Here is a 54,979-nt window from a genome sequence, read left to right on the forward strand (position 1 = left end):
CGCCCTCCGGCTCCGGTCACATTCGGCCAGGTCCCGGGCGGCGGACGGCTCGCGGCGTCCGGCGCGGGGCAGACTGGGCCCGTCAGCTGCTCCCGACGCGGAGGACCCGCCCGTGCCCGTACCGATCATCATCGACTGCGACCCCGGCCACGACGACGCCCTCGCCCTCATGCTGGCGGCCGCCGATCCCGCGGTCGACCTGCTCGCCATCACGACCGTGGCGGGCAACCAGACCCTGGACAGGACGACCCTCAACGCCCGTCGCGTGTGCACCCTCGCCGGGATCACCGACGTCCCCGTCGCCGCCGGCTGCGACCGGCCCCTCGTCCAGCCGCTGGCCGTCGCCGCCGACGTGCACGGCGCGTCGGGGCTGGACGGACCGCGGTTCCCGCCGCCCACGGTCGACGTGGTCCCCGAGCACGCTGTGGACCTCATCCACCGGATCCTGCGGGAACACCCCGAGCCCGTCACGCTCGTACCGACCGCCCCGCTGACGAACATCGCCCTGCTGCTGACCCGCTACCCCGACAGTGCCTCCCGGATCCGGGAGATCGTGCTGATGGGCGGCTCCACCGAGCGCGGCAACCGCACCCCGGCGGCCGAGTTCAACATCCACACGGACCCGGAGGCCGCGGCCATCGTCCTCGACAGCGGGGTACCCGTCACGATGTGCGGCCTCAACGTCACTCACCAGGCGCTCGCCACCCCCGAGGTACTGGCCCGGTTCGAAGCGCTCGGCACCGAGTTGGGCCGCACCTGCGCCGAACTGCTCGCCTACTTCGGCTCGGCCTACCACCGGCTGTGGGGCATGCCGCACCCGCCGCTGCACGACCCGGTCGCGGTGGCCCGCGTCATCGATCCCACGCTCGTGGAATGCGTCGACGCGACCGTCTCGATCGAACTGCACGGCAGCCACACCCGCGGAGCCACCGTCGTGGACCTGCACCACTACCTGGGCCGCCCCGTCAACGCCCGGGTCGCGGTGTCCCTGGACACCGAACGGTTCTGGGACCGCATGGTCGGCGCCGTCGAGGCCCTCGGTTCCCGCCGCGCCTGACCTCAGGCTCCCGGCGGACCGACACTCCCGCGGCGCCTGAAGTTCCCGGCGCGCCTGCGGATTGCCGCGCCTGCGGATCCCGCGGACCTGAAGCTCCTGCCGGGCCGTCGTCCACGACGTGGGTTCCCGGCCCGGCGCCCGCTATGCGGCCCCGTAGCGCATGCGCCCCAGGGCGGTCATCGGTCGGTCGTGGGCCGCGACGGGCGCCGGGAGGCAGGTGGAGCCCATCAGGTACCGGTCGACCGCCGCGGCCGCCGCCCGGCCCTCCGCGATGGCCCACACCACCAGGGACTGCCCCCGGCCCGCGTCGCCCGCGACGAACACCCCGGGTGCCCGCCCGCCGGCGGCCGCGAAACCGGCGTCGCGGGCGAAGTTCCCGCTCCCGTCGCACTCCAGCCCCAACTGCTCGCGCAGCCGCCCCGTCCGCTCCGGACCGGCGAAACCCAGCGCCAGCAGGACCAGTCCGGCGGGCAGCACGCGCTCGGTGCCGGTCAGGGGCGTGCGGGCGGCCGGCTCGACGGAACTCAGGTGCAGGGCCCGTACCCGCCCCGCGGTGTCACCCTCGAAGCACAGCGTGGCGCTGGCGAAGAGTCGGGGGTCGTACCCGGCGAGCCCACGCGCCTCGGCGTGCGCGTGGGAGATCCGGTACACCCTCGGGTACGTCGGCCAGGGCTCGCCGTCCGCGCGGTCCGGCCCGGGTTCCGCGTTGATGTCCAACTGGATCACGGAGAGGGCTCCCTGCCGCAGCGCGGTGCCCAGGCAGTCCGAGGCGGTGTCCCCACCGCCGACGACCACCACGTGCCGGCCCTCCGCCGTGACCCGCGGCGCCGCCCGATCGCCCTCCCGGACCCGGTTGGCGAGGGTCAGGTACTCCATCGCCTGATGGATCCCGTCCAGCTCGCGCCCCGGCACCGGCAGCTCCTTGCGCTCGCCGGCCCCCACCGCGACGACCAGCGCCCCGTACCGCCCCCGCAGGTCCGCCGCGCACACCGCCCCGCCGACGTCCGACCCCGTGACGAAGACCGTGCCCTCGTCCCGCATCTGCTCGATCCGCCGGTCCAGGTGCCGTTTCTCCATCTTGAACTCGGGGATGCCGTAGCGCAGCAGCCCGCCGATCCGGTCGGCCCGCTCGTGAACGACGACGGTGTGACCGGCCCGCGTCAGCTGCTGCGCGGCGGCCAGCCCGGCCGGACCGGAACCGATGACGGCCACCTCCCTGCCACTGCGGCGTTCCGGCGGGCGGGGCGCCATCCAGCCGCGGCGCCGGCCTTCGTCGGCTATCTCCTGCTCGACGTTCTTGATGGTCACCGCATCCGAGTTGATGGTCAGGACGCACGCGTCCTCGCAGGGCGCCGGGCAGAGCCGCCCGGTGAACTCCGGGAAGTTGTTCGTGGCGTGCAGCCGCTCGTACGCGGCGGCCCAGTCACCGCGGGCGGCGAAGGCGTTCCACTCCGGTATGAGGTTCCCGAGCGGGCAGCCGACGTGGCAGAACGGGATTCCGCAGTCCATGCAGCGGTCGGCCTGGCGGGCGACGAGCGGGAGCAGCGCCTGTCCGGCGTGGACCTCGCGCCAGTCGTGCAGCCGTTCTTCGACGGGACGGGCCGGTACGGGCTCGCGGGGAATCCTGAGGAAGCCGAACGGATCGGTCACGCGCCGCCTCCCTGGATCGTGCGCGGCGTGCGCGCACCGCACGGGGCACCCGGTGCTCGTGGTGGGCGGGTCCCGCAGGCGTGTGGTGTGCGGCGTTCCACTCAGCGTACGCCGCACCGGGCGGGGCGTCCGCTCGGTGCGCCGGCGCCCGGTCGGGCCCGGGTCGGTGGCCCGTCGGGCGCTGGTCCGGTGCCGGTTCGCCACCCGTCCGGGCCTCAGTTCCGCAGGGCCGCGACGATCTCGTCCGTGGTGCTGACCTTGCCGATGCGGGGGAAGATCCGGCCGAAGCTGTGGGCGTGTGCCTCGGGGTCGGTGTCGGCGGTGGCGTCCTCGGCGAAGACGAGCCGGTAGCTGTGTTCCCAGGCCGTGCGGGCGGTGGATTCGACGCCGATACTGGTCGAGATGCCGCCCAGGACGATGCGGTGGATGCCGCGGCGGCGCAGCTGGAGGTCCAGCTCGGTCCCGGTGAAGGCGCCCCAGTGCCGTTTGGTCACGACGACGTCGGCCAGGGCGGCCAGCTCGGCGGGGATCTCGGAGAAGGCGGCGGGCGGCGCCGCCGCGGGGCCGGGACGGTCCACTTCGAGGGTGGGCAGGTCGCCGCCGTCGGGCGACCACGCGACCTTGACCAGGACCACCGGGAGCTTGCGGGCCCGGAAGGCCTCGGCGAGTCGGACGCCCCGGCGCAGGACCTCGTGCGCGGGCCTCGTGGTGGGCAGGGCCAGGATGCCGCTCTGCAGGTCGATGAGGACCAGGGCGGTGTCGTCCTCAAGGTGCAGGGCGTCGCTCATGGGTGGGGGTGTCCTTCCGTCGGTGGGCCGGGGTGTGCCGTGGCGTTCCGCTTCCGGTTCAGGCCTCGGCCAGCCGGCGCAGGAGCGGGACGGCCTCGGCCACGGTTTGCTGTTCGGCCGGGGAGAGGCGGCGGGCCATCAGATCGGCCAGCCGGCCGCGGCCGGCCTCCTGGCGTTCCGCGGCGACCCGGCGGCCGCGGTCCGTCAGGGCGATCACTTTGCGGCGCCCGTCGGTGGGGTGCGCGGCGCGCTCGACGTGGCCGCCGGCCCGGAGGGCGGCGACCGTGGAGTTGAGGGACTGCGGGCGGATCCTCTCGGCCCGGGCCAGCTCGGTGATCGTACGGGGCCCCTCCCGATCGAGGCGCTTCAGGACCGACACCTGCCCCAGGGTCAGGCCGCTTCCGGCGGAGGCCGTGCGCAGGTGCCGCACCATCAGGCCGACCACCAACTGGAGCTCCTCGGCGGTGTCCCGGAGCCGCCGGGCCGTGTCGTCCGCGTCCGCGGGATCCGGGGTCCCTGCGGGGTCCAGCGGGTCGGTCGGGTCCACCGGGTCGCTCGGGTCCACCACGTCCACCACGTCCATCAATCGAACATAGCCCGCATATCGGACGACTGCAAAGCAAGCCTTGGCATCCCGGACGGCCGACCCCGGGCCCGCCCCCGGGGTGGGGATGATGGGGCGGTGAACCAGATACTTTACGCAGGGGTCTTGGGCCTCGTCCTCACCCTGGCCGGCACCCCGTTACTCATCAAGGTCCTGGCTCGGAAGGGCTACGGCCAGTTCATCCGGGACGACGGACCGCGCGGACACCACGGCAAACGCGGCACCCCGACGATGGGCGGCATCGCGTTCATCACGGCGACGCTCGTGGCGTACGGCCTCACGAAGGTGATCACGGGGGAGCCCGCCACCCACCCCGGCGCGCTGGTGCTGTTCCTGATGGCGGGCATGGGGGTGGTCGGGTTCCTCGACGACTACATCAAGATCGTCAAGCGGCGTTCGCTGGGTTTGCGCGCCAAGGCGAAGATGTCCGGACAGCTGGTCGTCGGCACCGCCTTCGCCGTCATGGCCCTCCAGTTCGCCGACGCGCGCGGTCGGACGCCCGCCTCGATGCGGATCTCGTTCGTCACGGACTTCGGCTGGACGATCGGGCCCGTACTCTTCGTGGTCTGGGCCCTGTTCATGATCCTGGCCATGTCCAACGGGGTGAACCTCACCGACGGGCTCGACGGATTGGCCACCGGCGCCGCGGTGATGGTCTTCGGCGGGTACACCTTCATCGGCATCTGGCAGTTCCAGAAGTCCTGCGCCGACGCCGTGGGGTTGGTCGACCCCGCGGGCTGCTTCGAGGTCCGCGACCCCCTCGACCTGGCCGTCGTCGCCTCCGCCCTGATGGGCGCCTGCTTCGGTTTCCTCTGGTGGAACACCTCGCCCGCCAAGATCTTCATGGGCGACACCGGTTCCCTCGCCCTGGGCGGCGCGTTGGCGGGCCTCGCCATCTGCTCGCGGACCCAACTGCTGCTCGTCCTGCTGGGCGGCCTCTTCGTCCTCATCACGATGTCGGTCGTCATCCAGGTCGGCTCGTTCAAGCTGACCGGCAGGCGTGTCTTCCGCATGGCTCCGCTCCAGCACCACTTCGAGTTGAAGGGCTGGTCGGAGGTCCTCGTCGTGGTCCGGTTCTGGATCGTCCAGGGCATGTGCGTGATCGTCGGCCTGGGCGTCTTCTACGTGGCCGGCGCCGGGCTCTGACGCGGGTCTGCCCGTCGAACAGCCGGCCGAACGGGGTCCGATCCGGTGGGGGGGACAGGGGCGGTCGGGGGTCAGGGGCGGTCGAGCCCCCAGGTCTGGAGCGCGTACGGCCGGCCCTTCTCCTCGCCCTTGATCAACGGCACGTCGAGGAGCCGGAAGCCGGCCCGCACTGCCACGCCGACGCTGGAGGCGTTCTCGGCCTCCAGCTCCAGGATCACCTGCTCCGCGCCCAACTCCTCGAAGGCGTACGCGGCCATCACCCGCACCGCCCGGGCCGCCAGCCCCTGCCCCCGGTGTGCCGGACCGACGGCGTACCCGAGCTCGGTGCCCTCGGGTGCGCGCTTGAGCATCACCTCGCCGAGTGCGGCGCCGCCGTCGACGGTGATGGCGAGCAGCAGCGCCGTACCGTCCGTACGCAGCTGCCGGGCCCGGTCCAGGCGGGTGCGGGCGGCCCCGTCGTCGAAGGGGGAGACGATCGGGGTCCAGTACGCGATGTCGGGGTGGTCGAACAGCTCGGGCATCCCCGCCAGGTCCGCTTCGGTCCAGTCGCGCAGGATCAGACCCTCCCCGGTCAGCTCGATCCGGTCGGGGAAGGACGGCGTGCTGCTGCTCATGCGGGGGGACCTCCGGGGCCGGTGCGGGAGCAGGCAGGATATCCGGCGACCGGCCATCGGATCACCGGATCATCCTGCCGACGGGAGGCGTGCCGCGCCCTACGCCCGCCGGTCGGCGGGGGCGGGGGCGGTGGCCCGCAGGCGGGTCGCGGCGGCTTCCGCCTCGCGGACGACGCGTGCGGTGTCGACATCGACGAGACGGCCGCCGAGTTTGAGCGGGCGGCCGTCCACGAAGACCGCCTCGACGTTCTCCGGCCGGCCGTTGAACACGATCTGAGCGATCCGGTCGAAACGAGGGGCGAAGTTCAACGTGCCCGGGTCGAGCACGAGGACGTCGGCGCGTTTGCCCGGAGTCAGCGAGCCCACCCGGTCGGCCATCCCGATCGCCTCCGCGCCGCCCATCGTCGCGGCCCGCAGTACGTCCTGGACCTGCGGGAACACCGACGCGTCCAGCGAGTGCGCCCTTTGCAGGCCGATGGCGCTCTTCATCAGGGCGAAGAAGTCGGAGGAGTCGTTGGTGCCGCCGTCCTGCCCCAGCCCGACCTTGACGCCCCGGCGGCCGAGGTCGGGAAGCCGCATGACGCCCGAAGCGAGCCGCATGTTGCTCAGCGGGCAGTGCGCGGCGCGGACGTCGTGCGCGGCGATCGCCGAGATCTCGTCGTCCGTCAGGTGGATCGCGTGGTTCATCAGCAGGCGGGGGCCGAAGGCTCCGATGCCGGTGAGCACAGCGAGCGGATCGTCCGCGCGCTGCTCGACGCGTTCCAGCACGTGGCTGTTGAGCATCAGACCGAGGTCCTGGGCGATCTCCCAGTGGATCCGGTTGAGCCCCTCGATGGCGCGCGCCGCGTGCGTGGCGATCTGCGCCGAGGCCAGTGGCAGCGGGTCGATGAGCTCCTTCTTCACCCGGGACAGGAGATCGGCCTGAGACTCCGCCTGGAACATGGCGTACGAGAAGCGCACCCCGGTGTCGGCGAGGGCCCGCACGTACTGCGTGGTGGTGTCGTAGGGGAGGGCGTCCACCCAGTCCACCAGCGTGGTCACCCCGGACTGCACGGAGTCGAGGGCCGCGAGACGAACGAACCGGTACATGTCGGTCGGCGAGATGCGGGAGAACGTCGGCCTGTTGCATGCGGCCAGCCAGCCGAAGAGGTCACGGCCCGAGCAACCGCCGCGCATCGAGGACTGCCAGAGGTGGGTGTGGACGTCGACGAATCCCGGCATCAGCAAGCGGTCGGACACGTCGATCACCCTGGTCCCGGCCGGTACGCCCAGCCGCCGACCGACGGCGGTTACGGCCCCGTCCCGCATCAGGACGTCGGCCCCCTCCACCGTGCCCAGCGGTCCGTCGCCCAGGGCGGGATCCATGGTGAGCACCAGCGCGGCGTTGCGCAGGAGGGTGGCCCGGCCGGTGGGACCGCCGGCGGCGACCGGCGCCTCGCGCGGGCGGGTCCGTCCCGCGCCGAGCACGAACGGACTCGCCGCCGCCATGCCCAGGCCGGCCAGCACCCTGCGGCGCCCGGGGGCCGGGAGTGGAGTCGGGGCGGGGGGAGCCTGTGCGGTCTCCGGTACCTGTGCGGTGGTGCCGGGACATTCGCTGAGCGGGTCCATGTCGTGCTACCTCCCGACGGAATGGCGCGGGGCGCTCCTGTGGACTCACGGATCGTCAGGCACGTGCGGAGTCGCACGGGTTCGTATCCGGATGGTGCGCCCGCCCGGGTCCGTCCCGGAAGGGTCGCGTCAACAGTTTGTTTCAAACCTCGGCCGGCGGAGCGGTGGCGAGTAGCAGTCGAACGCCCAATTGGCACGGAGATCCTGCCTGGTGGCGCCGGTTCAAGGCGCGTCGACGGGGTATCCGCCCAGGGACGTTGCGCACGATGACGCTCTGGAGGAGCCATGCCCGGACTGTTCGCGAAGATCAAGGAGTTCAGTCGTAGCCCGCAGGGGCAGCGGACCATCGCCTCGGCCCGGCGGGCGGCGGCCGATCCGGGGAAGCGGGCGGCGGCCCGTCGGATGCTGACCCGACTGCGCGGCGGCAGGCGCTGACGCCGGCCGGCGGCGTACCCGTACCCGTACGTCAGGAGGCGCCCACCCGGCCCCGGGTGGGCGCCTCCTGACGTACGCCTGTATGGCCCCCGGTGACGGGTGGCCTACTGCGGCTTCGTGGCGATCTGGATCAGGTTGCCGCAGGTGTCGTCGAAGACGGCGGTGGTGACGGGCCCCATCGCCAAGGGTTCCTGGGTGAAGCGGACGCCGAGGGCGGTCAGCCGCTCGTACTCCGCCTCCACGTCCTCGACGGCGAACTGGGCGAGCGGGATGCCGTCCGCGAGGAGCGCGTCGCGGTACGGCTTGACGGCCGGGTGCCCGGAAGGCTCCAGGAGCAGTTCGGTGCCGCCGGGCTCGTCGGTCGAGACGACGGTCAGCCAACGGTCCGGCCCGCCCAGCGGAACGTCGTGCTTCTTCACGAAGCCGAGGATCTCGGTGTAGAAGCGCAGGGCCTCGGCCTGGTCGTCGACGAAGACGCTGGTCATGTGGATCTTCACGGGGTGATCTCCTCGGGTCCGGAGGGGGCGGGCACGGGCCACCGCTCGGCGATGTGCCGCAGTGGGGCCGTGTTCAGGTCATGGAACTTGTAGCGGCCCTCCCGCCTGGTTTCGACGAGCCCCGCGGCCTCCAGCAGGGCGAGGTGCTGGGAGACGCCCTGGCGGGAGATGCCGAGCTGGTGCTTCATGCCCAGCCGTGCGCAGATCTCGAACAGTGTCTGTCCGGACTTCTCGGTGAGCTCGTCGAGGATGGTGCGGCGGGTGGGGTCGGCCAGAGCTTTGAAGAGGTCATCGGCCACGGCCCCAGCATAGGCAAACGTTCACTTGCCTATCAAATCGAGGGGTGTCCCCGCTCCGCACGGACCCGCCCGTTTGGCCCCGAGCAGGACCCGGTAGCGGTCGTGGCCGGTGAAGTCCGCGAGGCTCCACACAGCCGGCCGACCCACCTCGGAACTCAGGTGGAGGACCGCGTCCGGGCCGGCCCACACGCCGACGTGCGCCCCGTACGGGTCCGTGTCCGCGTTGAAGAACAGCAGGTCGAGGAAGTCGGGCCGCGCGACCCGCGCGGTGTGCCGGGTGTCGTTCCACAGTTCGCTGGAGCGCAGCGGGGGCACGCACCTGCCGAAGTGCCGCAGCACCTCGTAGGCGAAGAGCTGGCAGTTGGCACCCGGTGCGAGGCCGGGCAACCGGCTCACGGCGGGGGAGCCCGGGTACCGGGAACCGGTGTAGGGCACGGCCCAGAAGGCGTCCGGCAGGGAATCGAGACGAGGATCCATGCCGCCCATCCTGCCCGGCGGCGCGGCGGCGCGGCTGCGCGGCGGCCCGGCGGGTGGCGGGTGGCGGGTGCGCCGCCCGGTCCATCCACACCCTGGGCCCGCACCGGCCACGGGTCGCAGACTGGCCCGATGGACGAGTTACGGATCACACGACGTCGGGCCTCGCCGGGTCCGACGACCGCACGTCGGACCACGAGGGGGCGGGCCACACCGGGTCGGGGTGCGCCGGCCGGGGCGACCCCGCGCCGGGCCATCGCGCGCCGAAGCGCCCCGTGCCGGGCGGCCGCCCCGCGCCGGACCGCGTCATGAGCGCGACCCGCGGCGGTGAGCTGCCCCTGCACCGGCTCGACGTACCGCTCCCGCACCTGCTCCCCTTCGCCATCGGCACCTTCGACTCCATCGGGCCGCTCTCCCGGGCGGGATTCCCCCACCGCCACGCGTTCTACGAGATCGTCCTCGTCACCGGCGGCAGCGGCGCGCACGTCCTCGACCTCGCCCACTGGCCCCTGGATCCACCCCACCTCTGCGTGATCACACCGGGGCAGGTCCACCACTGGGAGGACGCCGAGGACCTCACCGGACACGTGATGCTGTTCAACGAGGACTTCCTGCTGGGCCACCCCGAGGACGCCGCCGCGCTGGACCTGCTCGCCGCCCGGCCCTGGCTGCGCCCCGACGACGGCCGGGACGGGATCGCCGCACTGTTCCAAGAGATGGAGCGCGAGTACCGGGACCTGCGCGAGGGGTACGCGGGGGTGCTGCGCGCCTATCTGCACATCCTGGTCGTACGGGCCCTGCGCGCCTGCGAACCCGGCCCGGGGAGCAGCCCCGTTCCAGCGGGCCGGGCCGTGGAACTGGCCGCCGCCTTCACCCGGTTGATCGCCTCACCGGACGGTACGGGGCTCTCCGTGGCCGATTGCGCGAAGCGGCTCGGGGTCACCTCCGGGCACCTGCACGCCCGGGTGAAGGAAGCCACCGGGCAGACCCCCGGCGGCCTGATCCGCCGCCGGCGGACGCTGGAGGCGAAGCGGCTCCTCGCCCGGACCGATCTGACGATCGGGCAGGTCGCCCGGGGCGCCGGCTTCGCGGACCCCGCCTACTTCTGCCGGTTCTTCCGACGTGAGACCGGCCTGACACCGGGCGACTACCGGGCCGGGATCGCCACCGGTCCCACGGCCTCCGGCAGCGGAGGAATTCACCACGATCCCCGGATCCGGTCCATCGCGGCCGCCGAGCCGGGAACCGTAGCGTGACGCCGACGGAACCGGCCGACGGTTCCGTCGCCGCCCGCCCGGGCCGCGCCCCACCGCGGCCCGGGACTCCGGCTCCGGCACCCGGCGTATCCCCCCCACGAGCGCGAAGGAGTCGACGCGTGCCCATCGACGAGAACCGAACCGGCGATCAGCCCCGACCCACCCCGTCATCCCGCTCCGGCGCGGGCAGCCGCCTCAGCCGCAAGAACTTCCTGAAGGCCGCGGCCCTCGCGGGCGCCACCCCGTTGCTGCTCGGCGGCGGCGCGGCCCTGGCCCGCGACCAGCGCGGGGCGGCGGCGGAGGGGGTCCTGCCCGAACTCACCCCCGCCTGCGACGACGGGGACGAACCCACCGTGCCCCAGACCGAGGGCCCGTACTTCAAACCGAACTCGCCGCGCCGGACCTCCCTGGTGACGGCCTCCACCCCCGGCACCCGCCTCACCGTCAGCGGGTACGTCTTCGGTCGGGCCTGCCTGCCCATCGCGGGAGCCCTCCTCGACTTCTGGCAGGCCGACGTGAACGGCGCCTACGACAACACCGGCTACGGCTTCCGCGGCCACCAGTTCACCGACGCGCAGGGCGCGTTCCGGCTGACCACCATCGTTCCCGGCCTCTACCCCGGACGCACCCGCCACGTGCACGTCAAGGTGCAGGCGCCCGGCCGCCCGGTGCTGACCACCCAGCTGTACTTCCCGGGGGAGCCGCGCAACGCCACGGATTCGATCTTCGACGCCCGACTGCTGATGACCGTGCGCCAGGTCGGACCGGCGAAGGAGGGGACCTTCGACTTCGTCCTGAATGTTCCGCAGACCCCCACACCCACACCCACACCCACGCCCACGCCCACGCCCACCGCGACGCCGACGGGTGGGGGCTGGACGGTCGGTACTTCGTACCGCACGGGCGACCGGGTCACCTACGGCTCGACGGCCTGGACCTGCCTCCAGGCACACGTCGCCGTGCCCGGCTGGGAGCCGCCGAACGTACCCGCGCTCTGGCGCAGGGCCTGACAGCGGGGGCGGCGGGCCTCAGCGTCGGTGGGTCAGGCCGCTGGTCACACGGCTCCACAGGGAGCGGGTGGCGCCGAAACCGGTCTCGTGCGCCCAGATGTGGGTGCACCCCGGGCACTGCAGGTGGATCAGGCTGCCGGAGTTGGCGAGCATGTAGCGCCAGTGCCGCGAGCACGTCCGGCCGTCCTCGCACGGGGTGCAGCCCAGGGTGTCGTCACAGTTCGGGCAGGGCACCCAGGCCCGGCGGCCGATGTCCGCCTGCGGGTCAAGCGGCAGCATGGCCACCCCCGCGGCGGGGCAGGACACCGGCCGCGACCAGGTCCTCGTAGACGCGCTGCTGGTCGGCGTCCAGGCCGGAGTACAGGAGGTCGTACGCCACCTCCTCGCCGCGCAGTACCTCCACCGGGTCCCAGTCGGCTCCGAGGGCGGCCATCACCCGGGACCTCCGGAGCATCTCCTGGGAGGTCAGATCGATGGTGAAGTCGACGACCGGCGGGACGCCGTCCGGCCGGTCGCCGGGGCCGTCCTGACCGGGGGGAGGGGTGGGGGGAAGGGTGGGGTGGTGCGGGCTCATGCCTTGAACTTAGGTAAGCCTTCCTTCGCGGGTCAAGTCCGGGTGTGCGGAGTCACAGGGCGACCCGGGGGTCGGGGGTGCGCGGTGCCCCCCGGGTCCGGGTCGGGTGTGGTCCGGGGGCTTCCCGACAATCCACCGTCCTTCGAACCGTCGACGCGTTCGCATGAACTCCGCGCGCCGCCGGCGCGGTGCTCAACGGAAGGCGGTCGCGCGGACGTTGTTGCCGCAGAGGGCGAAGTCGCCGCCGTCGGCCGGGGACAGTTGGAGTCCACCGCCACCGCCACCGACTCCCAGGACGAGAGGGGGCGCGACGGTCGGTGTGGCCGTCGCTGATCACGGTGATCCGCACCGCCGAAGCTTGCGCTTCACCCGGGTTCCTCTCCCCGCCCCGGCGGCCGCCGTAAGCCGGTGGCCGTTCGTACCGGGCCGGTTCCGTCCCCCCTGCGCGCCCCTTCCACCATCCCACGGGGCGCCTGCCCCGGCGCCCCGGGCCGCCACGGCAGCGGTCGGCGCCGTGGCGGCAGCGCGCGGAACGTACCTGCTACGGGGCGATCGGCAGCCGGCGCTTGTGCTCGGTGAGGCGGTAGCGCCGGGCGATCGTGTCGAAGGCCGCTTCGCCGACCGGCTTGCCCTCCAGGAAGTCGTCGATGTCGTCGTACGTGACACCGAGCGCGTCCTCGTCGGCCTTGCCGGGGTCGAGGGTCTCCAGGTCGGCCGTCGGGACCTTCCAGACCAGTTGGGCCGGGGCGCCCAGCGCGTCCGCGACGGCACGCACCCGGCGCTTGGTCAGGCCCGTCAGCGGGACGAGGTCGGCGGCGCCGTCGCCGAACTTGGTGAAGAAGCCGGACACCGCCTCCGCCGCGTGGTCGGTGCCGATGACGAGACCGTCGTGCGCGCCCGCCACCGCGTACTGGGCGATCATGCGCTGCCGGGCCTTGATGTTGCCCTGCACGAAGTCCTGGTGGGCGGCGTCCCGGAAGGCGATGCCACCGGCCACGGAGGCCGCCAGGGCGGCATCGCTCGCGGGCTTGACGTCCACGGTCAGGACCCGGTCCGCGTTGATGAACCCGAGCGCGAGCTGGGCGTCCTTCTCGTCGGCCTGCACACCGTACGGCAGTCGCATGGCGAAGAACGTCGCCTCGTGGCCGGCCGCGCGGGCCCGCTCGACGGCGAGCTGGCACAGCCGCCCCGCGGTGGTCGAGTCCACGCCGCCGCTGATGCCGAGCACCAGGGACCGCAGACCGGTGGACGTCAGCCGCTCCGTGAGGAAAGCCACGCGGCGCTCGATCTCCTGCGGGGCGTCGAAGGTCGGCGGCACCTGGAGTTCCCGGGCGATCTCCTGTTGCAGGGCGGTGGACGCCGGCTGGCTCACGGCTGCTCCTCGTGTGGTCGTTCGTCGTGCGCCCGGTGGCGCGCTGTCCCGTCGACCCTAGTCGAAACGGCCGGCGCCGGATCCGTCGGTGCCGCGCCTGCGCGCGACCGGCGGCCGGCCTCAGAACTCGCCGCGCCGACGCACGCCCAGCGGACGGCCGTCCGGATCGACGAGCAGCCGGTACAGCGGCAGGGACCACGCCCGGGTCGCCCGCGACAGGTCCGGCGGGCGGTACGCCCGCAGCCGGCCCGGCGGCCGGGGCCCCCGGCGACCGCCCTCGTACCAGGCGTCCAGGGCCGCCGCCGCCGACGCGAACCGTTCGAACGCGCGCACCGGATCGCAGAGCGGATCCGCTGCCTCGGACACGTCCGAGGCAGCGAGCCCCGGTTCCGGCTCGGCGTCGAGGTGTTCGCGGGAGAGTTCCAACCGCAACTCCCGGGCGAAGCGCCGCGCCCCGTCCCCCAAGCCGGCGGGATCGAGGGGCTCGCGAAGGTCCCGCGCGGCGTCCAGGACGGCGCAGTTGAGCTCCGAGTCGTGCGTCCAGGACCGCAGGTTGACGTTGTCGGAGCCCACCGACGCCCACACGTCGTCGATCACGCACACCTTGGCGTGGACGTACACCGGCGTACCGGCGTGGTTCTCCAGCCCGTACACCGCGACCCGGTCCCCGCCGCCGCGGCGCAGCCGCTCCAGCGCGGTGATGCGTCCGACCAGGTTCATCGGCAGGGTCACCGGCCCGTCCTGCTCGGGCACGGTGGGGATGACGGCGATCAGATGCAGGTCGGGGCGGTCGGCCAGCGCCCGCGCGAAGTGCTCCACCACCTTCGGGGACCACAGGTACTGGTCCTCCAGGTAGATCAGGCTCCGCGCCCGACCGACGGCCTTGAGGTAGCTGCGCGCGATGCTCCGCTCACCGTCGGGCGCGAACGGGTAACCCCGGAACAGCCGGTTCGGATACGTGCGGAGCACCTGCACGGTATGGGTGCCGCACGCTTCGGGATCGGGGGCCTGCGGCGGTAGCCGGTCGGCGTGCTCGTCCTCGCCGTGCGCGCGCTGCCGCAGCCGGACCAAAGGGCTGCGCGTCAGTGGCGCCGGGTCCTCCCACCGCTCGCGGAACCCGGCCTCAAGATCACCGACGGCCGGTCCGCGCACCGCGAGCTGTACGTCGTGCCACGGCGGTCGGGGCCCGTACGCGTCGGCGAACGGCACGGCCTGCGGGTCGCCGCCGTGCGCGGCGTCATCGTTGCGGCCGTGGCACAGGTCGATCCCGCCCACGTACGCGACGTCGCGCTCGGGGCGGGCGGGGTGGCGCAGGACGACCAGCTTCTGGTGGTGGGAGCCACCCGGCCGGACCCGCATGTCCAGCAGGAACTCGCCGCCGCCCGCCTCCACCTCCTTGCCGAGGTGACGGTTCTCGGTCTCGCTGAACTGGAAGCCGTCCAGGTGGGAGCGCCACACGAGGCCCTTGACGATCACACCACGCTCGGCCGCCTCGCGCAGCACCCGGCCGATCTCGGTCCCCTCGCCGGCGAGCCGTTCGTCGGGGTCGCCCCGCCAGTCGGTGAACAGCAGCAGGTCACCGCGCTCCTGTGCGCGGATTCCGGCGAGCAGCTCCCGGAAGTACGTGCTGCCGTGCACCAGGGGCCGGACGTCATTGCCCGCCACCCAGGCCAAGGCCCCCGGACGCCGGGAATCCAGGCGCGTCGCCGGATTTCCGCGGTCACGGGTTGTCAGCAGCCAATCGGAAAGTTCCACGGCACAGCCCTCCCTCGCCGAGCCCCTACCCCCACGCCGCCGACCCATGCGAGCGCGCACGGCAGCCACCCGGCCCGGACCCCGGGGGTACGACTTCTGCCGACGCCCATCCGACAGTGGGATCGGCCGGAGCCCGGTAGGTGGGGGCGCGGGGTGAGGTACGCATGATCGAGAACCGCCTTCGGGGTCCACGCGTTCCGCTGCGGGACGCCGGTGTGCGGGCGCCCTCCACGGTCGCCGACGTACGGTCCGCAACCGCTGCGGGCGGCGGACCGTACCCCCGTCAGGCCGCCTTCGGGCGCGCCCCCGCCAACGCGCCCCCGCGGACTCGCGGTACCGGGCGGTGGGCCGGCGGTGCGGTGTCGGCGGGCACCGATGGGGTGTCCATCAGGAGCGCGGACAGGGAGAGGCGGGCTCGGGCCACGCGGGAGCGGACGGTGCCGACCGGGCAACCGATGGCGGCGGCCGCGTCCGCGTACGGCAACCCGAGGAGCTGGGTGAGTACGAAGGCCTCGCGCCGCTCCGCGGGAATGCCGGCCAGCAACTCGGCCAGGGCGATGCCGTCGTCGAAGCCCGGGACGCCCCGCGGCTGGGCCTGTTCGGCGGCCGTCTGCCAGTCGGTGCGGTCCGCGGTCCGGGGTCGGGCCGCGGCGTGGCGGTGGCTGTCCACCACCGTGCGGCGGGCGATCGACAACAGCCAGGTGCGGGCGGAGGAGCGGCCCTCGAACCGGGGGAGCGAGCGGAGCGCGCGCAGGAACACGTCCTGGGTCAGGTCGTCGGCCGCCTGGGAGTCCGAGCTGAGGTAGGCCACGTACCGCCACACGTCACGGTGGAGCGCACGCACGAACCGGTCCGTCTTGACCGGGTCGCCGTCGCGGGCCGCGAGCGCCAGACGGGTCACCGCCGCGTCGGAGTCGGGAGTGTGCGGGAGTCCCGTGCCGACGGTACGGGGTGTGGTGGGCGAGGCGGGCAGAGCGGGCGGGGTGGGCAAGGCCGGCACGGTGGGCAGGGCATGGGTCATCGCCAGGGGTCCTTAGGGCAAGGGAGCCGACGCCGAGCGGGGCGGCGCCGGTGAAGGGTACGGCCGGCCGGACGGCACGGCCGATGCCCGAGGCACGACGCGGGCGCGTACGGAACGGCGGCGCGCCGCGTGCTCGGGGAACCGGCTGTCAGAGGACAGCGGTTCCCGCAGGAGGCCCCCGCGAGGTGATGGCGTGGACGAGGAGCAGACGTCGCGGCGAACGGTGTTGGTGGGACCGGCTCACCGGAACGGCAGGCCGGTGCGGGGGGCCGACCGGCCGCGACAGGAGACGCAGCGGCGCCCGGAGCCGGGCAGCCACACACCGCGCGATGCGGTAGGCGGCCCGCTCGCCGTGGGCGAGCCACAGACCGCACAGCACGGCGGCCAACAGGTGGGCCGTCACCATGCCGGCCGGTGACATCCCGGCCATCTCGTGGCCACCCGCCCCCACCTGCACGGTGTACGCGGTGTACGCGGCGTGCGCCGTGTCGTGCAGGGCGTGGTGCGCATGGCCGACGGCCGCCGACATGTCGCCACCGGGGGCCGCCCCGAACAGTGCCGAGCCCGAACCACCCGACCCGGTCGCGGAGTTCGGGCCGAGCGACCCGATACCTCCGGCGGCCCCCGCCGGCGGGCCGGCGGACAGCCCGCCGCAGGTCAGGTACTGAGCCCACTGCCGGACGAACGGGGTGCCCGCCGGCAGGGCGGGCTGGGTCAGGGACTGCACCAGGGAGAACGCCGCGTGCAGCCAGGCCTGGACGGCCACGGCCGCCGCGGTCACCCGGAGCGGCCCCCGCTCCCGGGCGGCGAGGAACCAACCCGCCGCCGCGGGGGCGGCCGGCGCGGGCGCCAGCGCCCACCACGGCACGGCCGCCCCCGACATCAGGAGGTGCCCGATGGCGGCGAGCAGCACGCAGAGGGCCGCGAACAACGCGGCCCGCAAGGCTCGATGACAGTGGCCCGGCTTCATGGCGGGCTCATCCTCGCACCGGCCTTCCGAGCCGCGCAGTGGCTGCGCACATCCCGACAAGTTCTCGTGCCAGGTGGTTCCGGCCCGTCCGGAGCACCACGTGCGCCGGGAACCGATCCGCCGACGCATCCGACTGCCTACCCGGTCGGCCGAGAGGTTCAACATGCGCGGACGGGGGATTTTCGTGGCGGCGGAGGAAACGAAGGCGGCAGCGGAGACCGGCGAACCAGGTCCGAAGGAAGGCCGGTTCACCGCGCTCCTTACGTGCGCCATGGGCTTCTCCATGCTCCAACTGTTCGTCCTGGGCGCCCTCGGCCCCCGCCTGGTGGGGGAGCCGGGCCTATCGCCCGCCGTGCTGGGCCTGACGACCACCATCGGTTTCGGGACGGCGGCGGTACTGTCGCCGGCCGGCGGCCGGATCGTGGACCGGATCGGCCCGCGCCGATCCCTGGTAGCGCTGCTGCTGCTCTCCGCCGCCGCGCTCGCCCTGATGAGCGCCGCGCCCGGCGCCACCCTGCTGCTGGCCGCCGTCGCGCTGGGCGGCGTACCGCAGGCGCTGGCCAACCCGGCCACCAACAAGGCGGTCCTGCGGTCCGTACCGCCGGCGCGGCGGGCGGCGGTGACGGGGATCAAGCAATCGGGGGTCCAACTGGGCGCCTTCTTCGCCGGGTTGCCGCTGGCGATGCTCGCGGCCGGGATCGGCTGGCGGGGTGCCGTATGGGCCGGGGCCGGCGCGGCCCTGCTGGCCGGGCTGTGGGCCCTGCGCACCCTGCCCGCCGACCCGGCCCCGCCGCCCCCCGCCGTGCCGCGCGGCCCGCTCGTGCCGCGCGGCATGGTGGCCTGGCTGGCCGTGTTCTCCCTCTTCCTGGGCGCCGGCATCGCCTCCGTCAACACCTACCTGGCCCTCTTCGGGGCGCAGCGGCTGGGCATGGGCCCGACGACGGCCGCGGCCCTGGTCGCCGTACTGGGCGTGGCGGGCATCGCGGGCCGGATCGGCTGGTCGAAGGCGGCCCGGCCCGGCCGCGCCGAACGGCTCCCGGGCCTGCTCGCGTGCGGATCCCTCGTGGCCGCAGGCCTGTTGGGCGGCGCCCTCGTCGCGGGACCGTTGGTGTGGGTCGGCGCGGTGGCGGTCGGGGTGTTCGCCGTGTCCGGCAACGCCGTCTCCATGGTCCTCGTCGTACAGCGGGCCGCGCCGGGCCGGGCCGGACAGGATTCGGCCCTGGTCGCGGCCGGCTTCTTCGCCGGATTCGCTCTGGGACCACCCCTGTTCGGGCTCCTCGCGCAGAGCGGCCGGTACGGGACCGGCTGGCTGCTGGTGGCCGCGGAGTTCGCGGTCGCGGCGGCGGTCGCCTCCGCCTGGGCCCGACGTGACCGTGCGGGACGTACGGCGTGAACGCGACGGAAACCGGCCGGTGGGCGGGGCGGGCGCTGGACTCCGTCCTGGAACGGGTCGCGGTCACCGGGGCGGCCGTCGGCGACCGCTTCCCGCTGCACGCCGAGCCGGCGGACGGCACGTGGACGACGACCCGCAACGGCTCCTGGACCGGCGGCTTCTGGGCCGGGCTGCTGTGGCTCCGGGCCCGCTCCACCGGCGCCGCGGTCGACCGGCGGGCCGCGTCCGCGTGCACGGCCCGACTGGCGCGCTGGGCGGAGGCCGACACCGCCACCCGGGGCCTGATCCTCTGGTACGGGACCGCCGCGGCCGAGGACGACCCGTACGCCGCCGCCCTCCGCGCCCGGGCCGCCCGCGCCTGCCTGGCGGACTTCGACCCCGCGCTCGGGATCGTGCCCTGGGGCGACGCGTTCGGCGGACCACGCCTGCTGGCCCGGGCGGACGGCGCCCCGGGCCTGGTCCCCCTCCTCGCCGCGGCCGGCCCGACCGGAGCGGCCGCCGCCTCGACCCACCTCCACCACCACCTGGACCTCTGCCTGGACCCTTGCCCGGACCTCTGCCCGGACCCTTGCCTGGGCCGCGACGACGCGGCGAAGCCGGTGCGACGCCCCGGCCGGCGCGCAGGGGCGCTGCTCGACTCGCCCACCGGCGCGGACACCGAACCCTCGGGCGGACCGCCCCCCGACGCGTACGCCGGTACGGCCGCCGGGGCGCCGTCCGGGACGGGCTTCGACGCGGACGCCGGGCCGCTCTCGAGGTCGCCGTCCTGTGCGCGCGGAGCCGGGGCCTACCCGGCCCGCGCCCCCCACAACCCCCCGAGCCCCCCGCGCCCGCCCGCCTGGAGCTTCCACGGTGCGACGACGGGCTGGCGGCCCTGTGCGGAGCCGGAGCCCGGCTGGAGCCGGGGCGACGCCTGGTTGCTCCTCGCGGTCGCCGACGCCCTGCTGACCCCGGCCGTCGCGGGCCACCGCCCCGCCCGACTGGTAGCGGCAGCCGACACGCTCGCGGCGCCGACCCTCCGGTCCGGGCCGCTCGTACCGCCCGCCCGTACCGGACACCCGCACGGCCCGCTCGACACTTCGGCGGCCGCCATCACCGCTGTCGCCCTGCTGAAGCTCGCCCGACTGCCCGGACCCGGAGCCGACCAGTACGCGCACCGCGCCGCGGCGATCCTCGGGCACCTAATCCGGGAACACGTCACCGGCCCGGGTCCGGGCCGCCCGGCCGGAATGCTGCTGAACGGCTGCTACGACGCGGGCCGAGCCCTGGCCGTGCGGCACGAACTCGTCTGGGGCGACTTCTTCCTGGCCCTCGGCCTCGCGGCCCTGACCGGCCTCGTCGATCCCACCCGCCTGTAGCCCTCCCTGCCGCGCGCCCGCCGGCACGTGCTCGGCGCGCGCCCGCCCGCACGGGCCGCGCGGTATCCACCCGACGAGGCCGGGTCGCTACGACCCCCTCCCGGCGCTCGGCAGCGCCCCGAGCCCCGTCGGGCCCGGCTCGCCGCGCCCACCCCGGCGTCCCCGCACGGACCCCGCCTCCGGATCAGCCGGGCGGGGCGGTCCGCCCGGTCGGCTCGGGGGCGGGTACCACCGGGGCGTAGGCGGCCAGGACGCGGCGGGCCACCGAGGTGATGTGGAGTTCGTCGGGGCCGTCGAGGATGCGGGCGGCACGGCCGGTGCGGAAGAGGGACGGGAGCGGGGTGTCCGGGCCGAGACCCGCGGCGCCGTGGACCTGGATCGCGGAGTCCGTCACCTGCTGGAGCATGCGTGCCGCGGCGACCTTGGCCAGCCCCACCTCCGTACGGGCGTCCTGCCCGGCGGCGATCAGCGCCACCGCCTCGTGGGCCAGCAGCCGGGCCCCGCGCAGCGCGAGCAGGGCTTCGAACACGTGCTGTTGGACCAGCTGGTGTCCGGCGAGCGGCCCGCCCGAACCGCTGCGTGCGGCGGCCCGGCCGCACATCAGGTCGAAGGCGCGTTCCGCCTGGCCGATCCAGCGCAGGCAGCGCAGCGTCCGGCCGAGGCACAGCCGCTCACCGGCGATGGACAGGGCCCCGCCCTCCGCGCCGAGGAGGTGGTCGGCGGGCACCCGGACCCGGTCGAGGCCGATCTCGTACTGGCCGGCCGCCCCCAGCACGGGCAGTTCCCGCAGGATCCGGAAGCCGGCGGAGCCGGTCGGCACGAGCAGCAGGGACAGCCCCTCCCGGTCCCCGGGCGACCCGCCGGTGCGGACCAGGACGGTCACCAGGTCGGCCCGGCCGGCGCCCGAGGTGAACCACTTGCGGCCGCTGACGAGCCAACTGCCGTCCGCGCTCCGTTCGGCGCGGGTGCCGGTCAGTGCCGGATCGCTGCCCGGAACGTCCGGCTCCGTCATGGCGTAACAGGCCCGGAGGGTCCCGGCGACCAAGGGGGTCAGGTACTCCTCGCGGACCCGCGGCCCCCCGTACCGGGCCAGCATCGTGACGTCGAGCAGGGGAGCGGAGCCCAGGGCGGCCGGCCCGTGGTCGCTCGCGCCCTCCGCCTCGGCCAGCGCGGCGTACTCCGCGAAGGACAGGCCACCGCCGCCCAGTTCCGCCGGGAGCGGCAGCGCCCACAACCCCGCCTCCCGGGCCCGCGCCCGCAGGGCGTCGAGCGCGGCGTCCGCGGCCGGCCCGCCCGCGTCCAGCACCGTCTCGTACGGGACCACCCGGTCGGCGACGAACCGGGTGATCCTCTCCCTCAACCCCGCCACGTGCGGGCCGGGTCGTGCCGCTTGCCCGGCAGGGGACTTCGGATCCGTCACTGCATTCCTCCTGCGTCCCGGGAACCCGTACGAACGACTGTCCGACTGTCTGTTCGTGGAACTGGTCGGGCGCACGCGCTCCCGGGTTCCCGCTTCCCGCCAGCACCCGGGCGCCGGCCACCGCCGCGCCAGGAGAGGAGAGGCATGGCGTCACCAGCAACCGCGCGGACGGTCCGGCCGCTCGACACATTGCGCTTCGACACCTCCGGCCCCCCACGGATCACGGGCATCGTCACCGACCACCTCCGCGCCCTCGGCGCCGTCCCGGACCGTACCGACGATGCGCCCCCGCCCCGCACCGAGCGCGCCGCCCCCTCGGTCGGCCCGGGCCGGTTCGTCCTCGCCGGAGGCGGCTTCGAGGCGGCCCGGGCACTCACCGCCTGGGGGGCACCCGGCAGCGGCCTCGTCGACGAGGCCACCGTCCAGGCCGCCACCGGGATCATGGCCGTGCACGGCCGCCGCGAGGGGAGCCCGCGCGGGCTGGCGGCCGACTACGTGGCGACGGCCACCGCCGTCCTCACCGTCCAAGGCCTGCTCGCCGGACTGGTCGGGCAGGCCCGCGGCGGCGGCGCCGCCGAGGTCACCACCGCCGCCGACCGGGCCGGGCTCCTCGCGGTGTCCCAGTACCTCGCCGCCGACGGGGCGGACGAGGCGGAAGCCGCCGAACTCGCCCCCGGCGGACCGCCCTTCACTTCCGCCGACGGGGTGCTCTTCGAGCTGGAGACCCTCGACCCGGGGGCCTGGGCGGCGTTCTGGCGGGCCCTGGACGCGCCCGCCGACGCGCTGCGCGCCGGCTGGCGCCCCTTCCAGTTCCGCTACGCCACCGCCTGCGCGCCGATCCCGGCCGCCCTCCACACGGTGGCGCGGGCCCACCCCATGCGGGCCATCACCCGCGCCGCCGTCCTCTCCGGCGCCCAGGTGTGCCCCCTGCGCACCCTCGCCGAACGCGCCGGGGAACACGACGGCGCCGCCCCCTGGTCGCTGCTGCCCCTGGACACCACCGGCGCGGCTCGCCCCCCTGCCCCCCGGCCCTCCGCCGACCCCAGCCCCGGCCGCCCGCTCGCGGGGCTGACGGTCCTGGAGGCGGGCCGCCGCATCCAAGCCCCGCTGACCGCACACCTGTTGGGGCTCCTCGGCGCCGATGTCATCCGCATCGAACCGCCCGGCGGGGACCCGCTGCGCGGCATGCCGCCCGCCTGCTCCGGAGTCTCCGCGCGCTGGCTCGCCCTGAACCGGGGCAAGAGCGCCGCGGAGATCGACATCAAGTCCGCCGCCGGCCGCCGCCGACTGCGGGAACTGGCAGCCGGGGCCGACGTGTTCCTCCACAACTGGGCGCCGGGCCGGGCCGCCGCGCTCGGCCTGGACGCCGACGACCTCGCACCGGTCAACCCCGAGCTGGTGTACGCGTACACCAGCGGTTGGGCCGACCGGCTCGACGACGCCCCCATGGGCACCGACTTCATGGTCCAGGCCCGCACCGGCGTCGGCGAAGCCGTCCGTCCGGAGGGTGAACCCGCCGCCCCCTCCCTGATGACCCTGCTCGACGTACTCGGCGGCCTGCTCGGTGCCGAAGCCGTCCTCGCGGGGCTCCTGTCGCGCGAACGCACCGGCCGCGGCGTCCGGGTCGACTCCTCCCTCCTCGGGGCCGCCGACCTCCTGACCGCCCCGGCCCTGCGACGGGCTGCCCGCGGCCTCGACCCCCGCATGCCCGCCGGATTCCGCCGCCCCCTGTGCACGGCCGACGGCTGGATCGCGCCCGCCGACGACAGCGCCGCGGCCGCCTCCCGGTTCGCCGAGGACCTGCGCGGCCGCACCACGGCCGACGCCCTCGACCGGCTCCACGAGAACGGTCTGTCCGCGACGGCCGTCACCACCGAGCTGTCCACCCTGCACCGCGACCCGCGCCTGAACGGCCCCATCGGCCGCGACCCGTACGGCGCCCCCGCAGTCCCCGATCCCTGGAGCTTCGCGTGACCGCCACCGGACCCGCCCTGCGCGACCTGCTGCCCCCCGAACTGCGCCGCTCGTGGGTCGTCGACGGCACCTGCCCCGACCTGGACCTCTACAGCCTCTTCCGGGCCCGCCAGATCGCCGACCTGCACCGCACCGCCGTCATCGACGCCAAGGGACCCCTCTGCTACACCGCGCTCGACCGCAAGGTGCGATGTCTCGCCGCCGGCCTCGAAGCCCTCGGCATCCGCCCCGGCGAGGTGGTGGGCGTGCAACTCCCCAACGACCGGAGCGCGGTCATCGCCGATCTGGCCCTGGCCGCCCTCGGCGCCATCGCCCTGCCCTTCCCCGTGGGTCGGGGCACGCTGGAGGCCGAGTGCCTGCTGCGCCGGGCCTCGGCCGTCGCCGTCATCGCCGCCGCCGACCACCGCGGGACGCGGCACGCCGCCGACCTGGTCACCCTGGCGGGCGCCCTGCCGGCCCTGCGCCACGTCATCGCCGCGGGCCCGGGCGCCGTCCCCGAGGGCGCGGTGCCCCTGCGGCAGCTCATGCGGTCCGACCCCGGCGGGTTCGTGCCGGCCCGGCCCGACCCCGACAGCGCCGCACGGATCCTCGTCTCCTCCGGTTCGGAAGCCGAGCCGAAGATGGTCGCCTACTCGCACAACGCGCTGGCCGGCGGGCGCGGCAACTTCCTCGCCTCCCTCATCCCGGACCGCACCGTTGCGCCGCGCTGCCTGTTCCTCGTACCGCTCGCGTCGGCGTTCGGCTCCAACGGGACCTCCGTCACGCTGGCCCGGCACGGCGGCACGCTCGTCCTGCTCGACCACTTCACCCCGCAGGCCGCGATCGAGGCGGTGCGCGCGCACGAGCCGACACACGTCCTCGGCGTCCCCACCATGGTCCGCATGATGCTCGAACGCCTCGACGCGACGGGCGGGCAACTGCCCCCGCCGACCGCCCTGGTCCTCGGCGGGGCGCCCCTCGACGAGACCACCGCGGCGGCGGCCGCGAAGGCCTTCGGCTGCCCGGTCGTGAACCTCTACGGGTCCGCCGACGGCGTCAACTGCCACACCGGGCTCGCGCACACGGTGCCGCCCACCGACGGCGCCGGCGTCATCGCCGGTCACCCCGACCCCCGGGTCGCGGAGATCCGCATCGCCGACCCCGACACCCACGCCCCCCTGGCCGAAGGCGAGTTGGGGGAGATCATCTCGCGCGGACCGATGACCCCGCTGTGCTACGTCGCGGCCCCCGACCTCGACGCCCGCTACCGCACCCCCGACGGCTGGGTCCGCACCGGCGACCTCGGCTTCCTCGACCCCGACGGGGCGCTGCACGTCGTGGGCCGCCTCAAGGACATCGTCATCCGCGGCGGCGCCAACATCAGCCCGGCCGAGGTGGAACGCGAACTCACCGCCCACCCCGACGTCCGCGACGTCGTCTGCGTCGGCGTCCCCGACCCGCTGATGGGGGAGCGCCTCGCGGCCTGCGTCGTGGCGCGCGGAGCCCGGCGCCCCACGCTCGCCTCGCTCGCCGAGCACCTGAGCGCCCGCGGCCTGGAGCGGTCCAAGCACCCCGAACGGCTCCTGATCGTCGACGTACTGCCGCTGACGGCAGCCGGCAAACCCGACCGGGCGGCACTGAAAGCCTTCGTGACGGACGGTCAGGTCATGGACGACCGGCTGATGGAAGGCCGGAGCGACGCCGTCCCGCTCGCGCAAGCCGGGTGACGCGACGGGGCCCGGCGGCCGATCGGCCGCCGGGCCCCACGAACACCCACCATCCACCAGCGGGTTCAGGACGATCCGGCCATCGCCTTCTTCAGTTCGGCCGCGGCGTTGCGGTAGACCGGCAACAGGTCCAGGTCCTCGCCCGGATAGTTGACGATCTTCACCTGCTTCGCACCCGAGTCGGGCAGCACCGTGCCGGTCGACATGTGCGCGTTGTCCAAGACCAACGCGGGCTTCTTCGCGGACAGTTCGGCGAGTTGCGCCGGGGTCACCGCTTCCGGCCCGTAGGTGCCCACCGCCGTGGCCCCCGCCAGCTTCGCCGACCAGGCGGTGAAGACCTGCGTTACCACCGAGGGACTCCGACCCCCGGGCCAGGCCGCGCGCACCTCCTCGTTCAACTGCGCGTACGAGGTGTCGAACCCGGACTTCCAGCGTGCGGCCGCCTCCTGCGTCCCGAAGAGCCGACTCAGCTCGGCCACCTCGGCGCGCACCGCGTCCGGATCGTTGTCCAGGTTGACCTCGACCAGTTTCGCCTTCGACCCCGCCGCCTCCTTGATCTTCGCGGCGTACGGCTCGAAGGGCGCGTACAGCACGAAGTCGGCCCGCGCCACGGCGGCGAGGTCGGAGGGCTTGGGGTCGTAGTCCGGGGCGTGGTGCACGGACTGCGGCACGATCACCTCGATGTCCTCGGCGCCGGCCGCCTTGGCGAACGCCCCCTCCCACGTCGTCGTGACGACCACGACGGGCTTCCCGCCGGGAGAGGGCGCGGCGTCCTCGGAACGGGAAGAGGCACCGCTCCCGCAGCCGGCGCACAACAGCAGGACCGCGCTCAGTGCGAAGAGGGAAGGGACTCGGACGAGGTGGGGCGCCATGAGCTGATTCTCCGTTCGGGGATGAGGTGCACGGCGAGGACGACCGCCCCCGCCGTCAGGACGAGGACCGGGCCGGGCGGCCAGTCCAGCCACAGGGCCAGGACGAAGCCGGTCAGGTTCACCACGACGCCGATGCCGACCGCCCACAGGGTGATCGACTTCAGCGAGCCGCCCAGCCGACGCGCGGCCAGGGCCGGCAGCAACGTCAGGGCGTCGACGAGCAGGGCGCCGGTGAGTTTGATCGCCCCCGCCACGGCCACGGCCACCAGGACCAGGAGCGCGGCGGTCAGGGCCCGTACAGGTACCCCCGAAACCTCGGCGAGCTCACGGTCGTACAGCAGCAGCCCGATCTCGCGCCGCCGCCACCAGAACAGGCCGGGCACGGCCACGGCCAGCACTGCGAGGACGGCGAGGTCGGCGATCCCCACGGACAGGATCGACCCCCACAGCAGGGCGAACGCGCCGGACGCGTTGACCCCCGACACGGCCAGCAGGAGCAGCGCCGCCGCGATGGCCAGACTCATCAGCAGCCCCATGGCCCCCGACAAGCCGTCCGGCGTCCGGGCCAGCGGCGCGACGCCCGCGCCGGCGAGGGCGCAGGCGACCAGCGCGCAAAGCATCGGGTCCAGGCCCGTCAGCAGGGCGACCGCGATGCCGAGCAGCGCCACGTGCATCATGGCGAACCGCACCGGCATGATGTCCAGGCCCACGATGACCACACCGATCACCGGCAGCCCGACCGCGGCCAGCAGCAGCGCCAGGCCCGCCCGCTGGACGGCCAACAGGTCGAGCAGCTCGCCCAGGTCCGCGCCGGCGAGGGTCACCGGACCTCCCGCAGCCGGCCCGCGGCCATCTCCAGGACCCGGTCGCAGCGCCCGGCCATGGCACGGTCGTGCGTCACCACGATCAGGGTCACGGGCAGGGAGGTGAGGACGTCGGCGGCCCGGGACTGGCCGTCGAAATCGAGGGCCGCGGTCGGCTCGTCGGCCAGGACCACCTGGGCCCCGGCGGCGACGCAGCCGATCGCCCGAGCCAGGTACATGCGCTGCAGCTGGCCACCGGAGAGGGTGTGCAGGGGCCGCCCGGTCAACGCCCCCACCCCGAGCCGGTCGGCGGCCTCGGTCGCCTCCGCCCCGCGGGCGCCGGCCGCGAGGAGCTCCGATCCGAGGAGCGGGAACCTGCCGGCCGCCGGTTTCTGCGGGATCCAGGCGCAGGCCCGTCGCCGCCAGGCCCACTCGGCGGCCGAACCCGTGCCCCGGCCGCCGACCAGGATCGAGCCCGTCACCTGCCGGTGCAGCCCGAGCACGGCCCGCAGCAGGGTGGTCTTGCCCGAACCGTTGGTGCCGGTCAGCGCCACCCGTTCCCCCGCCGCGATCTCCAGGTCCACGTCGGCGACGGCCTCGACCCGGCCGTGCCGGCAGGCCACCTCCCGCATCCGTACGTCCAGCCCGCCCATCGCACGTCCCTCGATCCTCCGTAGCCGGGAGTGGGCCGGCCCGGGTGTCCGCCCTCCCACACCCCAAGGAGTCGGAAGCCGGACGCGTCGGGTTCCCGCCGCCTCGGCAGGTTCCGCGACCACGAGTGGAACTTCGGTCGGGCGGCCTGTCGGTTCCGTTCCGACGATGCCGTGCGGTCGACCGCCCCGGTGCCCGTTGCGGCACACGGCGCCCGAAACGGGACACACCGGCCCGTGGCCCGCGTGCACGGGGGTACCGACCCTGTGGCGGTACGGGAGGCGGCGGTATCCTCCTCGTCATCCCTACCCGAGACCGGAGCACCGCGATGTTGGCGCACGAGTACGGCTACCCGGTGTTGCCCGGGACGGCCCTGGAGACCCCCGGGGTCGAAGAGGTCCTGCGGCGCCGCGAACGCGGCGTGCGACGCGGGGTGTTGCTGCTGGTGGCGGAGTTCGTCCTGCTGGTCGGCGTCGTCCTGCTCGTCGGTCCCACGTCGACGGCCGCCGCGGTGACCGCCGCCGGACTCGTCCCCGTACTCGCGGTGACGGCGGGCCTGTTGCTGCTCTGGCGCCGGGCCCGCCGCAGGGAACGGCTCGCCATGAGCACCTACGGCTGGCAGGTGTGGCCCTGCCGCGCCCAGGAGGTCCGGGTGATCTCCGGCGACGGGCAGCGCGTGCGGGGCCGCCGCTGGGGCACGGACGGTCGCGTGGTGCTGCTGCAACCGGACGGCCAGAGCCACTGCTCGTTCCCGCCGCCCTGGAACGGCTGGGACGGTCCGGCCTCCCCGCGTCAACTGACCGACGACCAGGTCTGGTTCGCGGGCGACCCCCGCTTCGGCGGCATGCTCGCGGTGCCCGGAGGCTTCCCCTTCCGCTACGTCCTGCGCGCCACTCCGGGCAAGCGCCGGGGCTCCGGCGCGGAGGACGACGCGGCCCGCCGCAGCGGCCTCATGCCGCGCGCCTGGACGCCCCGCTCCTGACGGGCCCCCATGTCCTCAGGTGCCGGTGTCCTGACCCCGCCGGCGCGCGGGCGGTGTCGCGCCCGCGGGACGGCTCAGGAGATGGCGTACCACTGGCTGGCCCAGCCCGTGTTGATGGTGCTGGTGGACTGGTCGGCGAGGTTCACCGAGGCCGGCAGCGAGTTCTGCCCGGTCAGCAGGGTGCTGTAGCGCAGTTGCGGCGGCGTGAGGCCGGCGTTGACGGAGATGCCGGCCCCGGTCGCCTTGAGCGTGAGGGCGTTCGTCGCCCAATTGCCGTTCAGCAACAGGGCGATGAAGTAGGTGCCGGGCGCTGCGGTGAACGGCTTGCCGAGGGGGAAGGGCTTGGCGATGGCGTCCGTCATCAGCTGCGGCGAGACGTCCGCCGTCGTCGCGAGCAGGGTGCCGCGAGAGTCGTACACGCCGAGGTAGCAGTTGGACAGCTGCGCGTTGGGGTCCACGCCGGCGAGGCCCAGCCAGATGTTGGACCAGGTGATCCGCTCGCGCAGCACCATCCGTACCAAGGTGACCCGGCCGCCCACACCGGCGGCCGACTGGGCCGTCACGTGCCCCGCGTCGTTGGGGTCACCGGTCCATGCCAGCAGGTTCTGGTCCTGGGGAAGGGGCCCGTCGAACCCGGCGGCGCCGCCCCGCGCGGGCGGGGTCGCGGGCGATGGAGCCGCGGAACTCCTCGCCGCGCCCGGTGCGTCGCCCTGACTCGTGCAGCCGGTCAGGACGAGCAGCGCCGACAGGACGGCGGCGAGGCCGGCAGTGACGTTGGTGGTGCGGGTGCGCATGGTCCCCCCATGAGGTGCGTGTGTGCCGAGGGGACATGGTCACACGCCCCCGAGACGGCCCGACCACCGGATGCGCGCGGTGCGCGGACCCCGATCCGTGGGTTATCGTTGATCTTGTGCTCGCGGCCGTGATCCACGGCGGTGGGGCCTCGCGTTGGTGGTCCAAGGAAAGACATCCCACTTCCCGTGGGGGGATGCAGGTGCAAGGCCTGCCCAGCGCTCGAACCAAGGCCCCGGCCTCCTCATGGAGGCCGGGGCCTTCGTGCGTACGGGCTTCCTCGCGGCGGCGCTCAGGCCTCCCGGGTCCACCGCTGGGAGGCGGGCCCGGTGCACGACTTCGTGACGAGGCCGCTCTGCATTCCGAGGTCCAGGCAGCCGCCGCCCCACTCGCTGCGCAGACTGCCGCCCGCGCCGGAACGCCACAGGCGGCCGATGTCCTGCGCGCAGTCGCCCACGAAGACGGCCTGGCCGAGCCCGTTGGCGTACAGGCACTGGCCGCTCTGCTGGTTGACGAGTTTGAACGTGCCGTCCGGCTTGCCCTGCACGGTCCAGCGCGCGGTCGGGTCCGAGCAACTGCCGTGGTCCGAGGACCCGAACACCTGGGTGATGCACCGACCGTTGTTGCCGTTGCGGTAGTGGCCGGTCCCGGACTGCGGGGGTCGGGGGGCCGGAGGTGGCGTGGACGCCCCGCCGGCGGGAGGTGGCGTACCCGCGCCGCCGACGCCGTTCGCCGAACCGCCGACCGCGCCGTTCGGGGCGCCGGTGGCACCGCCGTTGCCGTTGCCGGAACCGGGCCCGGATGAGGCGTTGCCGGGGAGCGCGACCGGGGGAGCGGAGGCACCTCCCTGTCCGTTGGCCTGCCCGTCGGCCCCGGGCGGCTGTCCCTGGGACGGCGACTGGCCGGGCGAGGGCGAGCCGGAGGGGCTCCCGCTCAGCGTGGTGGACGGGGGCGGCGTCGTACCCGCCGGCGCCGACACCGGGGGGAGCGGGGTGTTCTGGGCCTTGGCCTGCGGGGGGATGGTGTACGGCAGGAGTTGGATGGCGAGCGTCGTACCACCCGCGACGATCACGACGGGGAGCACGGCGAACAGCACACGGGTACGGCGGCGCTTCTCACGCGGCTCGGGCCGCCCGGTGACGGCCGGGGCGGCCTCGGCCTCGGGACCCCGGCCCGCACCGGCCGGCTCCGGGCCGGACGCGCGGCCCGTGAGGGGCAGCGTGGGAACATCGGGTTCCCGCACCTCGGCCGCGAAGGCGGCCCGGTCCGTCAGCCGCGCGGTGATGGCGTCCGGCCACAGCGGCGCGGTGAACGGCTCGTGCCGGGAGGCACGTTCGAGGAGTTCGGCAGCGGTGGGCCGCGCCTCGGGATCCTTGTCGAGGCAGGCCGCGACGAGCTCGGCGAGCTCCGCGTCCAGCTCCCGCAGCGGCTCCAGGTCCGGTTCCTCGTGGACGATGCGGTACAGCACGCCGTGCCCGGACTCGTCACCGAAGGGCGGCCGGCCCGAAGCGGCGTACGCGAGCACCGAACCCAGCGCGAACACGTCGGTCGCACCGCTCACCCCACGCTTGCCCGAGGCCTGCTCGGGTGCCATGTAGGCGGGCGTGCCCACGACCATTCCGGTCCGGGTCAACTGGCTCTGTTCGGCGGCCCGGGCGACGCCGAAGTCGATCAGGGTGAGCCCGTCGAGCGTCAGCATGGCGTTGGACGGCTTCAGGTCCCGGTGGACCATCCCCAACGCGTGGACGGCTTCCAGCCCCGTGGCGGCCTCGCGCAGGAGCAGCCACAGTGCCCGCGCCGGCAGTGGGCCGCCGTTCAGCTCGACGGCCTCCTTGAGCGTGAGGCCGGGCACGTAGGCGGTGGCGAACCACGGGGGCCGCGCGGTGCGGTCGCTCGCGAGGAGCGGAGCCGTGGCCCCTTCGGGCAGCCGGGCCAGGTTGTCCAACTCGTGCCCGAAGCGGCGCAGGAAGTCCTCGTCCTCGCCGACCACCGAGGGCAGCAACTGCTTCACGGCCACGTACCGGCCCTCATGGACCCCGAGGTACACCCGCCCCATGCCGCCGGCCCCGAGCCGGCCCGCCAGCGGTATCCCCCCGATCCGACGCGGGTCCTCGGCCTCCAGCGGGGTGGCCCCGCTGCCCGTCAGCTCTAACACGTCAGCCCCATCGCATCGGTTTCGGTTTCCAGAAAGCTACCCGATGGGTCGGGAGCGGCAACGGCGGGCTCCCTTGGGGGAATTGAGGCTCGAACAGGGGGAGATGGCGCCTCAAACCATCCGCTGCATGCCGACGGAGGCGGGGGTCGTGAGCCGGAACCCGAACTTCTCGTACAGGAAGCGGGCGTCGCCGTCAGCGATGAGGGAGACGGTCGCGCCCGCCGGGGCCCGCCGCTCCAGCTCCCGGACCAACTCCTCCATGATCCGTTTGCCCAGGCCCCGGCCCTGGTGCTCCGGCAGGACGCAGATGTCGACTATCTGGAAGAAGCAGCCCCCGTCACCGATGACCCGGCCCATCCCCACCGGCTCGTCGTCGTGCAGCACGCTCACCCCGTGCCAGGTTCCTGGCATTCCGGCCCGGGCCATCTCGGGGGTCTTGGGGCTCAGGCCCGATCCGGAGCGCAATTTGAGGTAGACCTCCACCGAGGGAGTTCCGACGTGCAGCGAGTAAGTGTCACCCATACCAGTCACCCGCTACATGCTACGGACGAAGCCCGAGGATCACCAGGCACCCGCACTCCGCGCACCCGCCCGAGGATCACCCAGTACCCGCCCCCGGCGCACCCGCCGGCCGTCACCGGGCGCGCCCGCCCGAGCCGTTGGCCCCGGCGGCGGCCCGGTGATCACCGGGGCGACCCGTCAGGCGCCCACGTACGCCGCGAGGTGTTGCGCGGTGAGGGTGGAGCCGCCGGCCACGAGGTCGGCCGGGGTGCCCTCGAAGACGATCCGGCCGCCGTCGTGACCGGCGCCCGGCCCCAGGTCGATGATCCAGTCGGCGTGCGCCATCACGGCCTGGTGGTGTTCGACGACGATGACGGACTTCCCCGAGTCGACGAGCCGGTCGAGCAGCCCCAACAGCTGCTCGACGTCGGCCAGGTGCAGGCCGGCGGTGGGCTCGTCGAGGATGTAGACGCCCCCCTGCTCCGCCATGTGGGTGGCCAACTTGAGCCGCTGCCGCTCGCCGCCCGACAGGGTGGTGAGGGGCTGCCCGAGGCTGAGGTAGCCGAGACCGACGTCCGCCAACCGCTCCAGGATCTTGTGCGCCGCCGGGGTGCGCGCCTCGCCCGCGCCGAAGAACTCCTCCGCCTCGGTCACCGACATCGCGAGCACCTCGCTGATGTCACGGCCGCCGAACCGGTACTCCAACACCGACGCGTCGAACCGCTTCCCCTCGCACTCCTCGCACGTGGTGGCCACACCGGCCATCATCGCCAGGTCGGTGTAGATGACCCCGGCGCCGTTGCAGTTCGGGCAGGCGCCCTCCGAGTTCGCGCTGAACAGCGCCGGCTTCACGCCGTTGGCCTTCGCGAACGCCTTCCGGATCGGGTCGAGCAGCCCCGTGTACGTCGCCGGATTGCTGCGCCGCGAACCGCGGATCGCACCCTGGTCGATGGACACCACGCCCTCGCCCACGGCCCCCGCGTGCTTCGGCAGCGAACCGTGCACCAGTGAGCTCTTGCCGGAACCGGCGACCCCGGTCACGACGCACAGCACGCCGAGCGGAATGTCTACATCCACATCGCGCAGGTTGTGCGTCGCCGCGCCACGCACCTCAAGGGCGCCCGTCGGCTTGCGCACAGCCTCCTTCAGCGAGGCCCGGTCGTCGAAGTGGCGCCCGGTGATCGTGCCGCCGGTCCGCAGCCCTTCGACGGTGCCCTCGAAACAGACGGTGCCGCCCGCCGAACCGGCGCCCGGGCCGAGGTCGACGACGTGATCGGCGATCGCGATCGTCTCCGGCTTGTGCTCGACGACCAGCACCGTGTTGCCCTTGTCGCGCAGCCGCAGCAGCAGGGCGTTCATCCGCTGGATGTCGTGCGGGTGCAGGCCCGTGGTGGGCTCGTCGAACACGTACGTGGTGTCGGTGAGGGAGGAACCCAGGTGGCGGATCATCCTGACGCGCTGCGCCTCGCCGCCCGACAGGGTGCCCGACGCCCGGTCCAGCGACAGGTAGCCGAGTCCGATCTCCACGAACGAGTCGAGGGTCTGGCGCAGCGTCGTCAGCAGCGGCGCCACCGAGGGTTCGTCGAGCCCCGCGACCCAGTCCGCCAGGTCGCTGATCTGCATCGCGCACGCCTCGGCGATGTTGATCTTCTTGATCTTCGAGGACCGGGCGCCCTCGCTGAGCCGGGTGCCGCCGCACTCGGGACAGGCGGTGAAGGTGACCGCCCGGTCCACGAACGCCCGGATGTGCGGCTGCATCGCCTCCCGGTCCTTGGACAGGAACGACTTCTGGATCTTCGGGATGAGTCCCTCGTAGGTGAGGTTCACGCCCTCGACCTTCACCTTGGTCGGCTCCCGGTACAGGAAGTCCCGCATCTCCTTCTTGGTGTACTTGCGGATCGGCTTGTCCGGGTCGAGGAAGCCCGATTCGGCGTACAGCCGGACGGTCCACCAACTGTCCGACTTCCAACCGGGGATGGTGAAGGCACCCTCGGAGATCGACTTGGTGTCGTCGTACAGCTGGGTGAGGTCGATGTCGGACACCGCGCCCCGACCCTCGCAGCGCGGGCACATGCCGCCGGTCCGGCTGAAGGTCTGCTTCACGGTCCTGGTGCCGGCGCCCCGCTCGACCGTGACGGCGCCGCTCGCGCGGACCGAGGGCACGTTGAACGCGTACGCGTTCGGCGAGCCGATGTGCGGCCGGCCCAGCCGGCTGAAGAGGATGCGCAGCATCGCGTTCGCGTCGGTGGCGGTGCCCACGGTGGAACGCGGGTCGGCCCCCATCCGCTGCTGGTCGACGATGATCGCCGTCGTGAGACCTTCGAGCACGTCGACCTCGGGCCGCGCCAGGGTCGGCATGAACCCCTGCACGAAGGCGCTGTACGTCTCGTTGATCAGCCGCTGGGACTCCGCGGCGATCGTGCCGAACACGAGTGAGCTCTTGCCCGACCCCGAGATGCCGGTGAACACGGTCAGCCTGCGCTTGGGGAGCTCGACGCTGACGTCCTTGAGGTTGTTCACGCGCGCTCCGTGCACGCGGATCAGGTCGTGCCCGTCGGCTGCGTGCGCCGCGGGCGACGGGGCGTCCGCCCTCTTGGCCTTGCTCATCGTGTCTCCCTGCTGATGCGTACGGGGCCTGCGGCGCGGACCCCGTCGGCCTCGGGCGCCGCGCCGGTGCTCATGCCCGTTACGTTAGCCCGGCCCCGGGGCGGCGGGCTTCTCGATTCGTGACCGGTTCCGGCCGCCCCCGCGGACAACGCGTGACGGCCTCCCGGAGGCCGTGCGAGGGTGGGGCCATGACCATCGAGGTACGTCCGGCTTCCGTCTTCGGGGACGTCCGGACCCTGCTCGGCCCCAAGTCGGCCACCGCCAACGTGTGCTGGTGCCTGAGCTACCGGATCCCGTCCAAGCTCAACAACGAACTGCGCGGCCCGGCCCGCGGCGAGCACGTCGCCGCCCTGTGCGGTATGCCGACGGCGCCCGGGGTCCTCGCCTACGACGGCGACGAGCCGGTCGGCTGGGCCGCCGTGGCGCCCCGCTCGGACACCTCCTTCGCCCGCAGCCGCACCATCCCGCGCCTGGACGACCTGCCCGTCTGGTCCCTGTGGTGCGTCCGGGTCCGCCCCGGGTACCGCGGCAAGGGCGTCTCGCACGCGCTCATCGCGGGGGCCGTCGATTTCGCCCGGGAGCACGGGGCGCCGGTGGTCGAGGCGTACCCCCTCGACAACGGGGACGCCCGGGTCGACCTGACGATGGCGTACGCCGGGATCCGGAAGAACTTCGACCGGGCGGGGTTCTCGCACGCCTCGGAGACCACCTCGGTACTGGCGGGCCACCCCAGGGTGCTGATGCGGCTGGACCTGCGTCGCGACCCGGGACCTCGTCCAGGACCCGACTCGGGGCCCGCCCCGGGCCTCCGCCCGGGACGTTGACCTGCGCTTCGACCTCGGATGACCGATGTGCCCGAGTTGTGGCTACTCTGGGAGTGGCGGCCGATGAGTGGTAGCGGCCTCCCGGCCGCCGGGCCCGGCCCGGGGCACACACCCCTCCCCGTTTTCTGTGCCTCGCGGTCCGGGTTTTCGCCTGCGCTCCGCCACGCCGCGGAGCGCGCCCGGACATGACGGCGGGGCCCCGACTCGATGAGTCGGGGCCCCGCGCGCACGCCTGTCGGCCGGGATTACAGGGGGCGACCGAACGGGCCGCCGATGCCGTAGTAGATCCCGATCTCCTCGCGGTACTGCGGGTCCGCCAGGTGCTGGTCCCGGTGGAACTCGGGGGCGTCCTTGACCTGCGCCCGCGTCCGGTCCACGTAGATCTTCTGCTCGTCCGCGTTGATGCTGATCACCGTGCTCGCGGGGAGCAGCACCTCCTTGCCGAAGATCCAGACGCCGGTGTCGACCACCAGGTAGGCGTCCCCGGCCTCGTCGTTGTGCTTGTCGACCTTGCCGATGCTGCCGTCCGTGGCCTCGACCTTGTAGCCCGACAGATCGGCGCCCGTGAGGTGGCCCGACGTCGAACGGTAGTTCCACATGTTCTCGGTCACGCGAAAACAACTCCTCCGGTTTGCGGGCGCGGTGAAATCACTGCCGCCCCCCTTGATCGGTGGTCCGTCGGAACGCATTCCGTCCGTTCCGATCCCTCGCTTGCCCAGGGGGTCGAGCCCTACGCGCCCCGCCCGACGAAAATCTCCGGCAGGCCGCTGACCGGCGGCAACCTCGTACGGGACGGTCAGTCGACCTGGAGTTCGCCCATCCGGCTCCAGCCGTCGGCGCCTTCGATGGTGGTGCTGACGATGTCCGGCGTACGGGTGACCAGCGGGCGCATGGTCTCCAGTGCGGCGCGGAAGTGTTCCGAGGTGACGTGGGCCTCCGCCGCGCCGTCCCGGAACGCCTCGACCAGGACGTAGGTGTCGGGCTCCTCCAGGCTGCGGGACCATTCGAACCAGAGGTTTCCGGGCTCGGCCCGGGTGGCGCGGGTGAAGTCGGAGACCAGCTCGGGCCACTGGTCGACGTATGCGGGCTTGACGGCGAATTTCACCACAATGAAGATCATTTGGTCATTGTAGGCGGGTCCGTCGGTGTGGGTGGGGACACCAGCGTGTCCACCTCCGCCGCGAACAGCAGGGCCGGGTCCAACCCCATGCCGGTGAAGTGGCCCGCCAGTTCCAGGGAGAGCGCGCCGTGCAGCCGGGTCCAGAAGGCGAGGGCCGTACGCAGGGCCGCCGGTGGGGCGTCCGGATGCCCGTCGGCCCACTCCCGGTGGTCCGCCAGGTGTGCGTCGAGGGCGCGGGCGCCGCTCCCGGCGCCGGCCCCGGTACCGATCGCCGCGGTGGCGGCGTCCAGCAGGACGGACATCATCTCCGACGCGATCGCCGTGACGTCGTCCGGAGCGTGGTAACCGGGGACCGGGGTCCCGTAGATGAGGAAGTAGCGGTGCGGGTCCGCCACGGCCCAGTGGCGGAGGGCGGTCGCCAGCGCGGTCAGGCGCTCCGGCCCGGTTCCGTCGGCGGACACGGCGGCGAAGGTGTCGGCGAGGCCGCGGTACGCGTCCGTGACGAGTTCCGTGATCAGTTCGTCGCGGTTGGCGAAGTACCGGTAGAGCGCGGGCCCGCTCATGCCCATCTGCTTGGCGATGGCGTTGAGCGACAGTGCGGAGGCCCCGGAACCGGCGATCTGCTGCCGGGCCTTCTCCTTGACCTCGGTGCGGACCTGCTGGCGGTACCGCTCGCGCGGGGTCGTGGTGCTTCCGGTCATGGCCGTCGCCTCTCCATCCAGTCGATTGTTAGAACGTATCACCAACGGCACGCCATCTCGCGTTCGATCGGGTCGACGGCTTGACAGGGGTCGCGTCGACGCTCACTCTGGTTACAGCTTCTAACGAACGCGATAAGCACAAACAAGCGGAGGTCGTCATGAACACCATCGAGCGCGTCGAGGTCCTGCTGCCGGGCAAGGTCGAACCGGAAGGACTGGAACTGCACCGCGGCCCCGTGCCGGAGCCCGGCGCGGGACAGCTGCTGATCGCCATGGAGGCCACGGGCGTGTCCTTCGCGGAGCAGCAGATGCGCCGCGGGCGCTACTACGACCAACCCGAGTTCCCCTTCGTCCCCGGCTACGACCTGGTGGGCACCGTGCGGGCCGCCGGACCGGGCGTCGCGTTCGACCTGCTCGGCAGGAGGGTGGCCGTCATGACGAAGACCGGGGGCTGGGCCAGCCACGTCGTGGTCGAGGCCGCCGACGCGGTGGAGGTGCCCGTGGGCGTCACGGCGGCGGAGGCGGAGACCGCGGTCGTCAACGGCATCACGGCCTGGCAGATGCTCCACCGCAAGGCCTCGGTCAGCGCCGGGGGCACCGTCCTCGTCCACGGCGCGAACGGCGGCGTCGGCTCGATCCTGGTGCAACTGGCGCTCGCCTCCGGAATCCGGGTGATCGGCACCGCGTCCACCCGCCACCACGAAGCACTGCGGGCCCTGGGCGTCGTACCGGTCGACTACCGCTCGGGCAACGTGCCCGCCCGCGTCCGCGAACTCGCCCCCGCCGGGGTGGACGCCGTCTTCGACCACGTCGGCGGCGACGGGATCGTCGACTCCTGGCGGCTCCTGGCCCCCGGCGGCACGCTCGTCTCGTACGGCAGCGCCGCCACCCGGGACGACGAGGGCTCCGGCTCCTGGCCCGTCCTGCGGCTGCTGGGCCGGGTGTGGCTGTGGAACGCGCTGCCCAACGGCCGCAGCGCCCACTTCTTCAACGTCTGGGCCGGCCGGGCCTACGCCAAGGACCGGTTCCGCGCCCGCCTGCGCTCCGACCTCACCCAAGTGTTCGCCGCCCTCCAGCGCGGCGAGATCACCGCCAAGGTGGCCGCCGAGATCCCCCTCGCCCGCGCCGCCGAGGCCATGCGCCTGGCCGAATCGGGCACGGTCGCCGGCAAGGTCGTCCTCGTGCCCTGAAGTGCGCTCCGATGCCCCCGCACCACCCTTCGCCCCAGGCTCGCCCTCGGCGCCGAGGGTGTGGCGCACGGGGGTCGTCGCTGCGGTTGTTGGCGCGAGCGGATCGCCGCCGGTCATGTGCGCGGTGTTTGACCCGAGTTGTTCCTGATCCGACCCTGCGGGCTTCCTTAAGGGAACCTGAAGTACCCCCTCCTGGCGGTCTTTTCGCTGATCACCGTCCTAGTCTCGATCGCACCACCCCCCTCCCCACTCTCAGTGAGGTGCTACAGGCATGAGTCGCAGCCGAACTCCCGCAACGCCGTCCCGGACCGACGCTCGGCGGAAGAAGACGGTGCGCACCCGCATCGTCCTGTCCGTCACCGCGGCGTCGGCGGCCGCGGCGGTCGCGGTCGGCGTCGCCGTGGCCGACTCCGACGGCGGTGCGCGCGTGGAGCAGCGCGCCGACGGCGCCGCCGGCCGGCAGGCCGCGACGACGCCCCCCGGCGACCTCCCCGGCGGCGGCGACGCGTCGGCGACCCCCACGTCCACGCCCGCCTCGCCCTCCCCGTCGCTCAGCGCCGAAGCCGCCGCCGCGTCGGGCTCGATGCCCGCCGCGCCGCCCGCCGCCACCACCCCCGGCTCCGCGGCGCCCACGAAGCCCGCCGCGGCGGACGACGGACCGGCCAAGCCGAAGGCCCCCGAGACCAGCAAGCCGACGCGTACGACCGCTCCGACCGGCGGCGGAACCTCGGGCGGATCGGGCGGCAACGGCGGTACCTCCGCAGGCTCCGGCGGGTCCGGCGGCAGCACCTCGGGGGACTCCGAGTCCGCGGTCCTCGCCCTGGTCAACAAGGAGCGCGCGACGGCCGGTTGCGGCCCGCTGACCGCGAACGCCAAGCTGAACTCCGCCGCCCGCGCGTACAGCGACACCATGGCGCGCAGCGGCGTCATGTCCCACACCGGACCCGACGGGTCCACCATGACGACCCGGGTGGAAGCCGCGGGCTACGCCTGGTCCCGCCTGGGCGAGAACATAGCCCGCGGCCAGGCGGACGCCGCCGCGGTCATGTCGGCCTGGATGAACAGCTCCGGCCACCGGGCGAACATCCTCAACTGCGCGTTCCGCGAGATCGGCATAGGCGTCCACAAGGGCGACGGCGGCCCGTGGTGGACGCAGAACTTCGGCGCGCCGAAGTAGGAACCCGAGGCAGGGACCCGAAGCAGGGACCCGGAGCAGGGACCCGAAGCAGGAGACTCCAGCGGGAGTCCGGCTCCGGAATCCGAGTAGGGAACCCGCAGGAGAGAACGTCCCGGCGGCCGTCGAGCCCCCAGGTACGGCCGCCGCGCGGCAGACGTCCTCCGGCCCGCCCCCCGGGCCCGGAGGACGTCTGCGTTCCCGGCCCGCGCGTACGGTCCCACCCGCCTGCGCTCCGGCGCGACCGGCGGCCCGGAGGCGGGCGGGCGCCCGATGGGGGAGGCGGTGACAGGTGGTCCGGTCCGTCGGTCACTATGGGGCCGTGCCCCGAATTCCGCGCTACTTGCTCATATGGCTGTCGTGCACGGCCACCAGCGTGACCGCCGTGCTCGCCACGGTCCAGTTCGTGGTCGGCTCGACCCGGCACACGCCCCCGGTCGCCCGTTCCGCTCCGACGGTCGTGGAATCCCCGCCGGCCTGGGAAGCGGTGACGGCGCCGTCGAGCGGACCGCCGTCCCCTTCCGCTTCCGTCACCCCGTCCGGGAGCGGCTCGCCCTCGGTGTCGGAGCGGCCGTCGCCCTCGGCGTCCCCCAGCACCTCCCCGAAGGCCCCGCCGACCACGACGAAGGCGCCCGCGCCGAAGCCCGCCGTCGACTGCCAGGAGGGCGGGCCCGGTCTGCACACCATCCCCTCCCAGGGCGGCAAGGCCACGGTCCGGTACGGCGCCCGCGGGGTGTGTCTGATCTCGGCGGTGCCCGGCCGGGGCTTCAAGGCCACCACGTCACAGACCTCCGACGACACCCTCACGGTCACGTTCAGCGCCGGGGACCACCGGTCGGTCATCTCGGCGACGATCGAGCCGGTGGCGAAGGCGAGCGTCCGCGAGACGTCGTTCTGAACCCCAAGCTCCTTCCGATTCGCGCGGCGGCAGTTCGACGGGCATCGCCGCCGCGCCCGATCCGCGCCATCCGCCGTACCCGTCACCTTTCGCGTGCGGAGGTGGCTTACGCCCACCGATCGACGTGTTCCGGCGAAGCGGAAGGTGAGCTCTTCCTTAGGGCAACCTCAAGATCGGTCCCGGAGGGCCCAGGACGTGGCGCGGGCCCCTAGGCTCGCGTCAGCCGAGCGGCCTCGGCGTCCCGGGCGTGACGACCCGGCGATCGCTCGGGCCGCCGGTTTCACCGAGTCGGGAGGCGCCGCCGTCCCTCCCGCAGTCCGAACCGTGCCTTGGGGTGTCTTCGCCATGAGTCCTCGCCTGCTCCGACCCGTCCGCGCCCGCCGCGACGCACAGCCGGGATCCGCCGCCCGCCCCGGGGCGCGCCTGCCACTGGTCGCCGCGGTCGTGGTCGCGGCGGGGTTGACCGCCGCCTGCGGAACCTCCTCCCCGCCCGTCGGCGCCGCCTCGGCGTCCGTGGCCGGTTCGTCGCCCGCGACGTCCTCCGAGGCCCCGTCCGCTTCCGAGTCCGAGTCCGCGTCGGCGTCCGCCTCCGCCTCGGTGTCACCTGGTACGAAGCCCCCGGCCTCGCCCTCCGCGTCCGCGAGCACCCCCACCGACTCCTCGCCCACCCCGTCGCGGACGAAGACGGCGACCCCGTCCCGTACCCCCTCCCAGCCGCCCCGGACCTCGGCCGCGCCCGCGCCCGCCGGCCGGATACCCGGGCCCGGCTACGACGGTTCGGTCGGGCAGGCGCAGGTGGACGCGGCGCTGCGCGCCGCCAAGGCCGACGGGAGGATGGTCCTGCTCGACTTCGGCGCCAACTGGTGCGGCAACTGCAAGGCGGCCGACAAGGTGTTCGCCCAACCGCAGACGGCTGCCCTGCTCGGGGAGTCGTACCACATGGTCAAGATCGACATCGGTGGCAGCAGCTCCGCCGCCTCGACGCTCCTGCGCAAGTACAGCCCCGGGGGCGGTAGTTACAAGATGCCGGTCCTGGTCGTCCTGTCGCCCTCCGGCACGGTGCGTACCGACACCCACGCCACGGGCAACCCGTCGCTGACCGCCGAGGGACTCAACGCCTTCCTCCGCCAGTGGGCGTCATGAGACCGCCGCGTCCGCACGCGCCCCGCCGGGCCGGGTACGCCCGAAGCGCCCGCACGGTCGCGGCGCTCCTCGCCCTGAGCGCGCCGCTCACCGGCTGCGGGGGACGGTCTCCGGGGACGAACGCCCCCGCGCCCGTCACCCGCTTCACCGAGAACGGCGTCACCGTCGCCCTCTCGGTGTCCGACTGGCAGGCCTCGAAGGGCACCCTGACCGCCGTGTTCACCCCGGAGGAGGGCTTCCACCTGTACAGCGCGGAGCTACCGGCCACCGGAGTCGAGGGCGTCGGCAGGCCCACCACGATGAAGGTCGCCGGCGCCCTCACCGCGACGGGCGCACCGAAGGCCGGTGCGCAGGTGCGCGACATCGCCCTGCCCGGCGTCGACGCCCCCGTACCGGTCTACCCGGACGGCCCGGTCACCCTCACCCTGCCCGTGCGCGCCGGCGCCGACGGGGAGGCGAGCGTCCTGTTCGGGTACGCGAGCTGCAGCACCGACCAAGGGTGCACCATCCCCGTCACCGACCGCCCCGTCCAGCTGCGGGTCACCGCCGCCGGCGCGACGCTCGCCGCGCCGTAGGGCGGGTCCCCGGGCGCGTTCCGAGACGTGGTGAGGGCCGCCCGCCGCCTGCTCACGACCTCCCGCGGCCGAGCACCTAAGGTGTCCCCATGCCCAGCGTCCTCGTCGTGGAAGACGACCCCAGCATCCGTCAGTCACTCATCGAGGTCCTGTCGGAACACGGGTATGCCGTACGGAGCGTGGGCGACGGTTTCGGCGCCCTGCGGGAGATCACCCAGATATCCGTCGACGCGGTGGTCCTGGACCTCGGACTGCCCGACCTGGACGGAGGGGACGCCCTGCGGATGATCCGCGGCATCTCCTCCGTCCCCGTCCTCGTGGCCACCGCCCGCGACGACGAGACGGAGATCATCAAGCTCCTCAACGCGGGCGCCGACGACTACCTGGTCAAACCGTTCTCCGGCGGCCAGCTCATCGCCCGCCTCTCCGCGGTCCTGCGGCGCACCAGCCACGTGCCGCCGACGCACCCGAGCACCGCCCCCGGGTCGGCGCCGGCCGCCGAACCGCTGCGGGCGACCACCGTCGGCGCACTCACCGTCGACCCCGCCGCCCGCACCGCGCACCTGGCCGGGCTGGAACTGCGCCTCACCCGCCGGGAGTTCGACCTGCTGGCCTTCCTCGCCCACCACAGCGGTCAGGTCGTCTCCAAACGGCGCCTGCTCAGCGAGGTCTGGCGCGAGCCCTACGTGGACGACCAGACCGTGGACGTCCACCTGTCGTCCCTGCGCCGCAAGCTCGGCGAACGCGCCGCGGCCCCGCGCTACCTGCTGACCGTCCGGGGGGTCGGCATCAAACTGGTGGCACCGCGGTGAGACGCTCACTGGCCGGAGTCGCGCTCGCCGTGACGTCCATGGTCGCCCTCTCCTTCCTGATACCGCTGGCCGCACTCGTCATGTCGCTGGTCAAGGAGCAGAGCGTCACCGCCGCCGAACAGCGCGCGGCCGCCCTCGCCCCCGTCCTGACGCTGACCACCGACCCGTCCGCCCTGCGGGAGTCCGTCGCGGGACTCGACGCGACGGAACACCTGGTGATCCACCTGCCGGACGCACCACCCCTCGGCACCTCCCACGCCCCCGCGGAACTGCTGAAACGCGCACAACAGGGACGCGAGTCCATCTCCCAGGAGATCCCGGCCGGTTGGACGTCCCTGCAACCGGTGGTGCTGCCCGGCGACCGGGTCGCCGTCATCGAGAACTTCGTTCCCGAGGCGGATCTGACCCGCGGGGTCAAGGCCTCCTGGGCCGTCATGGTCCTCCTCGCCATCGGGCTCGTCGCAGGGTCCGTCATGGTCGCCGACCGGCTCGGCGCGAAGGTCGTACGGTCCTCCCGGCGGCTCGCGCAGGCCTCGCGCGCGCTGGGGGAGGGCGATCTCGACGCCCGCGTCGACCCGATGGGCCCCCGGGAACTGCGCGACGCGGGCGTCGCCTTCAACGCCATGGCGCACCGGATGACCGAACTGCTCGCCGTCGAACGCGAACTGGTCGCCGACCTGTCGCACCGGTTGCGGACCCCGCTGACCGCCCTGCACCTGGCCTCGGAACGCATGGCCGGCACGCCGGAGTCGGCCCGCGTCGAGGCCGCGGTCGCCGAACTGGAGACGGAACTCGAAGCCATCATCACGGCGGCCCGCACCCCGCTCGCCGTCGGCCCGATGGGCCACGGCCTGCTCGGCACGGACAGCCCCACCTCCCACGGCGAATCCGCGCGCTGCGAGGCCGCCGATGTGGTCCGGCGCCGGACCTCCTTCTGGGCGATCCTGGCCGAACAGCAGAACCGGCCCTGCGCCGTCGAACTCACGCAGGAACCCACGGCCGTCGCCCTGTCCGACGACGACCTCGCCGCCGTGGTCGACGCGCTCATCGGCAACGTCTTCCGCCACACAGCGTCCGGGACCCCGTTCGGCGTCCGCGTCGCACGGACCGCGCAGGCCGTGGAACTGGTCGTGGAGGACTCCGGACCGGGCATCCCGGAGCCGGGCCGGGCCCTGTCCCGGGGCAGCAGCAGCGGTTCGTCGGGGCTCGGCCTCGACATCGCCCGGCGGGCCGCGGACGTCACCGGCGGTTCCCTGCGCATCACCCGCGGCCCGCGCGGGGGCGCGCACATCACCGTGACGTTCGCCCTCGCCCCGCCCCTGCCCTCGGAACGCGGCCCCCGCAGCTCCCGCAGACGCCCGGGCTGGCTCCGCCGCCGCTGACCGTACGGAACCCCGACGGGACCGCCGGGCGCACCCTCCGGATCAGACCTGGCCTAGGTCCGAGCTTACCCAGCGCTGCGGGCGCATGTGGACGACGATCTGCTCGCCGTGGTCCTTCCACGCGAAGTCGACGTACCCCTCGACCTTGTCCGCCGGCAGGTACCGGGCGGCGAGCTCCGTCAGCCGCTCGCGGGTCGCCGGTTCCGTCGACAGGACCGGCCCCTCCACGGCCACGTAGCGGATCGACGGCTCGACCCGGTCGACCATCAGGCTGAACCGGCCCGCGGCCGCGAGCAGCACGGCCTTGCGGGAGTCCCGGCCCGTCATGATCCAGATGTCGCCGCCGGGGGAGTACTGGTACCAGATGGGGACCGTCAGCGGGGCCCGGTCCCCTTCGGAACCGGCGTCCACGGCGAACGCGGCGATGTGGGCTTCGGCGAGGAACTCCTCGCGTTCGGCGGGAGAAAGCGGCACGGGACGCTCCTTCGGGAGGGAAGAACCTGTGCCGGGGCAACTCCACCCGACCCCCGCGCATTCCCGCGGGGGAGCGGACCGCCCCGGGGGCGGGCGGCTACCAGGATGCCGGCCCCAGGAGCCGCGCGCCCTCACCACGACGCCGCCGGCGCGCCGTTCGGCGGTACGTCGCCCGCTCACGGCCCGCAACGGCACGCGCCCCGGACCGCCCCCGCCCGCCGGGGCGCCGGGGGCCGGTCCGTACGGGTCAGGCGGACAGTTCGTCCACGGTGGCGACGACCGCGCCGAACAGGTCGGTGATGCCGGTCAGCGCGGCGGCCCGGAGCGCGGCGGCGGGCAGGACGCTCCCGTCGGGGGCGGCGAGGGACCGCGTGGCGGTGGTCTCGGCGACGACGGTCGGACGGTAGCCGAGGTTGAACGCGCCCTGGGCCGTGTACGTGACGCACATGTGCGTCATGAAGCCGGCGATGACGAGGTCCCGGTCGCCGCCCGGCGCCGCGCCCAGCTCGGTGAGGGTCCGCTCCAGTTCGGTCAGGTGGAAGGCGTTCGGGAACTGCTTGACCACCACCGGCTCACCGGCCGCCGGGGCGACCTCGTCGCTGATGGCCCCGATGTGGGCGTGGATGTCGTACGGGGTGCCCTCGCCGCCGTCGTTGAGTACGTGGACGACCGGCGTGCCGGCGGCGCGGGCACGTTCCAGCAGACGGGCGCCGGCCGCGAGTGCCTCCTCGACGCCTTCGAGGGCCATGACACCGGTCCGGTAGGTGTTCTGGAAGTCCACCATGATCAGGACGGAGTCGGCGAGCTTCGGAGGCCGGTTGTCCAGGCCGATGACGTCGCGCAGGGTGGTGGAGGGCGTGGGCGTGCTCATGGAGTGCCTTTCGGGGGTTCGGGAATTCAGGTGTTCAGGAATGGAGGGGGCCGGGACTCCAGTGCGCGGGCATGGCGGAGCAGGGCCCCCGGGCCCGGTGGAGGGGAGGGCGGGAATCGGTGACCCGGCTAGTGCTGTGGCCGGAAAGGTTTGCCGGGTCGCGGTGTTCGGTGCGGTGCGTCGCAAGGCGGAGGGCCGCGGCTCGTACTGGACGTACTTCCGTGGTCCGACAACGCGGCGAGGTGCCGTGCCGGGCGCCGCGACCCGGTGGACCTTTCCGGTCACAGCACTAGGGTCAGGCCCCCGCCGTGGTGCGGAACCGGCGGCGGTAGGCCGCCGGGGTGGTGGCGAGTTGCCGCCGGAAGGCCCGGTGCAGGGTCTCCGCGGATCCGAGCCCGGCCGCGGCCGCGACGTGCGCGACCGGGCTGTCGGTGGTCTCCAGCAGCCGCCGGGCCACCTCGACCCGGGCGGCCTCCACGTACGCGGCGGGACTCGCGCCCGTCTCCTGTACGAAGACGCGGGCGAGGTGGCGCTCACTGAGGCACATGCGGGCCGCCAGCACCTGCACCGACAGGTCCTCGGCGAGGTGGCCGGCGATCCACAGCCGCAGCGCGTCGATGTCCCGACGGGCGGACGCGGGCCGACTGAGCGGTACGGAGAACTGGCTCTGCCCGCCCTGCCGCTTGAGGTACATCACCAACTGCCGGGCCACCGCCAACGCCACCTCCTCGCCGAGGTCCTCGGCGACCAGCGCGAGCGAGAGGTCCAGACAGGCGCTGATCCCGGCGCCCGTCCACAGCCGACCCCGATCGGTACGGACGAAGATCGGATCCGGGTCGACGGTGACGGCCGGATGGTCGGCGGCGAGTTGGGCCGCCGTCGACCAGTGGGTCGTCGCCGTCCGCCCGTCCAACAGCCCGGCCGCAGCCAGTAGATGGGCGCCCACGCACACCGAGGCCACCCGGCGCGCGTACGGGGCGGTCTCCTTCACCCAGGCCACCACATCGGGGTCGACGCGGGCCCGGGGCCCCTCGTCGCCCGGGTCCACGGCGCCGGGCACGAGCAAGGTGTCGACCTGCCCGCCCACCTCGTCGAAGGCCAGGTCGGCCAGCAACCGCACACCGGCCGACGTCCGCACCTCGCCCGCCGTCGGTCCCGCGAGCCGGACCAGGTAGCCGGCGCGGCCCGCGGTCTCCCGGTTGGCCAGCGCGAAGACCTCGGCCGGGCCGGTGACGTCGAGGAGGTCGACATCGGGGAAGACCGCGATGACGACGCGGTGGGTGAGGGGCATGGACCCATCCTGGGGGCCGCCATCGGTGACCGCAATGACGGCTTCCTGTCACATCCGGACATGGGGAGGTCGCCGGGCCATCGGGAGGTCACCCGGGCACCGGAACGCAGCGGTGCGCGGCCCCTCGCGGGACCGCGCACCGTTCCTCCGTGGGGCGGAGTCAGTAGTCGCCGTGACCGTGACCGTGGCCGCCGTAGCCGCCCCAGTCGTCGTCATCGTCGTCCCAGCCGCTGTTGTACCAGCCGCCGTGGTCGGAGTCTCCGCCGCAGCCGCCACCGGCGAGGTAGCTGACCGAGTGCGACGGGGTCGCCGCCGAGGCCGTACTCGCGGTGCCGATCGCGGCGCCACCTGCCATGAGGAGGCCGGCAGCCGAAATCGCGAATAGGCGCTTCGCTCTCTGTGCATGCATGGGAATACCCTTCCTTCCACCCTCCTCCCACCACGTCTTCGGGGCAGGAGCGGGTGGCCGCGGCCGCACGTGAACACGCTGCGACGCGGATCGTGGCGTTGCCTCCGTACGTCCGCACGTCTGCCCCAGCGACGCGTCCAATGCGACGTACCTCCCCGAGACGGGCACGCGACAGAGCCTCGGTCCCCGTCCATGACGTGCGGGAACTCCGGCCGCTGGGGGCGTGCCCCGTGGGGGCGGCTCTCACCCCACAAACGCTAGTACCGCTCGCGCCGCTCGGCACCTCGGGGAGAAAGGGGCCTCCGGGCGCAACTAGGCTGATGTCATGACTGTGCTCGTGTATGAAGACTTCGGTACCGGACGCCACCGCGAGGCCTCCCTGATCCGACACGCCCTGGGCAGCGCCCACCCGGAGGAGTTGGTCGCCGGCCTGGCGGGCGGCATCGGATTCATGTACTTCGTCTTCGAGTACGCGGGCCGCGACCCCATCCCCACCATCGTGGCCCAGTCCCACCCCGAGCCCTGGGTCCAGGTCGCTCTCGGCCGCCTGGGCGTTCCGTACGACGCCACCCGCGCCATGAAGCCCCGCTGGGGCCGCGTCCGCGCCGCCCTCGACGAGGGACAGCCCGCCTTCTGCGTCGTCGACCGGTCCTCCCTGCCCTGGCACGAGGCGGACCCGGACGCCGAGATGACCGGCACGGACCCGTACACCGTCGTCATCGCCGGCTACGACGGCGACGACCTGCTGATCGAGGACGGCGCCGACACCCCGCACCGCATCGACCGCGAGGAGTTCGGAGCCGCCTGGACCGCGCACCGCAAGGGCCGCCACCAGCTGATCGTCCCGACCGGGCCGCCCGAGGGCGAACCGGACGTCGACGGGGCCGTCGCCGCCACCGTCACCCACCTCACCGGGCCGGTCCTGGGCAACCAGTTCGACGTCAACTTCGGCTTCACCGGCATGGAGAAGTTCGCCGCGCAGCTGCGCGACCGGACCACGAAGACCGGCTGGGAGCGCCGCTTCGGCAGCTCCCCGGAAGCCCTCCGCCAGGGCACCGCGCGGCTGTACGCCTGCCTGGAGGAGGAGTGGACGGCGCCGGGCGCCACCCGCCCGCTGTACGCCGACTTCCTCGAACTCGTCGGCCGCGCCGAACCGGCGGAGCTGTTCCGGGAGTCCGCCGGGCACTGGTCCGCCCTGGCCGCCCTCGCCCTCGCCGCCGACCCGAAGGCCGGGGCCGAGGAGCGCCGGGACCTCTTCCACGCCTGCGCCGAACACGTGGACCGCAGCCTCGAACTGGAAGGACGGGCGGTCGAAGCGCTCCGCGCCTAGCGCCCCGCCCCGCTCGTCGTGGCCGGCCCGGACGGGTCAGCCGCGACGGGCCCACTCCTCGGCCAGCAGCCGGTAGGAGTCGACCCGCTCCGCGTGCCCGTGCGTGATCGTGGTGATCAGCAGCTCGTCGGCCCCGGTGGCGTCCTGGAGCCGCTCCAGGCGGTCGGCGACCGTCCGCGCCGAACCCACGAACCGCGTGTCCACCCGGTCCGCCACGAGGTCCCCGTCGGCGTCCGTCCAGGGCAGCCGCCGCGCCTCCTGCGGCGTCGGATAGCGGATCGCGCCCTCGGCGGTACGGATGCTGCGCACCCAGGGCCCGTAGCCGGCGGCCAGTTCCCGCGCCCGCGCGTCGTCGGGGGCCACCACCACGTCGGCGGACACGGTCAGGTACGGCCGGTCCAGCTCGTCCGAGGGCTTGAAGGCGGCCCGGTAACCCTCCGCCGCCTCCAGCACCGAGGCCGGACTGACGTGGTAGTTCGCCGCGAAGCGCAACCCGCCCCGTCCGGCCGTCTCGGCACTGACGCCGCCGCTGCTGCCCAGGATCCACACCTGTACGTCCGCCCCCTCGCCCGGCACGACGTGCGCCGCCACGCCCTCCGGGGAGCGGTACTCGCCGCGCAGCAGCGCCAATACGTCGGCCACCTGCTCGGCATAGTCCTGCGGGTGGGCTCCGGGCAGGTTCAGCAGCCGCTGCTGGAGGGCCACCCGGGGGTGCCCGAGCAGGTGCGCGAAGGAGAACCGGGGCGGGATCAGCAGGCCGTTCGCCGTCAGCCCCTCGAAGGGCGGCGCGGCGTCCGGGGCGGGCTGCGGCGGCCGACCGGCCGAACGTCCCAGGCCCAGGTCGAGGCGGCCCGGGTGCAGGGCGTCGATCAGGCCGAACTCCTCGACCGTGGACAGGGCGGTGCGGTGCCCCAGTTGGACGGCGCCGGAACCGATGCGGATCCTCGTCGTCGCGGAGGCGGTCAGCGCGAGCAGCACGGCCGGGGAGGTGCCGGCCACCCCCGGGTTGAGGTGGTGTTCGGCGAACCAGTAGCGGGCGTACCCGAACCGTTCCGTCTGCCGGGCGAGGTCGACGCTGCGGTGCAGGGCCTCGGCCGCGTTCGAACCGGAGACGATCGGGACGAGGTCCAGGACCCCGAGGGGGATGCCGGGCATGGCCGTGCTCCTTACGGGTCGGGGGAAGCGGGGAGGGCCTGGGCGGGGGAAGCGGGGAGGGCCTGGGCGGGAGAAGCGGGGAGGGCCTGGGCGGGAGAAGCGGGAGGGCCTGGGCGGGGAGGCCAGTAACCGCCTCCGCGAAGGCCGGATCGGGGATCGAGCGGCGCAGTACCGGCGCGACCTCGGCCTGGAACAGTTCGAGGGACGCCCGGTGCTCCGCGTCGGTGAGCCCGCCGGGTTCGGCCTGCAGGTACAGCACCGTGTGGCCGAACTCCTCGTGGTAGCGGTGCACCTTCTCGATCACCTGCTGCGGGCTGCCGATCAGGGCCGAACCGCGCGCGACGAAGTCCTCCAGGGTCGGGAAGACCGGCTCCACGCCCTGCGCCCGGTGGGCCGCCAGGTACCGTGCGAACGCCGGCCGGTAGCCGGCCGTCGCTGAGGTCGTCGAGCGTCGCGTAGTCCTCGTACGCCCGTACCGGATCGAGCAGGCTCAGGGTGGTCACCGCCGTGTACGGCCGGATCTCGCGGGTCAGCGCGGCGATGTGCGCGAGCACCACGGGCGGGGAGGAGGACAGGAACGGCCGCTCGTGGCGCTCGCCCACCCCGAACCCGTCGAATCCGAGTTCCTCCGCCGGCAGGGCGGCGGAGACGACCTGACGGAACCGCTCCCGGGTGCGGGTCGCGGCCCCCGTCACCGGGTCGGGGGAGTCGGCGATCAGGGTGATGGCCAGGAACTTCACGAGGCGCCGGCCGCCTGCCCGGCTTCGCGCCGGCCGGTCGGCTGCCGTGCGTCGGGTACGGAGATGCCCAGGTGGTCGCGCAGGGTCCTGCCCGCGTACTCGGAGCGGAAGACGCCGCGCTGCTGGAGCAGCGGGACGACCGTGTCGGCGAACACGTCGAGGCCCCCCGGGGTGATGTGCGGGACCAGGACGAATCCGTCGGCCGCGTCCTGCTGCACGAGGGAGTTGATCTGCTCGGCGACCGTGGCGGGGGAGCCGACGAACGTCTGGCGGGCGGTGGTCGCGATCACGAGTTCGCGGATCGAGAGGTTCTTCGCCTCGGCCAGCTCCCGCCACTGGCGTGCGGTGGCGAGGGGGTCACGGAACTGCCGCACGCTGGCCCGCCCCGGCGCGATGGTGTTCTCACCGGTCTCCGGGTCGATGTCGGGCAGTGGTCCGTCGGGGTCGTAGCCGGACAGGTCCCGGTTCCACACGTGCTCCAGGTACTTGATCGCGGTCTGCCCGCTGACCTGGAGCCGACGGATCTCATGGGCGCGCTCGTGGGCCTCGGCATCGGTGTCGCCGAGCACGAAGCCGGCGGCCGGCAGGATCTTCAACTGGTCGTGCGTGCGCCCGTACTTGGCCAGCCGACGCTTGACGTCCGCGTAGAACGCCCGGCCCTCGTCCAGGGTCCCGTACCGACCGAAGACGGCATCGGCGCCGGAGGCCGCGAACTCCCGTCCCTCCTCGGAGTCGCCGGCCTGGAAGACCACGGGCCGGCCCTGCGGACCGCGCGGCACGTTGAACCGGCCCTCGATGTCGAAGTGCTGTCCCCGGTGGGCGAAGGCCCCGGCGCGGGCGTCCCGCAGGAAGGTGCCCGTCGCCGGGTCGGCGACGATCTCCGAACCGTCCCAGGAGTCGAAGAGTTCGATCGCCGTCGAGAGGAACTCCCGGGCACGCGAATAGCGTTCCTCGCGCGGCAGGAACCCGCCGCGCCGGAAGTTCTCCCCGGTGAAGGCGTCCCACGAGGTGACCACGTTCCACGCGGCACGCCCCTCGGAGAGGTGGTCGAGGGAGGCGAACTGACGGGCCACCTCGTACGGCTCGTTGAACGTCGAGTTGATCGTCCCGGTCAGCCCGAGCCGCTCGGTGACGGCCGCGAGGGCGGCCAGCACGGTGAAGGTGTCCGGCCGGCCCACCACGTCCAAGTCGTATATCTCGCCGCCCTGTTCACGCAGCCGCAGCCCCTCCGTCAGGAAGAGGAAGTCGAACTTGGCGCGCTCGGCGGTCCGGGCGAAGTGGACGAACGAGGCGAAGTCGATGTGGCTGCCCGCCGCCGGGTCGCTCCAGACGGTGGTGTTGTTGACGCCCGGGAAGTGGGCCGCGAGGTGGATCTGCTTGAGCGGCTCGGTGCTCATGGTTCGTCCTTCCGGATCGTTCGCGTCAAGCGGCGGGGCCGGGCCGGACGGCCGACGGCGGCGGGGGCGTAGCGGTTGGCCGGGTGCGGTTCCAGGCCGAGCAGCCCGCGCAGGGTGTCCGCCCCGTACGTGGTGCGGAAGAGGCCGCGTCGCTGGAGCTCGGGCACCAGCCCCCGGGTGATGGCGGGCAGGTCGTGCGCGATGGCGGCCGGGTGGAGCCGGAAGCCCGACAGGCCCGCCGTGCGCCGTTCCTCCAGCAGGTCGGCCAGCGCGCCCGGGCTCCCGGCGAACACCTCGGCGTCCCCGTCGTACGGGCCGCCCGCGAGTGCGTCGAGACGTTCCCGGCGGCCGGCCGCCGCGGGGCCGTCCTCGTCCAGGAAGACGATCAGTTCACCGAACAGGTGCGGGGAGTCGTCGCCGGGCCCCGCCGGCTCCCGGGCCCGGCGCACAGCCTCCACGCCGGCCACGGACTCCTGCAAGCCGCGCGCGGCCAGGAATCCGAGGTCCGCGGACCGGGCCACGAGACGGTACGCGGCGTCGGAATCGCCCGGCGCCACGGCCGCGCTCACCACGGGCCGGCCCTGCGGCGGGCGCGGGGTGATCGAGGGGCCCCGGACGCGGAAGTAGCGCCCCTCGAAGTCGATGTGGTGCAGCTTGGCGCGGTCCACGAAGCGACCGGTGGCCACGTCGCGGATCTCCGCGTCGTCCTCCCAGCTGTCCCACAGCCGCCGGACGACCTCCACGTGGTCGGCGGCCTCCTCGTACGGCTCCGCCCCGGACAGCGGTGTCGCGCGCCGCCCGAAGTGCCGCTCCTCGTGGGGCAGTCCGGACACCTGGACGTGCACACCCGCCCGCCCCCGGCTGACGTGGTCGAGGGTGGCGACGGCCTTGGAGACGTGGAACGGCTCGGTGTGGGTGGTCGTGACGGCCGGCACCAGGCCCAGGTGCCGGGTCAGCGGGGCGACGCGGGCCGCGGTCAGTACGGCGTCGAGCCGCCCGCGGACCCGGTCCGTACGACCGTCCGGGCCGTCGGACGCGGAGGTCTGGAGCGCGAACCCGTCCTCGAACGTGACGAAGTCCAGCAGCCCGGCCTCGGCCTCGGCGACCACCTCGGCCCAGTACCGGGCCGTGAAGAGGGCCTCCGGACGCGCCCCCGGCTCGCGCCAGGCGCCGGGATGCCGGCCGGCGCCGTCGAGCGCGACGGCGAGGTGCAGGGGCCCGGAGGCGGTGGTAACGGCACGTGGCGGGAATGCGGACACGTCTGCGGGCGCCTTCCTGATCGGCGTGCGGGAATGGAGGGTCCGGGGTCGCGAATTCGGCCCGTCGGGAGCTTCTCCCGAAACGCTACGACCCATGGAGGGAGCATGCAATTGCCGCTCTGTGACAAGAACTTGGCGGCGATATGACACCCCGAACACCCCGACCCCCGAACACCCCGACCCCGAACAATCCAGCTCCCGCACCCCCGACGAATCCGCAGACCGCGAACGCCCGGTCTCAATTTCATCCGCCTTACACATAAGGCGGGTTGGTGAAATGAAACGGCTGCCCGATCGCATCGTTCGCGCGTGCCGCGCCCCGGGCGCCAGCCGGAGCGGCCACCCGGTCCGCACGCATCAGCGGGCCGTCCGGGGGCACACGCGGGGACATGAGGAAACGGAAGCGGATCTCGTTGGAGGAAATCGACGCGCGACTCGGGCGGACGCTCCCCGCGTTCCAGGGAGCGGTGCTCACCTCGGTCCTGCGCAACCGCCGGCCCGTCCCGAAGACCGGGCCCGCCGGCCGGAGGTCGGCATGATGCCCGGCTGGGTCCACGTGGCGGTGATGGCGGCGGCCCTCCTCGTCCTGGCCTTCAACCTGTCGAAGGGCCGCCGCTGAGCCGGGCCGTGGGTCGCCGGCGCGGAGCCCGGACCGGTCGGGCGTCCAGGACGAGACCGGCCGTCGGGACGGACTGGCAGGTCAGCCCGCCCGCTCAACCGGACGAAGGCCCTTGATCGGTGGGCCCTACGGCCCCGGCCGGCGCCGTAGGGCCCACCGCTGTCGTCACCTCCGGAGCCCCGGCCGGGGACGTCGGCCCGGGTGCGGTCGCCGTCAGCTCCCGCCGTCGAAGGTCCAGGCCTCGATGTCCCGGTAGTGGATCGGGCCCGGGCCGCGCCCGATGTTGCTGCCGACCAGGTGCAGGTGCGCGGCCGGCCAGGTGCGGCCGGTGAAACCGGCGAGTCCGGCGGCGGCCTCCACCGCGAAGGAGGTCTCGGTGCGGCGGGCGCGGGCCAGCGTCAGGTGCGGGCGCAGGGGCCGGTCCGCGAACGGGATCCCGCACTCCTTGACCACGGCCCGGACCTCGCTCGCCAGCAGGTGCAGGCCGTCGAGGTCCCCGTCGATCCCGCTCCACAGCACCCGGTCGTCGAAGTGGCCGCCGCCGCGCAGGGCCAACCGTACGGGGGCGCGCCGCGCGGCGAGCTCGGCCAGTGGCGGCCGCAACAGGGGGACCGCGGTGACCGGGAGTTCCCCGAGGAACGCGAGCGTGACGTGCCAGTCCTCGATCCGGTTCCACCGCACGCGCGGGTACGCCTCGTAGGCGGGGCACAATGCCCGCGCGAGCTCGTCCTTCGCCTCGTCGGGCGGGGCGAGGGCGACGAATATCCGAACGGTGGCGGGCTGGGTTTGTGCGTTCACATTGCACTTCGTACCCTGCGAGGCCCCACCACGTCACCTTCGGCCCCGTGCGGGGCGCCACGCACCGACCGCGGGCGCCCGCTCACCCGGCCTCCTTGCGGGCGCGGAAGGCAGCGGCCTTCGTACGGTTCTGGCAGGCGGTGGAACAGAACTGACGAGTGCCGTTGCGCGAGGTGTCGACGTACACCCGGTCGCAGCGCTCGGCCCGGCACACGCCGAGTCGACCGGCGAGGCCGCCGCCCACGGCCAGCGCGAGCGCGGTGGCGCAACTGGCGCTGCTCCCGGCCGCGAACGAGTCGCCGGCGCCGTGGAAGTGCACCTGCCAGGGCTCGTCCTCGCCCCGGTCCAGCCGTGGTCGGGCGCCGGTGTCGCGCAGCAGGGCGTTCACGGTGGCGGCCGCGTCGTCCAGCCTGTCGTCCTGCACGGCTCGGAAGACCTCGCGCATCCGGGTCGCCGCGCCGACGAGGTACTCC

54 protein-coding genes (1 of these 54 running past the window's edge) are annotated in these 54,979 nt (G+C 73.8%); 19 read left to right on the plus strand and 35 right to left on the minus strand.

Annotation, left to right across the window (positions count from 1 at the left end):
* Positions 1–112 precede the first annotated feature (112 nt).
* Entirely contained in the window at positions 113–1,057 is a 945-nt protein-coding gene (locus tag ACZ4XJ_RS26665) for a nucleoside hydrolase (protein WP_362878655.1), read from the plus strand.
* 141 nt (positions 1,058–1,198) lie between these two features.
* Here the strand turns inward: ACZ4XJ_RS26665 and ACZ4XJ_RS26670 are convergent, their stop codons facing one another.
* The 3 genes from ACZ4XJ_RS26670 to ACZ4XJ_RS26680 form a co-directional block, all read right to left on the minus strand.
* Complete coding sequence (locus ACZ4XJ_RS26670) at positions 1,199–2,707, minus strand: glutamate synthase subunit beta (RefSeq protein ID WP_468497643.1); 1,509 nt, start codon at positions 2,705–2,707, stop codon at positions 1,199–1,201.
* A gap of 215 nt (positions 2,708–2,922) precedes the next feature.
* The gene (locus ACZ4XJ_RS26675; RefSeq protein ID WP_468497644.1) at positions 2,923–3,495 is read right to left on the minus strand and encodes a hydrolase; all 573 of its coding nucleotides are present in this window, start codon (positions 3,493–3,495) and stop codon (positions 2,923–2,925) included.
* Between the two features lie 58 nt (positions 3,496–3,553).
* Positions 3,554–4,078: a MarR family winged helix-turn-helix transcriptional regulator gene (locus ACZ4XJ_RS26680; protein ID WP_362878661.1), complete on the minus strand. Its 525-nt coding sequence runs from the start codon at positions 4,076–4,078 to the stop codon at positions 3,554–3,556.
* Between the two features lie 99 nt (positions 4,079–4,177).
* Here ACZ4XJ_RS26680 and mraY point away from each other — a divergent pair, with 99 nt between their 5' ends.
* Complete coding sequence (gene mraY, locus ACZ4XJ_RS26685) at positions 4,178–5,245, plus strand: phospho-N-acetylmuramoyl-pentapeptide-transferase (RefSeq protein WP_362878663.1); 1,068 nt, start codon at positions 4,178–4,180, stop codon at positions 5,243–5,245.
* A 71-nt stretch (positions 5,246–5,316) separates the two neighbouring features.
* Here mraY and ACZ4XJ_RS26690 read toward each other — a convergent pair whose 3' ends face one another.
* Both ACZ4XJ_RS26690 and ACZ4XJ_RS26695 read right to left on the minus strand, forming a co-directional pair.
* Positions 5,317–5,859 carry a GNAT family N-acetyltransferase gene (locus ACZ4XJ_RS26690; protein WP_362878665.1) on the minus strand — a complete coding sequence of 181 codons (543 nt, stop codon included), beginning with the start codon at positions 5,857–5,859 and terminating at the stop codon, positions 5,317–5,319.
* Positions 5,860–5,958: 99 nt separating this feature from the next.
* Complete coding sequence (locus ACZ4XJ_RS26695; RefSeq protein WP_468497645.1) at positions 5,959–7,467, minus strand: amidohydrolase family protein; 1,509 nt, start codon at positions 7,465–7,467, stop codon at positions 5,959–5,961.
* 285 nt (positions 7,468–7,752) lie between these two features.
* Between ACZ4XJ_RS26695 and ACZ4XJ_RS26700 the strand changes: the two genes are divergently transcribed.
* Positions 7,753–7,902 carry a hypothetical protein gene (locus tag ACZ4XJ_RS26700; RefSeq protein ID WP_281209375.1) on the plus strand — a complete coding sequence of 50 codons (150 nt, stop codon included), beginning with the start codon at positions 7,753–7,755 and terminating at the stop codon, positions 7,900–7,902.
* 104 nt (positions 7,903–8,006) lie between these two features.
* On the opposite strand, the gene ACZ4XJ_RS26705 is transcribed toward ACZ4XJ_RS26700, so the two are convergent.
* The 3 genes from ACZ4XJ_RS26705 to ACZ4XJ_RS26715 are packed head-to-tail and all read right to left on the minus strand — an operon-like array spanning position 8,007 to position 9,175.
* Positions 8,007–8,399 carry a VOC family protein gene (locus ACZ4XJ_RS26705; RefSeq protein WP_468497646.1) on the minus strand — a complete coding sequence of 131 codons (393 nt, stop codon included), beginning with the start codon at positions 8,397–8,399 and terminating at the stop codon, positions 8,007–8,009.
* The gene (locus ACZ4XJ_RS26710) at positions 8,396–8,698 is read right to left on the minus strand and encodes an ArsR/SmtB family transcription factor (RefSeq protein WP_468497647.1); all 303 of its coding nucleotides are present in this window, start codon (positions 8,696–8,698) and stop codon (positions 8,396–8,398) included. The genes ACZ4XJ_RS26705 and ACZ4XJ_RS26710 overlap by 4 nt, the downstream gene beginning before the upstream one ends.
* A gap of 21 nt (positions 8,699–8,719) precedes the next feature.
* Complete coding sequence (locus ACZ4XJ_RS26715; protein WP_468497648.1) at positions 8,720–9,175, minus strand: NlpC/P60 family protein; 456 nt, start codon at positions 9,173–9,175, stop codon at positions 8,720–8,722.
* 305 nt (positions 9,176–9,480) lie between these two features.
* Here ACZ4XJ_RS26715 and ACZ4XJ_RS26720 point away from each other — a divergent pair, with 305 nt between their 5' ends.
* Together ACZ4XJ_RS26720 and ACZ4XJ_RS26725 are read left to right on the plus strand one after the other, a co-directional pair.
* A complete protein-coding gene (locus ACZ4XJ_RS26720) occupies positions 9,481–10,428 on the plus strand; it encodes an AraC family transcriptional regulator (RefSeq protein ID WP_468497649.1) in 948 nt (315 codons plus the stop codon).
* 125 nt (positions 10,429–10,553) lie between these two features.
* Positions 10,554–11,438: a dioxygenase family protein gene (locus tag ACZ4XJ_RS26725; protein WP_468497726.1), complete on the plus strand. Its 885-nt coding sequence runs from the start codon at positions 10,554–10,556 to the stop codon at positions 11,436–11,438.
* Between the two features lie 18 nt (positions 11,439–11,456).
* Here the strand turns inward: ACZ4XJ_RS26725 and ACZ4XJ_RS26730 are convergent, their stop codons facing one another.
* From ACZ4XJ_RS26730 to ACZ4XJ_RS26755, 6 genes are all read right to left on the minus strand, one after another.
* Positions 11,457–11,717: a hypothetical protein gene (locus ACZ4XJ_RS26730; protein WP_362883125.1), complete on the minus strand. Its 261-nt coding sequence runs from the start codon at positions 11,715–11,717 to the stop codon at positions 11,457–11,459.
* Positions 11,704–12,012, minus strand: a complete 309-nt coding sequence (locus ACZ4XJ_RS26735; protein ID WP_468497650.1) for a DUF6400 family protein — start codon at positions 12,010–12,012, stop codon at positions 11,704–11,706. The genes ACZ4XJ_RS26730 and ACZ4XJ_RS26735 overlap by 14 nt, the downstream gene beginning before the upstream one ends.
* A 541-nt stretch (positions 12,013–12,553) precedes the next feature.
* Positions 12,554–13,384, minus strand: coding sequence for an ammonia-dependent NAD(+) synthetase (nadE, locus tag ACZ4XJ_RS26740; RefSeq protein WP_468497651.1), 831 nt, complete (start codon positions 13,382–13,384; stop codon positions 12,554–12,556).
* A 120-nt stretch (positions 13,385–13,504) separates the two neighbouring features.
* Entirely contained in the window at positions 13,505–15,049 is a 1,545-nt protein-coding gene (locus ACZ4XJ_RS26745) for a phospholipase D family protein (protein WP_468497652.1), read from the minus strand.
* A gap of 373 nt (positions 15,050–15,422) precedes the next feature.
* Positions 15,423–16,160 (minus strand): sigma-70 family RNA polymerase sigma factor, encoded by a 738-nt coding sequence (locus tag ACZ4XJ_RS26750; protein WP_468497653.1) that lies wholly within the window; start codon positions 16,158–16,160, stop codon positions 15,423–15,425.
* Between the two features lie 148 nt (positions 16,161–16,308).
* Positions 16,309–17,130: a hypothetical protein gene (locus tag ACZ4XJ_RS26755; protein WP_468497654.1), complete on the minus strand. Its 822-nt coding sequence runs from the start codon at positions 17,128–17,130 to the stop codon at positions 16,309–16,311.
* Between the two features lie 184 nt (positions 17,131–17,314).
* Between ACZ4XJ_RS26755 and ACZ4XJ_RS26760 the strand changes: the two genes are divergently transcribed.
* Entirely contained in the window at positions 17,315–18,523 is a 1,209-nt protein-coding gene (locus ACZ4XJ_RS26760; protein WP_468497655.1) for an MFS transporter, read from the plus strand.
* Positions 18,520–19,881 carry a sugar ABC transporter permease gene (locus ACZ4XJ_RS26765; RefSeq protein WP_468497656.1) on the plus strand — a complete coding sequence of 454 codons (1,362 nt, stop codon included), beginning with the start codon at positions 18,520–18,522 and terminating at the stop codon, positions 19,879–19,881. Before ACZ4XJ_RS26760 ends, ACZ4XJ_RS26765 begins: the two co-directional genes overlap by 4 nt.
* A 184-nt stretch (positions 19,882–20,065) precedes the next feature.
* On the opposite strand, the gene ACZ4XJ_RS26770 is transcribed toward ACZ4XJ_RS26765, so the two are convergent.
* Entirely contained in the window at positions 20,066–21,301 is a 1,236-nt protein-coding gene (locus ACZ4XJ_RS26770; protein ID WP_362883137.1) for an acyl-CoA dehydrogenase family protein, read from the minus strand.
* Between the two features lie 144 nt (positions 21,302–21,445).
* Here ACZ4XJ_RS26770 and ACZ4XJ_RS26775 point away from each other — a divergent pair, with 144 nt between their 5' ends.
* On the plus strand, positions 21,446–23,275 hold the full coding sequence (locus tag ACZ4XJ_RS26775) for a CoA transferase (protein WP_468497657.1): 1,830 nt from the start codon (positions 21,446–21,448) through the stop codon (positions 23,273–23,275).
* Positions 23,272–24,981: a class I adenylate-forming enzyme family protein gene (locus ACZ4XJ_RS26780; RefSeq protein WP_468497658.1), complete on the plus strand. Its 1,710-nt coding sequence runs from the start codon at positions 23,272–23,274 to the stop codon at positions 24,979–24,981. Before ACZ4XJ_RS26775 ends, ACZ4XJ_RS26780 begins: the two co-directional genes overlap by 4 nt.
* 65 nt (positions 24,982–25,046) lie before the next feature.
* Here the strand turns inward: ACZ4XJ_RS26780 and ACZ4XJ_RS26785 are convergent, their stop codons facing one another.
* Genes ACZ4XJ_RS26785 through ACZ4XJ_RS26795 form a run of 3 tightly spaced genes read right to left on the minus strand, consistent with a single transcriptional unit; the run spans position 25,047 to position 27,309 of the window.
* Positions 25,047–25,853 (minus strand): metal ABC transporter solute-binding protein, Zn/Mn family, encoded by an 807-nt coding sequence (locus tag ACZ4XJ_RS26785; RefSeq protein WP_468497659.1) that lies wholly within the window; start codon positions 25,851–25,853, stop codon positions 25,047–25,049.
* Positions 25,811–26,677 (minus strand): metal ABC transporter permease, encoded by an 867-nt coding sequence (locus ACZ4XJ_RS26790; protein WP_362883144.1) that lies wholly within the window; start codon positions 26,675–26,677, stop codon positions 25,811–25,813. The genes ACZ4XJ_RS26785 and ACZ4XJ_RS26790 overlap by 43 nt, the downstream gene beginning before the upstream one ends.
* Positions 26,674–27,309 (minus strand): metal ABC transporter ATP-binding protein, encoded by a 636-nt coding sequence (locus tag ACZ4XJ_RS26795; protein WP_362883146.1) that lies wholly within the window; start codon positions 27,307–27,309, stop codon positions 26,674–26,676. Before ACZ4XJ_RS26795 ends, ACZ4XJ_RS26790 begins: the two co-directional genes overlap by 4 nt.
* 326 nt (positions 27,310–27,635) lie before the next feature.
* On the opposite strand from ACZ4XJ_RS26795, the gene ACZ4XJ_RS26800 reads away from it, so the two are divergent.
* Entirely contained in the window at positions 27,636–28,289 is a 654-nt protein-coding gene (locus ACZ4XJ_RS26800) for a hypothetical protein (RefSeq protein WP_468497660.1), read from the plus strand.
* Positions 28,290–28,363: 74 nt separating this feature from the next.
* Here ACZ4XJ_RS26800 and ACZ4XJ_RS26805 read toward each other — a convergent pair whose 3' ends face one another.
* The 4 genes from ACZ4XJ_RS26805 to ACZ4XJ_RS26820 form a co-directional block, all read right to left on the minus strand.
* Positions 28,364–29,083, minus strand: a complete 720-nt coding sequence (locus ACZ4XJ_RS26805; protein ID WP_468497661.1) for a hypothetical protein — start codon at positions 29,081–29,083, stop codon at positions 28,364–28,366.
* A 290-nt stretch (positions 29,084–29,373) separates the two neighbouring features.
* Complete coding sequence (locus tag ACZ4XJ_RS26810; RefSeq protein ID WP_468497662.1) at positions 29,374–31,236, minus strand: serine/threonine-protein kinase; 1,863 nt, start codon at positions 31,234–31,236, stop codon at positions 29,374–29,376.
* Positions 31,237–31,347: 111 nt separating this feature from the next.
* Positions 31,348–31,758: a GNAT family N-acetyltransferase gene (locus ACZ4XJ_RS26815; RefSeq protein WP_362883153.1), complete on the minus strand. Its 411-nt coding sequence runs from the start codon at positions 31,756–31,758 to the stop codon at positions 31,348–31,350.
* Between the two features lie 177 nt (positions 31,759–31,935).
* Positions 31,936–34,344: an ATP-binding cassette domain-containing protein gene (locus ACZ4XJ_RS26820; protein ID WP_468497663.1), complete on the minus strand. Its 2,409-nt coding sequence runs from the start codon at positions 34,342–34,344 to the stop codon at positions 31,936–31,938.
* Positions 34,345–34,532: 188 nt separating this feature from the next.
* Here ACZ4XJ_RS26820 and ACZ4XJ_RS26825 point away from each other — a divergent pair, with 188 nt between their 5' ends.
* Positions 34,533–35,168 carry a GNAT family N-acetyltransferase gene (locus tag ACZ4XJ_RS26825; RefSeq protein WP_468497664.1) on the plus strand — a complete coding sequence of 212 codons (636 nt, stop codon included), beginning with the start codon at positions 34,533–34,535 and terminating at the stop codon, positions 35,166–35,168.
* A gap of 245 nt (positions 35,169–35,413) precedes the next feature.
* On the opposite strand, the gene ACZ4XJ_RS26830 is transcribed toward ACZ4XJ_RS26825, so the two are convergent.
* The 3 genes from ACZ4XJ_RS26830 to ACZ4XJ_RS26840 form a co-directional block, all read right to left on the minus strand.
* The gene (locus ACZ4XJ_RS26830; RefSeq protein WP_362883159.1) at positions 35,414–35,779 is read right to left on the minus strand and encodes a PRC-barrel domain-containing protein; all 366 of its coding nucleotides are present in this window, start codon (positions 35,777–35,779) and stop codon (positions 35,414–35,416) included.
* A gap of 185 nt (positions 35,780–35,964) precedes the next feature.
* Complete coding sequence (locus ACZ4XJ_RS26835) at positions 35,965–36,288, minus strand: putative quinol monooxygenase (RefSeq protein ID WP_362883161.1); 324 nt, start codon at positions 36,286–36,288, stop codon at positions 35,965–35,967.
* Positions 36,285–36,989, minus strand: a complete 705-nt coding sequence (locus ACZ4XJ_RS26840) for a TetR/AcrR family transcriptional regulator (protein WP_468497665.1) — start codon at positions 36,987–36,989, stop codon at positions 36,285–36,287. The genes ACZ4XJ_RS26835 and ACZ4XJ_RS26840 overlap by 4 nt, the downstream gene beginning before the upstream one ends.
* Positions 36,990–37,147: 158 nt before the next feature.
* On the opposite strand from ACZ4XJ_RS26840, the gene ACZ4XJ_RS26845 reads away from it, so the two are divergent.
* From ACZ4XJ_RS26845 to ACZ4XJ_RS26875, 7 genes are all read left to right on the plus strand, one after another.
* The gene (locus tag ACZ4XJ_RS26845; protein ID WP_468497666.1) at positions 37,148–38,179 is read left to right on the plus strand and encodes a medium chain dehydrogenase/reductase family protein; all 1,032 of its coding nucleotides are present in this window, start codon (positions 37,148–37,150) and stop codon (positions 38,177–38,179) included.
* Between the two features lie 271 nt (positions 38,180–38,450).
* Positions 38,451–39,356 carry a CAP domain-containing protein gene (locus ACZ4XJ_RS26850; RefSeq protein WP_362883166.1) on the plus strand — a complete coding sequence of 302 codons (906 nt, stop codon included), beginning with the start codon at positions 38,451–38,453 and terminating at the stop codon, positions 39,354–39,356.
* Positions 39,357–39,675: 319 nt separating this feature from the next.
* Entirely contained in the window at positions 39,676–40,251 is a 576-nt protein-coding gene (locus ACZ4XJ_RS26855; RefSeq protein WP_362883168.1) for a hypothetical protein, read from the plus strand.
* A gap of 345 nt (positions 40,252–40,596) precedes the next feature.
* The gene (locus tag ACZ4XJ_RS26860; protein WP_468497667.1) at positions 40,597–41,394 is read left to right on the plus strand and encodes a thioredoxin family protein; all 798 of its coding nucleotides are present in this window, start codon (positions 40,597–40,599) and stop codon (positions 41,392–41,394) included.
* The gene (locus ACZ4XJ_RS26865; RefSeq protein WP_468497668.1) at positions 41,391–41,969 is read left to right on the plus strand and encodes a hypothetical protein; all 579 of its coding nucleotides are present in this window, start codon (positions 41,391–41,393) and stop codon (positions 41,967–41,969) included. Before ACZ4XJ_RS26860 ends, ACZ4XJ_RS26865 begins: the two co-directional genes overlap by 4 nt.
* Before the next feature lie 89 nt (positions 41,970–42,058).
* Positions 42,059–42,781, plus strand: a complete 723-nt coding sequence (locus tag ACZ4XJ_RS26870; RefSeq protein WP_468497669.1) for a response regulator transcription factor — start codon at positions 42,059–42,061, stop codon at positions 42,779–42,781.
* Complete coding sequence (locus ACZ4XJ_RS26875) at positions 42,778–44,163, plus strand: sensor histidine kinase (RefSeq protein WP_468497670.1); 1,386 nt, start codon at positions 42,778–42,780, stop codon at positions 44,161–44,163. Before ACZ4XJ_RS26870 ends, ACZ4XJ_RS26875 begins: the two co-directional genes overlap by 4 nt.
* A 42-nt stretch (positions 44,164–44,205) precedes the next feature.
* On the opposite strand, the gene ACZ4XJ_RS26880 is transcribed toward ACZ4XJ_RS26875, so the two are convergent.
* The 4 genes from ACZ4XJ_RS26880 to ACZ4XJ_RS26895 all read right to left on the minus strand — a co-directional run bounded on the left by ACZ4XJ_RS26880 (position 44,206) and on the right by ACZ4XJ_RS26895 (position 47,208).
* Positions 44,206–44,637 carry a pyridoxamine 5'-phosphate oxidase family protein gene (locus tag ACZ4XJ_RS26880; protein ID WP_362883176.1) on the minus strand — a complete coding sequence of 144 codons (432 nt, stop codon included), beginning with the start codon at positions 44,635–44,637 and terminating at the stop codon, positions 44,206–44,208.
* A gap of 247 nt (positions 44,638–44,884) precedes the next feature.
* Positions 44,885–45,508 carry a cysteine hydrolase family protein gene (locus tag ACZ4XJ_RS26885; protein ID WP_468497671.1) on the minus strand — a complete coding sequence of 208 codons (624 nt, stop codon included), beginning with the start codon at positions 45,506–45,508 and terminating at the stop codon, positions 44,885–44,887.
* Positions 45,509–45,803: 295 nt separating this feature from the next.
* Entirely contained in the window at positions 45,804–46,799 is a 996-nt protein-coding gene (locus ACZ4XJ_RS26890; protein WP_468497672.1) for a GlxA family transcriptional regulator, read from the minus strand.
* 160 nt (positions 46,800–46,959) lie between these two features.
* Positions 46,960–47,208 (minus strand): hypothetical protein, encoded by a 249-nt coding sequence (locus ACZ4XJ_RS26895; protein ID WP_362883181.1) that lies wholly within the window; start codon positions 47,206–47,208, stop codon positions 46,960–46,962.
* Positions 47,209–47,533: 325 nt separating this feature from the next.
* On the opposite strand from ACZ4XJ_RS26895, the gene ACZ4XJ_RS26900 reads away from it, so the two are divergent.
* Positions 47,534–48,538, plus strand: coding sequence for a BtrH N-terminal domain-containing protein (locus tag ACZ4XJ_RS26900; RefSeq protein WP_468497673.1), 1,005 nt, complete (start codon positions 47,534–47,536; stop codon positions 48,536–48,538).
* 36 nt (positions 48,539–48,574) lie between these two features.
* On the opposite strand, the gene ACZ4XJ_RS26905 is transcribed toward ACZ4XJ_RS26900, so the two are convergent.
* The 6 genes from ACZ4XJ_RS26905 to ACZ4XJ_RS26930 all read right to left on the minus strand — a co-directional run.
* A complete protein-coding gene (locus ACZ4XJ_RS26905; RefSeq protein ID WP_468497674.1) occupies positions 48,575–49,693 on the minus strand; it encodes an LLM class flavin-dependent oxidoreductase in 1,119 nt (372 codons plus the stop codon).
* Positions 49,694–49,704: 11 nt separating this feature from the next.
* Positions 49,705–50,433, minus strand: a complete 729-nt coding sequence (locus tag ACZ4XJ_RS26910; RefSeq protein ID WP_468497675.1) for an LLM class flavin-dependent oxidoreductase — start codon at positions 50,431–50,433, stop codon at positions 49,705–49,707.
* The gene (locus ACZ4XJ_RS26915) at positions 50,430–51,830 is read right to left on the minus strand and encodes an NtaA/DmoA family FMN-dependent monooxygenase (RefSeq protein ID WP_468497676.1); all 1,401 of its coding nucleotides are present in this window, start codon (positions 51,828–51,830) and stop codon (positions 50,430–50,432) included. Before ACZ4XJ_RS26915 ends, ACZ4XJ_RS26910 begins: the two co-directional genes overlap by 4 nt.
* Positions 51,827–53,089, minus strand: coding sequence for an LLM class flavin-dependent oxidoreductase (locus ACZ4XJ_RS26920; RefSeq protein ID WP_468497677.1), 1,263 nt, complete (start codon positions 53,087–53,089; stop codon positions 51,827–51,829). Before ACZ4XJ_RS26920 ends, ACZ4XJ_RS26915 begins: the two co-directional genes overlap by 4 nt.
* An 832-nt stretch (positions 53,090–53,921) precedes the next feature.
* A complete protein-coding gene (thpR, locus tag ACZ4XJ_RS26925) occupies positions 53,922–54,506 on the minus strand; it encodes an RNA 2',3'-cyclic phosphodiesterase (protein ID WP_468497678.1) in 585 nt (194 codons plus the stop codon).
* A gap of 82 nt (positions 54,507–54,588) precedes the next feature.
* Positions 54,589–54,979, minus strand: the 3' portion of a protein-coding gene (locus tag ACZ4XJ_RS26930; RefSeq protein ID WP_468497679.1) for a CGNR zinc finger domain-containing protein. It continues 185 nt past the right edge of the window; the window shows 391 of its 576 coding nt (coding positions 186–576); its start codon lies off the right edge, out of view; it ends in the stop codon at positions 54,589–54,591.

It is taken from the genome of Streptomyces sp. NPDC029836 (genome assembly GCF_055574495.1).

Excerpts from the sequence above, each read along its gene's own strand:
- ACZ4XJ_RS26755 (WP_468497654.1), bottom strand. The coding sequence starts at position 17,130 with ATGAAGCCGGGCCACTGTCATCGAGCCTTGCGGGCCGCGTTGTTCGCG.
- ACZ4XJ_RS26890 (WP_468497672.1), bottom strand. The coding sequence starts at position 46,799 with ATGCCCCTCACCCACCGCGTCGTCATCGCGGTCTTCCCCGATGTCGAC.
- ACZ4XJ_RS26730 (WP_362883125.1), bottom strand. The coding sequence starts at position 11,717 with ATGCTGCCGCTTGACCCGCAGGCGGACATCGGCCGCCGGGCCTGGGTG.
- ACZ4XJ_RS26785 (WP_468497659.1), bottom strand. The coding sequence starts at position 25,853 with ATGGCGCCCCACCTCGTCCGAGTCCCTTCCCTCTTCGCACTGAGCGCG.
- ACZ4XJ_RS26800 (WP_468497660.1), top strand. The coding sequence starts at position 27,636 with ATGTTGGCGCACGAGTACGGCTACCCGGTGTTGCCCGGGACGGCCCTG.
- ACZ4XJ_RS26820 (WP_468497663.1), bottom strand. The coding sequence starts at position 34,344 with ATGAGCAAGGCCAAGAGGGCGGACGCCCCGTCGCCCGCGGCGCACGCA.
- ACZ4XJ_RS26915 (WP_468497676.1), bottom strand. The coding sequence starts at position 51,830 with ATGAGCACCGAGCCGCTCAAGCAGATCCACCTCGCGGCCCACTTCCCG.
- ACZ4XJ_RS26825 (WP_468497664.1), top strand. The coding sequence starts at position 34,533 with ATGACCATCGAGGTACGTCCGGCTTCCGTCTTCGGGGACGTCCGGACC.
- ACZ4XJ_RS26700 (WP_281209375.1), top strand. The coding sequence starts at position 7,753 with ATGCCCGGACTGTTCGCGAAGATCAAGGAGTTCAGTCGTAGCCCGCAG.
- ACZ4XJ_RS26850 (WP_362883166.1), top strand. The coding sequence starts at position 38,451 with ATGAGTCGCAGCCGAACTCCCGCAACGCCGTCCCGGACCGACGCTCGG.
- ACZ4XJ_RS26840 (WP_468497665.1), bottom strand. The coding sequence starts at position 36,989 with ATGACCGGAAGCACCACGACCCCGCGCGAGCGGTACCGCCAGCAGGTC.
- ACZ4XJ_RS26905 (WP_468497674.1), bottom strand. The coding sequence starts at position 49,693 with ATGCCCGGCATCCCCCTCGGGGTCCTGGACCTCGTCCCGATCGTCTCC.
- ACZ4XJ_RS26815 (WP_362883153.1), bottom strand. The coding sequence starts at position 31,758 with ATGGGTGACACTTACTCGCTGCACGTCGGAACTCCCTCGGTGGAGGTC.
- ACZ4XJ_RS26750 (WP_468497653.1), bottom strand. The coding sequence starts at position 16,160 with ATGACCCATGCCCTGCCCACCGTGCCGGCCTTGCCCACCCCGCCCGCT.
- ACZ4XJ_RS26680 (WP_362878661.1), bottom strand. The coding sequence starts at position 4,078 with ATGGACGTGGTGGACGTGGTGGACCCGAGCGACCCGGTGGACCCGACC.
- ACZ4XJ_RS26795 (WP_362883146.1), bottom strand. The coding sequence starts at position 27,309 with ATGGGCGGGCTGGACGTACGGATGCGGGAGGTGGCCTGCCGGCACGGC.
- ACZ4XJ_RS26870 (WP_468497669.1), top strand. The coding sequence starts at position 42,059 with ATGCCCAGCGTCCTCGTCGTGGAAGACGACCCCAGCATCCGTCAGTCA.
- ACZ4XJ_RS26900 (WP_468497673.1), top strand. The coding sequence starts at position 47,534 with ATGACTGTGCTCGTGTATGAAGACTTCGGTACCGGACGCCACCGCGAG.
- ACZ4XJ_RS26860 (WP_468497667.1), top strand. The coding sequence starts at position 40,597 with ATGAGTCCTCGCCTGCTCCGACCCGTCCGCGCCCGCCGCGACGCACAG.
- ACZ4XJ_RS26775 (WP_468497657.1), top strand. The coding sequence starts at position 21,446 with ATGGCGTCACCAGCAACCGCGCGGACGGTCCGGCCGCTCGACACATTG.
- ACZ4XJ_RS26835 (WP_362883161.1), bottom strand. The coding sequence starts at position 36,288 with ATGATCTTCATTGTGGTGAAATTCGCCGTCAAGCCCGCATACGTCGAC.
- ACZ4XJ_RS26895 (WP_362883181.1), bottom strand. The coding sequence starts at position 47,208 with ATGCATGCACAGAGAGCGAAGCGCCTATTCGCGATTTCGGCTGCCGGC.
- ACZ4XJ_RS26715 (WP_468497648.1), bottom strand. The coding sequence starts at position 9,175 with ATGGATCCTCGTCTCGATTCCCTGCCGGACGCCTTCTGGGCCGTGCCC.
- ACZ4XJ_RS26845 (WP_468497666.1), top strand. The coding sequence starts at position 37,148 with ATGAACACCATCGAGCGCGTCGAGGTCCTGCTGCCGGGCAAGGTCGAA.
- ACZ4XJ_RS26695 (WP_468497645.1), bottom strand. The coding sequence starts at position 7,467 with ATGGACCCGCTCAGCGAATGTCCCGGCACCACCGCACAGGTACCGGAG.
- ACZ4XJ_RS26865 (WP_468497668.1), top strand. The coding sequence starts at position 41,391 with ATGAGACCGCCGCGTCCGCACGCGCCCCGCCGGGCCGGGTACGCCCGA.
- ACZ4XJ_RS26735 (WP_468497650.1), bottom strand. The coding sequence starts at position 12,012 with ATGAGCCCGCACCACCCCACCCTTCCCCCCACCCCTCCCCCCGGTCAG.
- ACZ4XJ_RS26805 (WP_468497661.1), bottom strand. The coding sequence starts at position 29,083 with ATGCGCACCCGCACCACCAACGTCACTGCCGGCCTCGCCGCCGTCCTG.
- ACZ4XJ_RS26675 (WP_468497644.1), bottom strand. The coding sequence starts at position 3,495 with ATGAGCGACGCCCTGCACCTTGAGGACGACACCGCCCTGGTCCTCATC.
- ACZ4XJ_RS26720 (WP_468497649.1), top strand. The coding sequence starts at position 9,481 with ATGAGCGCGACCCGCGGCGGTGAGCTGCCCCTGCACCGGCTCGACGTA.
- ACZ4XJ_RS26885 (WP_468497671.1), bottom strand. The coding sequence starts at position 45,508 with ATGAGCACGCCCACGCCCTCCACCACCCTGCGCGACGTCATCGGCCTG.
- ACZ4XJ_RS26690 (WP_362878665.1), bottom strand. The coding sequence starts at position 5,859 with ATGAGCAGCAGCACGCCGTCCTTCCCCGACCGGATCGAGCTGACCGGG.